The sequence below is a fragment of the Ruegeria sp. H9 genome (genome assembly GCF_056532915.1).
Window position 1 is genome coordinate 1,006,868 of sequence record NZ_JBQFNX010000002.1, and the last position, 56,998, is coordinate 1,063,865.

52 protein-coding genes, 2 tRNA genes and 1 pseudogene (2 of these 55 cut by a window edge) are annotated in these 56,998 nt (G+C 54.6%); 26 read left to right on the forward strand and 29 right to left on the reverse strand.

What is annotated here, in order from left to right:
• Window positions 1–194, reverse strand: the 5' portion of a protein-coding gene (locus ACR0CZ_RS13570) for a hypothetical protein (protein ID WP_170396276.1). The gene continues 115 nt to the left of window position 1, outside the view; only the first 194 of its 309 coding nucleotides appear in the window; it begins with the start codon at window positions 192–194; the stop codon falls past the left edge of the window.
• 129 nt (window positions 195–323) lie between these two features.
• On the opposite strand from ACR0CZ_RS13570, the gene ACR0CZ_RS13575 reads away from it, so the two are divergent.
• Genes ACR0CZ_RS13575 through ACR0CZ_RS13585 form a run of 3 tightly spaced genes read left to right on the forward strand, consistent with a single transcriptional unit; the run spans window position 324 to window position 3,248 of the window.
• Entirely contained in the window at window positions 324–2,051 is a 1,728-nt protein-coding gene (locus ACR0CZ_RS13575; protein WP_480503377.1) for a Tad domain-containing protein, read from the forward strand.
• Entirely contained in the window at window positions 2,048–2,665 is a 618-nt protein-coding gene (locus tag ACR0CZ_RS13580; protein ID WP_170396272.1) for a TadE/TadG family type IV pilus assembly protein, read from the forward strand. The genes ACR0CZ_RS13575 and ACR0CZ_RS13580 overlap by 4 nt, the downstream gene beginning before the upstream one ends.
• Window positions 2,652–3,248 (forward strand): hypothetical protein, encoded by a 597-nt coding sequence (locus tag ACR0CZ_RS13585; RefSeq protein WP_170396270.1) that lies wholly within the window; start codon window positions 2,652–2,654, stop codon window positions 3,246–3,248. Before ACR0CZ_RS13580 ends, ACR0CZ_RS13585 begins: the two co-directional genes overlap by 14 nt.
• On the opposite strand, the gene ACR0CZ_RS13590 is transcribed toward ACR0CZ_RS13585, so the two are convergent.
• Window positions 3,245–3,715 (reverse strand): hypothetical protein, encoded by a 471-nt coding sequence (locus tag ACR0CZ_RS13590; RefSeq protein WP_170396268.1) that lies wholly within the window; start codon window positions 3,713–3,715, stop codon window positions 3,245–3,247. The two genes, ACR0CZ_RS13585 and ACR0CZ_RS13590, sit on opposite strands and share 4 nt — an antisense overlap.
• Window positions 3,716–3,874: 159 nt before the next feature.
• On the opposite strand from ACR0CZ_RS13590, the gene ACR0CZ_RS13595 reads away from it, so the two are divergent.
• Window positions 3,875–4,786, forward strand: a complete 912-nt coding sequence (locus tag ACR0CZ_RS13595; RefSeq protein WP_170396266.1) for a pirin family protein — start codon at window positions 3,875–3,877, stop codon at window positions 4,784–4,786.
• A 7-nt stretch (window positions 4,787–4,793) separates the two neighbouring features.
• On the opposite strand, the gene ACR0CZ_RS13600 is transcribed toward ACR0CZ_RS13595, so the two are convergent.
• Window positions 4,794–5,381: a TetR/AcrR family transcriptional regulator gene (locus tag ACR0CZ_RS13600; protein WP_170396264.1), complete on the reverse strand. Its 588-nt coding sequence runs from the start codon at window positions 5,379–5,381 to the stop codon at window positions 4,794–4,796.
• A gap of 100 nt (window positions 5,382–5,481) precedes the next feature.
• Here ACR0CZ_RS13600 and ACR0CZ_RS13605 point away from each other — a divergent pair, with 100 nt between their 5' ends.
• The 7 genes from ACR0CZ_RS13605 (at window position 5,482) to ACR0CZ_RS13635 (ending at window position 11,320) form a co-directional block, all read left to right on the forward strand.
• Window positions 5,482–5,730, forward strand: coding sequence for a hypothetical protein (locus tag ACR0CZ_RS13605; protein WP_170396262.1), 249 nt, complete (start codon window positions 5,482–5,484; stop codon window positions 5,728–5,730).
• Window positions 5,731–5,858: 128 nt separating this feature from the next.
• Entirely contained in the window at window positions 5,859–7,145 is a 1,287-nt protein-coding gene (locus ACR0CZ_RS13610; protein WP_170396260.1) for a homoserine dehydrogenase, read from the forward strand.
• Window positions 7,146–7,216: 71 nt separating this feature from the next.
• Window positions 7,217–8,200, forward strand: coding sequence for a class II fructose-bisphosphatase (gene glpX, locus ACR0CZ_RS13615; protein WP_170396258.1), 984 nt, complete (start codon window positions 7,217–7,219; stop codon window positions 8,198–8,200).
• A 90-nt stretch (window positions 8,201–8,290) separates the two neighbouring features.
• Window positions 8,291–10,033 carry a single-stranded-DNA-specific exonuclease RecJ gene (gene recJ, locus ACR0CZ_RS13620; protein WP_170396256.1) on the forward strand — a complete coding sequence of 581 codons (1,743 nt, stop codon included), beginning with the start codon at window positions 8,291–8,293 and terminating at the stop codon, window positions 10,031–10,033.
• A 109-nt stretch (window positions 10,034–10,142) separates the two neighbouring features.
• Window positions 10,143–10,217, forward strand: a tRNA-Glu gene (locus tag ACR0CZ_RS13625).
• A 22-nt stretch (window positions 10,218–10,239) separates the two neighbouring features.
• A tRNA-Glu gene (locus ACR0CZ_RS13630) sits at window positions 10,240–10,314 on the forward strand.
• 214 nt (window positions 10,315–10,528) lie between these two features.
• Complete coding sequence (locus ACR0CZ_RS13635) at window positions 10,529–11,320, forward strand: inositol monophosphatase family protein (RefSeq protein WP_170396254.1); 792 nt, start codon at window positions 10,529–10,531, stop codon at window positions 11,318–11,320.
• A 4-nt stretch (window positions 11,321–11,324) separates the two neighbouring features.
• Here ACR0CZ_RS13635 and ACR0CZ_RS13640 read toward each other — a convergent pair whose 3' ends face one another.
• Genes ACR0CZ_RS13640 through ACR0CZ_RS13660 form a run of 5 tightly spaced genes read right to left on the reverse strand, consistent with a single transcriptional unit; the run spans window position 11,325 to window position 16,728 of the window.
• Complete coding sequence (locus ACR0CZ_RS13640) at window positions 11,325–11,891, reverse strand: histidine phosphatase family protein (RefSeq protein ID WP_170565768.1); 567 nt, start codon at window positions 11,889–11,891, stop codon at window positions 11,325–11,327.
• Window positions 11,892–12,953, reverse strand: a complete 1,062-nt coding sequence (locus ACR0CZ_RS13645; RefSeq protein ID WP_170396250.1) for an ABC transporter ATP-binding protein — start codon at window positions 12,951–12,953, stop codon at window positions 11,892–11,894. It abuts the gene before it with no gap.
• Window positions 12,954–12,964: 11 nt separating this feature from the next.
• Window positions 12,965–15,178 carry an ABC transporter permease gene (locus ACR0CZ_RS13650; RefSeq protein WP_170396248.1) on the reverse strand — a complete coding sequence of 738 codons (2,214 nt, stop codon included), beginning with the start codon at window positions 15,176–15,178 and terminating at the stop codon, window positions 12,965–12,967.
• Window positions 15,179–16,204 carry an ABC transporter substrate-binding protein gene (locus tag ACR0CZ_RS13655; RefSeq protein ID WP_170396247.1) on the reverse strand — a complete coding sequence of 342 codons (1,026 nt, stop codon included), beginning with the start codon at window positions 16,202–16,204 and terminating at the stop codon, window positions 15,179–15,181. It lies immediately after the preceding gene.
• Window positions 16,205–16,263: 59 nt separating this feature from the next.
• Window positions 16,264–16,728 (reverse strand): NUDIX hydrolase, encoded by a 465-nt coding sequence (locus ACR0CZ_RS13660; RefSeq protein ID WP_170396245.1) that lies wholly within the window; start codon window positions 16,726–16,728, stop codon window positions 16,264–16,266.
• Window positions 16,729–16,952: 224 nt separating this feature from the next.
• Between ACR0CZ_RS13660 and ACR0CZ_RS13665 the strand changes: the two genes are divergently transcribed.
• Genes ACR0CZ_RS13665 through ACR0CZ_RS13690 form a run of 6 tightly spaced genes read left to right on the forward strand, consistent with a single transcriptional unit; the run spans window position 16,953 to window position 22,177 of the window.
• Window positions 16,953–17,807: a DeoR/GlpR family DNA-binding transcription regulator gene (locus ACR0CZ_RS13665; protein ID WP_170466310.1), complete on the forward strand. Its 855-nt coding sequence runs from the start codon at window positions 16,953–16,955 to the stop codon at window positions 17,805–17,807.
• Window positions 17,808–17,820: 13 nt separating this feature from the next.
• Window positions 17,821–18,795 carry a phosphate/phosphite/phosphonate ABC transporter substrate-binding protein gene (phnD, locus tag ACR0CZ_RS13670; RefSeq protein WP_170396240.1) on the forward strand — a complete coding sequence of 325 codons (975 nt, stop codon included), beginning with the start codon at window positions 17,821–17,823 and terminating at the stop codon, window positions 18,793–18,795.
• Between the two features lie 58 nt (window positions 18,796–18,853).
• Complete coding sequence (phnC, locus tag ACR0CZ_RS13675; RefSeq protein ID WP_170403402.1) at window positions 18,854–19,648, forward strand: phosphonate ABC transporter ATP-binding protein; 795 nt, start codon at window positions 18,854–18,856, stop codon at window positions 19,646–19,648.
• Window positions 19,645–20,460 carry a phosphonate ABC transporter, permease protein PhnE gene (gene phnE, locus ACR0CZ_RS13680; RefSeq protein ID WP_480536913.1) on the forward strand — a complete coding sequence of 272 codons (816 nt, stop codon included), beginning with the start codon at window positions 19,645–19,647 and terminating at the stop codon, window positions 20,458–20,460. Before phnC ends, phnE (ACR0CZ_RS13680) begins: the two co-directional genes overlap by 4 nt.
• Window positions 20,460–21,275, forward strand: a complete 816-nt coding sequence (gene phnE, locus ACR0CZ_RS13685) for a phosphonate ABC transporter, permease protein PhnE (RefSeq protein WP_170396234.1) — start codon at window positions 20,460–20,462, stop codon at window positions 21,273–21,275. The genes phnE (ACR0CZ_RS13680) and phnE (ACR0CZ_RS13685) overlap by 1 nt, the downstream gene beginning before the upstream one ends.
• Window positions 21,239–22,177 carry an HAD family hydrolase gene (locus tag ACR0CZ_RS13690; RefSeq protein WP_170466307.1) on the forward strand — a complete coding sequence of 313 codons (939 nt, stop codon included), beginning with the start codon at window positions 21,239–21,241 and terminating at the stop codon, window positions 22,175–22,177. The genes phnE (ACR0CZ_RS13685) and ACR0CZ_RS13690 overlap by 37 nt, the downstream gene beginning before the upstream one ends.
• A gap of 71 nt (window positions 22,178–22,248) precedes the next feature.
• Here ACR0CZ_RS13690 and ACR0CZ_RS13695 read toward each other — a convergent pair whose 3' ends face one another.
• The 5 genes from ACR0CZ_RS13695 to ACR0CZ_RS13715 all read right to left on the reverse strand — a co-directional run bounded on the left by ACR0CZ_RS13695 (window position 22,249) and on the right by ACR0CZ_RS13715 (window position 31,127).
• The gene (locus ACR0CZ_RS13695) at window positions 22,249–26,667 is read right to left on the reverse strand and encodes an nSTAND1 domain-containing NTPase (protein ID WP_170396230.1); all 4,419 of its coding nucleotides are present in this window, start codon (window positions 26,665–26,667) and stop codon (window positions 22,249–22,251) included.
• Between the two features lie 15 nt (window positions 26,668–26,682).
• A complete protein-coding gene (locus tag ACR0CZ_RS13700) occupies window positions 26,683–27,147 on the reverse strand; it encodes a hypothetical protein (RefSeq protein WP_170396227.1) in 465 nt (154 codons plus the stop codon).
• 113 nt (window positions 27,148–27,260) lie between these two features.
• Complete coding sequence (locus tag ACR0CZ_RS13705; RefSeq protein WP_170396225.1) at window positions 27,261–28,151, reverse strand: adenylate/guanylate cyclase domain-containing protein; 891 nt, start codon at window positions 28,149–28,151, stop codon at window positions 27,261–27,263.
• A 38-nt stretch (window positions 28,152–28,189) separates the two neighbouring features.
• The gene (locus ACR0CZ_RS13710; RefSeq protein ID WP_170396223.1) at window positions 28,190–28,903 is read right to left on the reverse strand and encodes a response regulator; all 714 of its coding nucleotides are present in this window, start codon (window positions 28,901–28,903) and stop codon (window positions 28,190–28,192) included.
• Window positions 28,896–31,127, reverse strand: coding sequence for an ATP-binding protein (locus ACR0CZ_RS13715; RefSeq protein ID WP_480503385.1), 2,232 nt, complete (start codon window positions 31,125–31,127; stop codon window positions 28,896–28,898). The genes ACR0CZ_RS13710 and ACR0CZ_RS13715 overlap by 8 nt, the downstream gene beginning before the upstream one ends.
• A gap of 260 nt (window positions 31,128–31,387) precedes the next feature.
• On the opposite strand from ACR0CZ_RS13715, the gene ACR0CZ_RS13720 reads away from it, so the two are divergent.
• The 4 genes from ACR0CZ_RS13720 to ACR0CZ_RS13735 all read left to right on the forward strand — a co-directional run bounded on the left by ACR0CZ_RS13720 (window position 31,388) and on the right by ACR0CZ_RS13735 (window position 34,624).
• The gene (locus ACR0CZ_RS13720; RefSeq protein ID WP_170396218.1) at window positions 31,388–32,227 is read left to right on the forward strand and encodes an alpha/beta fold hydrolase; all 840 of its coding nucleotides are present in this window, start codon (window positions 31,388–31,390) and stop codon (window positions 32,225–32,227) included.
• A gap of 63 nt (window positions 32,228–32,290) precedes the next feature.
• Entirely contained in the window at window positions 32,291–33,121 is an 831-nt protein-coding gene (locus tag ACR0CZ_RS13725) for a class I SAM-dependent methyltransferase (RefSeq protein WP_170396216.1), read from the forward strand.
• Window positions 33,122–33,238: 117 nt separating this feature from the next.
• The gene (locus ACR0CZ_RS13730; RefSeq protein WP_170396214.1) at window positions 33,239–33,598 is read left to right on the forward strand and encodes a group I truncated hemoglobin; all 360 of its coding nucleotides are present in this window, start codon (window positions 33,239–33,241) and stop codon (window positions 33,596–33,598) included.
• Between the two features lie 3 nt (window positions 33,599–33,601).
• Window positions 33,602–34,624, forward strand: a complete 1,023-nt coding sequence (locus ACR0CZ_RS13735) for an adenylate/guanylate cyclase domain-containing protein (RefSeq protein ID WP_170396212.1) — start codon at window positions 33,602–33,604, stop codon at window positions 34,622–34,624.
• Between the two features lie 123 nt (window positions 34,625–34,747).
• Here the strand turns inward: ACR0CZ_RS13735 and ACR0CZ_RS13740 are convergent.
• The 5 genes and pseudogenes from ACR0CZ_RS13740 to xylF all read right to left on the reverse strand — a co-directional run.
• Window positions 34,748–35,098, reverse strand: a pseudogene (locus ACR0CZ_RS13740) (DDE-type integrase/transposase/recombinase); the annotation flags it as partial.
• Window positions 35,099–35,189: 91 nt separating this feature from the next.
• Window positions 35,190–36,497, reverse strand: a complete 1,308-nt coding sequence (xylA, locus tag ACR0CZ_RS13745; protein WP_170396210.1) for a xylose isomerase — start codon at window positions 36,495–36,497, stop codon at window positions 35,190–35,192.
• A 9-nt stretch (window positions 36,498–36,506) separates the two neighbouring features.
• Window positions 36,507–37,310, reverse strand: coding sequence for an ATP-binding cassette domain-containing protein (locus tag ACR0CZ_RS13750; RefSeq protein ID WP_170379765.1), 804 nt, complete (start codon window positions 37,308–37,310; stop codon window positions 36,507–36,509).
• Window positions 37,310–38,608, reverse strand: a complete 1,299-nt coding sequence (locus ACR0CZ_RS13755) for a sugar ABC transporter permease (protein ID WP_170396208.1) — start codon at window positions 38,606–38,608, stop codon at window positions 37,310–37,312. Before ACR0CZ_RS13755 ends, ACR0CZ_RS13750 begins: the two co-directional genes overlap by 1 nt.
• Before the next feature lie 63 nt (window positions 38,609–38,671).
• Entirely contained in the window at window positions 38,672–39,691 is a 1,020-nt protein-coding gene (gene xylF / locus ACR0CZ_RS13760; protein ID WP_155150139.1) for a D-xylose ABC transporter substrate-binding protein, read from the reverse strand.
• 151 nt (window positions 39,692–39,842) lie between these two features.
• On the opposite strand from xylF, the gene ACR0CZ_RS13765 reads away from it, so the two are divergent.
• Together ACR0CZ_RS13765 and ACR0CZ_RS13770 are read left to right on the forward strand one after the other, a co-directional pair.
• A complete protein-coding gene (locus ACR0CZ_RS13765; protein WP_170396206.1) occupies window positions 39,843–41,060 on the forward strand; it encodes an ROK family transcriptional regulator in 1,218 nt (405 codons plus the stop codon).
• Window positions 41,050–42,561 carry a CRTAC1 family protein gene (locus tag ACR0CZ_RS13770; protein WP_170396204.1) on the forward strand — a complete coding sequence of 504 codons (1,512 nt, stop codon included), beginning with the start codon at window positions 41,050–41,052 and terminating at the stop codon, window positions 42,559–42,561. The genes ACR0CZ_RS13765 and ACR0CZ_RS13770 overlap by 11 nt, the downstream gene beginning before the upstream one ends.
• Here the strand turns inward: ACR0CZ_RS13770 and ACR0CZ_RS13775 are convergent, their stop codons facing one another.
• The 6 genes from ACR0CZ_RS13775 to ACR0CZ_RS13800 form a co-directional block, all read right to left on the reverse strand.
• On the reverse strand, window positions 42,562–43,863 hold the full coding sequence (locus ACR0CZ_RS13775; protein WP_170466298.1) for a cytochrome c peroxidase: 1,302 nt from the start codon (window positions 43,861–43,863) through the stop codon (window positions 42,562–42,564).
• Complete coding sequence (locus tag ACR0CZ_RS13780; protein ID WP_223117833.1) at window positions 43,860–44,813, reverse strand: aldose epimerase family protein; 954 nt, start codon at window positions 44,811–44,813, stop codon at window positions 43,860–43,862. Before ACR0CZ_RS13780 ends, ACR0CZ_RS13775 begins: the two co-directional genes overlap by 4 nt.
• On the reverse strand, window positions 44,810–46,267 hold the full coding sequence (xylB, locus tag ACR0CZ_RS13785; RefSeq protein WP_170396198.1) for a xylulokinase: 1,458 nt from the start codon (window positions 46,265–46,267) through the stop codon (window positions 44,810–44,812). The genes ACR0CZ_RS13780 and xylB overlap by 4 nt, the downstream gene beginning before the upstream one ends.
• Window positions 46,268–46,837: 570 nt before the next feature.
• A complete protein-coding gene (locus tag ACR0CZ_RS13790; protein ID WP_480503436.1) occupies window positions 46,838–47,482 on the reverse strand; it encodes an IS6 family transposase in 645 nt (214 codons plus the stop codon).
• Between the two features lie 307 nt (window positions 47,483–47,789).
• Window positions 47,790–48,599 carry a phytanoyl-CoA dioxygenase family protein gene (locus ACR0CZ_RS13795; protein ID WP_480503393.1) on the reverse strand — a complete coding sequence of 270 codons (810 nt, stop codon included), beginning with the start codon at window positions 48,597–48,599 and terminating at the stop codon, window positions 47,790–47,792.
• Between the two features lie 4 nt (window positions 48,600–48,603).
• The gene (locus ACR0CZ_RS13800) at window positions 48,604–49,662 is read right to left on the reverse strand and encodes an L-idonate 5-dehydrogenase (protein ID WP_170466292.1); all 1,059 of its coding nucleotides are present in this window, start codon (window positions 49,660–49,662) and stop codon (window positions 48,604–48,606) included.
• 69 nt (window positions 49,663–49,731) lie between these two features.
• On the opposite strand from ACR0CZ_RS13800, the gene ACR0CZ_RS13805 reads away from it, so the two are divergent.
• Window positions 49,732–50,499 (forward strand): SDR family oxidoreductase, encoded by a 768-nt coding sequence (locus tag ACR0CZ_RS13805; RefSeq protein ID WP_170466289.1) that lies wholly within the window; start codon window positions 49,732–49,734, stop codon window positions 50,497–50,499.
• Between the two features lie 47 nt (window positions 50,500–50,546).
• On the opposite strand, the gene ACR0CZ_RS13810 is transcribed toward ACR0CZ_RS13805, so the two are convergent.
• From ACR0CZ_RS13810 to ACR0CZ_RS13830, 5 genes are read right to left on the reverse strand one after another with little or no spacing between them, the layout of a single operon-like run.
• The gene (locus ACR0CZ_RS13810) at window positions 50,547–51,137 is read right to left on the reverse strand and encodes a LysE family transporter (RefSeq protein WP_170466286.1); all 591 of its coding nucleotides are present in this window, start codon (window positions 51,135–51,137) and stop codon (window positions 50,547–50,549) included.
• A gap of 16 nt (window positions 51,138–51,153) precedes the next feature.
• Window positions 51,154–52,077 (reverse strand): 2-hydroxyacid dehydrogenase, encoded by a 924-nt coding sequence (locus ACR0CZ_RS13815; RefSeq protein WP_170466283.1) that lies wholly within the window; start codon window positions 52,075–52,077, stop codon window positions 51,154–51,156.
• Window positions 52,070–52,918 (reverse strand): fumarylacetoacetate hydrolase family protein, encoded by an 849-nt coding sequence (locus ACR0CZ_RS13820; protein ID WP_170396187.1) that lies wholly within the window; start codon window positions 52,916–52,918, stop codon window positions 52,070–52,072. Before ACR0CZ_RS13820 ends, ACR0CZ_RS13815 begins: the two co-directional genes overlap by 8 nt.
• An 11-nt stretch (window positions 52,919–52,929) precedes the next feature.
• On the reverse strand, window positions 52,930–54,726 hold the full coding sequence (locus ACR0CZ_RS13825) for an IlvD/Edd family dehydratase (RefSeq protein ID WP_170396185.1): 1,797 nt from the start codon (window positions 54,724–54,726) through the stop codon (window positions 52,930–52,932).
• Window positions 54,723–55,481: an SDR family oxidoreductase gene (locus ACR0CZ_RS13830; protein ID WP_170396183.1), complete on the reverse strand. Its 759-nt coding sequence runs from the start codon at window positions 55,479–55,481 to the stop codon at window positions 54,723–54,725. The genes ACR0CZ_RS13825 and ACR0CZ_RS13830 overlap by 4 nt, the downstream gene beginning before the upstream one ends.
• 190 nt (window positions 55,482–55,671) lie before the next feature.
• On the opposite strand from ACR0CZ_RS13830, the gene ACR0CZ_RS13835 reads away from it, so the two are divergent.
• Complete coding sequence (locus ACR0CZ_RS13835) at window positions 55,672–56,556, forward strand: NAD(P)-dependent oxidoreductase (protein WP_170396181.1); 885 nt, start codon at window positions 55,672–55,674, stop codon at window positions 56,554–56,556.
• Window positions 56,553–56,998: the start of a D-erythronate dehydrogenase gene (gene denD, locus ACR0CZ_RS13840; RefSeq protein WP_170396179.1), read on the forward strand. It continues 523 nt past the right edge of the window; 446 of the gene's 969 nt are visible here — the first part of the coding sequence; the start codon lies at window positions 56,553–56,555; its stop codon lies beyond the right edge, outside the window. Before ACR0CZ_RS13835 ends, denD begins: the two co-directional genes overlap by 4 nt.

The following is a 56,998-nucleotide window of genomic DNA, read 5'->3' on the forward strand; positions in this document are numbered from 1 at the left end:
ACTTTACTTTTCAGCTCCATTGGTGAGTCGGGCGTTAACGAAAGCCGCGCGATTGTCCAAAGGCGCGAAACAAAACCACCAATAACACCGGGAATAAAGCTGAATCTCGTTAAAAACGAGCAGCATAGTGTCCACTGCGCCCAAATCTCGCCACGATCCGTGGGTAAATTATTAAAGTTGCGAAGTGCTGGCATCAGTGTGTCTGATCGACCGAGGAACCAATTATGCGCAAGTTTGATTTGAAGGCCCAATTCAACCGTCTCTGCCGCGAAAACAGTTGTTCGCGGCACTTGCGGCACTTTGTTTCTTCGACAGAAGGCACGATGACGATCCTTGCCCTTTTCCTGATCGTGATAGTCTTCACCGTGGCCGGGTTCGCGGTCGACGTCATGCGGTATGATCGCGAAAGGGTAAGGCTACAATACGCACTGGACCGCGCGGTCCTTGCCGCAGCTGACCTGGACCAAGAGCTTTGCCCACGGGTCGTGGTGAATGATTACATTCGCAAAGAAGGTTTCGATACGAATATCATCAAAAATATCAAGGTCGAGCCCGAGACATGCACGACAAACGACGACGGAACCGTGACACAGGTTGCAGAACTTGAAGGAAAGCGGAAAGTCGAAGCCAGCGCCGACATGAGCATTGAGACACACTTCATGAAATGGAGTGGCGTCGATTACATTGATACAACCGCCACCAGCATCGCCGAAGAATCGATTGGTAACGTCGAAATTTCATTGGTTCTGGACGTCTCGGGTTCGATGCGCGGGACAAAGCTGACCAACCTCAAAAGTGCCGCTGAGGACTTTATCGATGAGATGATCCTGAAATCTGAAGATGGTAGATTGTCGATCTCAATCGTGCCCTACTCGGAACAGGTGTCGGTGCCTGACTACCTTATGAATGCTTTGAACACGATCGGGGCTAACGAAAGGGCCAATTGCATCGATTTCCAGGCTTCGGACTACACAACGACCGATTTCAACTATTACGACATCGTGGACGACGAAGGAAACATCATCACAAAAGGGGATTATGTCCCGCAAACTCTTCATTTCAAGGATAATGGCTCCAGCGACAAAAGGTTCAACGACACGTTGGTAACCAGCAATACGTGCCGTCTTGAAACCACCACAGATCGGCGAGAGATGACAGTAATCCAGAATGATCCTGACATTCTGAAAGGTCAGATCCAGAATCTTGTGGCAAGCGGCTGGACTTCGATCGATGTGGGCCTCAAGTGGGGTCTAACTTTGCTTGACGATAGTATCCAACCGCTGATCGCTCAGATTGCGGACAGTTCAGAAATTCCGGACTCGTTCGCAATTCGGCCAGCCCCTAACAAGACCACGGACACCCTCAAGGTTCTGGTGCTGATGACGGATGGTGAAAACACTTATCAGCACAAAGTGAATCCGCCTTATAATGACGGCCCCTCGGACATCTATTGGAATGAAGATGCCGAAACTTATTCTATCTACGATGAAGAGTATGACCGCTGGGCTTGGCCTAACGTCGCCACAACTGTACGGGACAGTTCGTACAGGCGCTGGACCCGCGACAAATACCAAGATCATGCCCATGGCAATGGGACTTATATGCGCTACCGCTGTACGGATTACTACAACGGCACCTGCTATTCGATGGATCGATCGCAAACACGCGAGGACTCCGAAGGGCTTTCAACAGATTCCGATCCGGTAGAACTGGAATGGCCCGATGTCTGGGCGCATACTGAAAAATACGCAATTCGGAATATGTTGCGTCACGCTTATGGCTGGGATCGCGGCGAAGAATTTGCAGCTGACTCCACGACCGAAATTGGTCCTTCGACCAAAAATCCAAATGTTGTAGATCTCTGCGAAGAAGCTGAAGAAGATAATGTCATCATCTTCTCGATCGCTTTTGAGGCACCCTACGGTGTTAAGCAGATGCTGAAAGACTGCGCGATCAAACCTGCCCGTTACTATGAAGCGACCGGCAATCAGATTGAACGCGTCTTCGATTCAATCAGCACCTCCATTCAAAACCTGAGGCTGACCCAATGACAAAGACACTGCGGAATCGGCTTCGGAGATTTCGAAAGAATGAGGATGGAAACTCGTCTATCGAGTTTATCTTCTGGTTTCCATTCTTCCTGTATGTCGCTTATTCAGGCATGGATCTGGGATTGCAATCCTTCCACCATGCCGATCTTGAACGATCTCTGGATATGACAATTCGGGAGGTTCGGCTTAATCGCCTTCCTGAAGGGGAAGATGAATGGGATCACGCGCTGCTGAAGAAAATGATCTGTGACGAAGCGCTGATAACCAATTGCTCGGAAAACCTTGCGCTCGAGATGAAGTCCATTGATCCGCGTGTCGGCAATCAGTTGGATCCAACCCCCTATTGCGTCGACACTCCGGAGACAATTCGTAAGCCGGACGAAGTTGTTTTTGAACAAGGGACTTCAAATGAGCTTATGATTATCCGCGCCTGTCTTGAGGTTTCACCTGTTTTTGGGCTTTCGATGCTGAGCGGCATTGCGAAGCAGGACAACGACGGCCAATGGGAACTGCAGGCGACGACCGTATTTGTTCATGAACCATTTGGTGGTTCATCAGCTGATCCTGACGATTCATCTGACACAACAGTGGATGTGGCCGATGCCTCGAATTAACAAAGAGAATCGCAACCTTCCCAAGGCACTGCTGAACCGCTTTCTCAAACGAGAAGACGGCGCCTTATCGGTCGAGGCAATGCTGATATTGCCGCTGCTGTTCTGGTCAATGTTTGCGTCTTACACCTATTATGACAGCTATCGCCAAAGCGCGATCAACATCAAAGGAGCCTACGCAGTTGCGGATGTGCTCTCACGCGAAGCTGAAGATGTTAACGCCGCGTATATCAACACCATGTACGACCTTCTGGAAAACATGGTTGATACCAGAGCACCGGTCTCGATGCGTGTGACCTATCTGACCTATGATGGTGATAACGATCTCCACGATGTTCTATGGTCCTGCGTGCGGGGCACCGGATATCAGAAATGGACCGACGCAGAGATCGTGAAAATCAAACAACGGCTTCCGGTAATGCCTGATAACGGCTCAATGATCCTGGTCGAAACCAACAATACATATAAAGCGCCATTCCAGATGGCATTCAAATTTGCTGACTTTGAAATGGATAATCTGGTCTTCACACACCCGCGTGTTTTCGATCAGATCGTCAATACCGACCCTGCTTGCTTGGGTGTCTAACTCTTTTCAGCAAGCATCGCCGACAGCATTTCCGACATGTATTTGGTCTCGGCGGCGGCTGTCATGCCGCCTATGCCAATCCTTCGTCCGACACGCCACCAAAGACCGGGCGCCCACTGGTTTGAGCTTCGTGCATGAGTGGTTACCAAGAAGCCATTTGATGGCTTAAATGCGAACACGCCCCGGTCTACGCCTTCGACATCCTCGATATTGCAGATCACCTGCCCTGAGCCTGTGCGCAATTGGGATTGGGTCAGCTCGATCCTGTCTTCGGTCGCGTACCACATGCGACGGGCTAACCAGAACGCGGCTGCCCCGGAAACCAGTAAGAAGACCTGCCAGCCTAACTCAGGCGGCGATGCCAACGCGACGTAAATGACCAACGCCCCGACCGTGACCAGCATCCCTACCCCAGTCCAGCGCCGCGGTGCCGAGGCCGCGACCGTAGCCAGCACTTCTTCTTGCATATTGTTCTCCTGATTGTCCGCCCGCTTTAACCGCTTTGATACGCAAAGGACAGCACCGCGTCACCTGTCTGAGCATCTTCGCACAGCTTCAGTGTTCCTGCGCAAATTGACTGCCTCAGGCCGACGCATAAGTTCCGGTCAAAGGATCAGGAGGCGTTTATGTCACTCAGACCAACTTTGGAATTCCGCAAGGCGGTCCCGACAATGGAAGGCGCGGGCGTCAAATTGCACCGGGCGTTTGGGTTTCAGGACCCGTCGGAACTGGACCCGTTTCTGCTGTTCGATGATTTCCGGAATGACAACCCATTGGACTATATGGCCGGTTTTCCGTGGCATCCGCATCGGGGCATCGAAACGATCACTTATGTCCTGTCCGGTACAGTCGAACACAGCGACTCGCTGGGCAATAGCGGCACGCTGGGTGCCGGAGATGTCCAATGGATGACCGCCGGGTCAGGTATCCTGCATCAGGAAATGCCCAAGGGGTCGGCCAGCGGTCAGATGCATGGGTTCCAGCTGTGGGGCAATCTGCCATCAGATCAGAAAATGGCCGCCCCGCGCTATCAGGACGTTCAAAGCACTGATATTCCAGAAATCATCGATGATGATGGGACAAAGGTCCGTGTGATTGTCGGCACATTCTGGGGACGCACGGGCCCAGTGGACGGTATCGCTGCCGATCCGCAATACCTGGATATCAGCATACCGGCAGGGGTGAAAAAAACCATTCCGATCGACACATACCGCCGGGCCTTCGCCTATATCTTTGAAGGCAGTGCTGCCTTTGCTGATGCGTCTCAGCCAACCGGTGTTCTTTTGGAAAAAGAAGTTGCCGGGCAAGAGGTCAACATCCGCGACATGTCAGGAGACAGGACGTTGGTTCGGTTCGGGACCGGAGACGAAATCACGGTTCAGGCCGGGCCCGAGGGTGTACGGTTTCTTTTGATTTCGGGCGCTCCGATCGATGAACCCGTGGCGTGGCATGGCCCGATCGTGATGAATACGCAGGCAGAATTACAGCAAGCGTTTCGGGAATTGCGAAACGGCACGTTCATCCGGCCAGCGCACTAGGCACGAGTCAGGCGGTGACTGCCTTGCGGACCATGTCCCAGTATACCTGCTCGACCTCATCCAGCGACAGGCGGCCACCGCTGCGATACCAAGTGATCACACCATTCAGCATAGCAATCACCGCTAATGTGGCGATCTTGGTATCGGTGAGCGAAAATTGACCCGATTGCTGCCCGTTACACAGAATATGCTCTAACGAGTCCTCGTAACGGCGGCGCAGGGCCTCGATTTCGGCAAAATTTTCGGGGTTCAGATTGCGTAGCTCCATATAAGCGATGAACACCTCGTCGGGACGCTGCAGGTGAAAACGGATGTGGAACCCGACAAACTGACGCAACGCATCTTGTGGATTATCAAACCGGTCGAGATCGTCATAGGCGGCCATCAGATCCTGCATGTGATCGCGCATCAGCCGAAACAGCAGGCTCTGCTTGTCGGGCGTGTAATTATAGAGTGCCCCAGCCTGCACCCCCACCTCGCCTGCGATCTGCCGCATTGAAACCGCAGCATAGCCATGACGGGCAAACAGCCCCAGTGCGGCCTCGCGAATACGGGGGCCGGTGATATCGGAATGAGAACCTTGTGTACGCGCCATGCTTCGATCGTATCTGAACAGACGTTCAGATAGAACCCCGCTTGAACCATTCCGACAAAACGTGCATCACGGGATACACGCTGCGACCCGAAGGACTGCGATGAAGCTTTTGCTGCCCATTCTCTTTGTGCTGGCCACCGCCGGCTGCGCAAATATCCCTGAGTTGGAAGGCAGCGAAACCGCCGCATTGCGCAAGGCACCCTACCCCAAGCTTATTGCTTTAGATCCCGCCCTCGGCCCTCCGACCGATCCAATCAGCGAAGCGGAAGAGGTAGAAGAAGACCTGACAGCACGCAGCGAAGCGTTGGCGGAAAAGGCCGAAGCGCTGCAGAATGCCGAGATTAACTAGGATTTCGGCCACGCCACTAGCTCCAAAAGATTAGACGGATTGCACCCCTGCCTCGAACCCGCTAAGGCAGCCCGCAAAGGACACTTCGCCATCGCGGGCGGTATTGCGAGCAGAAAGGACCCAAGGGAATGACACAGGCGCTGAGGCTTGGAATTGCCGGATTGGGAACCGTTGGCGTGGGTGTGGTCAAAATTGTGCGTCGTCATGCCGATTTGTTGCACGCCCGCACCGGGCGTCGCATCGAGATCACCGCAGTTTCGGCCCGTGATGCCAACAAGGACCGTGGCGTAAACCTCTCGGATTATGCATGGGAAACCGATCCCGTTGCATTGGCCAAACGCGAAGACATCGATGTTTTTGTCGAACTGATGGGCGGCGAGAACGGCCCCGCGAAAGCTTCGGTCGAGGCGGCGCTGAACAGTGGCAAGGATGTCGTCACCGCAAACAAGGCACTGCTGGCGATTCATGGGCAGGAACTGGCGGAATTGGCCGAAGCCGCAGGGCGTGTCATTCGCTTCGAAGCGGCTGTCGCGGGTGGTATTCCGGTAATCAAATCTCTGACCGAAGGACTGGCGGGTAACGAGATCACGCGTGTCATGGGCGTCATGAACGGTACCTGCAACTATATTCTGACCCGGATGCAATCGCAGGAGTTGGGCTATAACGCCCTGTTCCAGGAATGCGCGCAGCTTGGCTATCTCGAAGCCGATCCGAATCTGGATGTTGGCGGCATCGACGCGGCGCACAAACTCGCGCTGCTGTCTTCGATTGCCTTTGGCACCAAGCCGAATTTCGATGGGATCGAGATCGAGGGCATTCAGCATATTAGCCTCGATGACATCCATCAGGCCCACGACATGGGGTATCGCATCAAGCTGTTGGGTGTAGCACAGCGAACGGCGCGCGGACTGGAACAGCGGATGCAACCCTGTCTAGTGCCGAGCAATTCTCCGCTAGGTCAGTTGGAAGGCGGAACAAACATGGTTGTGCTGGATGGGGACGCAGTTGAACAAATCGTTCTGCGCGGCCCCGGTGCCGGTGAAGGTCCCACTGCCAGCGCGGTGATGGGCGACGTTTGCGATCTGGCGCGAGGCTTGCATATACCGACATTTGGCCGCCCTGCGACGACCCTACAAGACGCAGCCTCCGCCGTTACTGGCTTACCTGCACCCTACTATCTGCGGCTCGGTCTTCTGGACAAGCCCGGCGCTCTGGCAAAGGTCGCGGCGATTCTGGGCGATGCTGGAGTCTCGATCGACCGGATGCGGCAGTATGGGCACACAGAAAGCACAGCGCCCGTGCTGATCGTGACCCACAAAACCACGCGGGCGACGCTGGACCATGCACTGGATGGCCTGCGCGCCACCGATGTGGTGGCCGGAGAACCCGTCGCCCTGCGTATCGAACAAGTCTGACCCCTTGCGGCCTATGCTGCGCGCAGGCTATGCCGGATAAAACGCCTTAGCTGACCAAAGGATATGCGAAGATGAACGCTGCCAAGATCGATTTCAACGACCGCCTGCTGTCTCTGGGCCTTGCACGGGTGGCAGAACAGGCCGCGCTGGCGTCCGCCTCTCTGGTTGGCCGGGGTGATGAGAAAGCTGCCGATCAGGCTGCCGTCAACGCTATGCGTGAACAACTGAACCTTCTGGACATTGAGGGTGTCGTTGTCATTGGTGAGGGCGAGCGTGATGAAGCACCGATGCTCTATATCGGCGAAGAGGTTGGCACTGGTAACGGCCCGGGCGTAGACATTGCGCTGGACCCGCTTGAAGGCACAACCCTGACCGCCAAGGACATGCCCAACGCGCTGACCGTCATTGCCATGGGCCCGCGCGGCTCAATGCTACACGCTCCGGACGTATACATGGACAAACTGGCCATTGGTCCGGGCTTTCCCGAAGGTGTCGTAAGCTTGGACATGAGCCCGCGCGCGCGAGTTGAAGCGCTGGCCAAGGCCAAAGGCTGCGAGCCTGCGGATATTACCGTATGCATATTGGAGCGTCCTCGCCACGAAGCGATGATTGCTGAAGTCCGCGATACCGGTGCGTCGATCCGCCTGATCACAGATGGCGACGTCGCAGGTGTGATGCATTGCGCCGAAAGCGAAGTGACCGGCATCGACATGTATATGGGTCAAGGTGGCGCGCCCGAGGGTGTGCTTGCCGCAGCCGCGCTGAAATGCATGGGCGGTCAGATCTTTGGCCGCCTGTTGTTCCGTAATGACGACGAACGTGGCCGGGCGGCCAAGGCGGGCATCACAGATCTGGACCGTGTTTATGCGCGCGACGAGATGGTAACGGCGGATGTAATCTTTGCTGCTACTGGGGTCACCGGAGGTTCACTGCTGCCGCGCATCAAGCGGGAACCGGGTTGGGTTGAAACAACGACGCTGCTCATGCGATCAAAAACGGGCTCGGTGCGGCGGATGTCCTACCGCACGCCGATGTGGCCACACAACGAAGCATAGCGGCTTGCGCCAGCGCCTTCAGCAAGAGTATTCATAAAAGACCAAGAGGCCGGATCCCCAGGGGTCCGGCCTTAGTGCATGAGGTGAGATGTGGCATTTCTGGGCGTAGAGCAATCTCTGACGGGGCGACGCTGGATCGGACCGGGGATTGAGGTCGAGCGGTCAGCAGAAATGATGGCGCAGCAGACAGATCTGCCTCGCGCCGTCTGTCAGGTTTTGGCACGGCGCGGTGTACCGGTGATGGAGGCCGCCGGTTTCCTGGAACCCAAGTTGAAGGAACTGCTGCCCGACCCGCGATCGATGAAAGATATGGACGTCGCTGCGGCCCGGTTTCTACAGGCTGTGCGCAAGCGCCAAAAGATCGCAGTGTTTGCTGACTATGATGTGGACGGGGGCAGTTCGGCTGCGTTGTTGTTGGTGTGGCTGCGCCAGATGGGGCTTGCCGCGACGCTTTATGTGCCCGACCGGATTGATGAAGGCTATGGGCCAAATGTGCCTGCAATGCAGGAACTTGCGGCTAGCCATGACCTGATCATCTGCGTGGATTGCGGAACGCTGAGCCACGAACCTATCGCGGCGGCGAAGGGTGCGGATGTGATCGTTTTGGATCACCATTTGGGTGCAGAAACCCTGCCGGATTGCGTCGCCGTGGTGAACCCGAACCGACAGGACGAAAGCGGCGATCTGGGCTATCTCTGCGCTGCTGCGGTGGTGTTCCTGATGCTGGTCGAGGCGGGTCGTCAGTTGCGTGAGGCCGGGGCCAAGGGGCCGGATCTGATGGCAATGCTCGATCTGGTGGCGCTGGCCACGGTGGCGGACGTTGCGCCGTTGATCGACGCCAACCGGGCGCTGGTTCGACAGGGCCTGAAAGTGATGACCCAAAGGCAAAGGCCCGGCTTGGTCGCGTTGTCAGACGTGGCGCGCATGGATACCGCGCCCAACAGCTATCATCTGGGGTTTCTGCTGGGGCCGCGCGTCAATGCTGGCGGTCGCATTGGTCAGGCTGATCTTGGCGCGCGGCTGCTGAGCACGGACTCGATCACTGAGGCCGAAGCCTTATCCGAGCGGCTGGATGCCCTGAATTCGGAACGGCGCGAGATCGAAAACGCGGTCCGCGCGGCGGCTTTGGCGCAAGCCGAGGACCGTGGGTTGGATGCGCCGCTGGTCTGGGCCGCAGGCGACGGTTGGCATCCCGGGGTGGTAGGTATCGTTGCTTCGCGGCTGAAAGAGTCGGCAAACCGGCCCGCTATCGTGATCGGGTTCGACGGGGATGAGGGCAAAGGTTCAGGCAGGTCGATCTCGGGCGTTGATCTGGGCGCGTCGATCCAGCGACTGGCTGCCGAAGGGCTGCTGGTCAAGGGTGGTGGTCACAAGATGGCGGCCGGTCTCACGGTGATGCGTGATCAGTTGGAGCCTGCAATGTCGCGCCTGTCCGAGCTTCTGGCCAAACAGGGTGCAGGCCAAGGCGGTCCCGCCGACTTGAAACTGGACGGGGCGCTGATGCCCGGGGCCGCGACAGTCGATCTGATCGAACAGGTAGAGAAAGCGGGTCCTTTCGGGGCCGGTGCCCCTGCCCCGCGCTATGCGCTGCCTGATCTGCAAGTGCGCTTTGCTAAACGCGTGGGCGAAACACATTTGAAGCTGTCACTTTCGGATGGAATGTCTGGCGGACTGGATGCCATCGCCTTTGGCGCGTTCGACTGCCCGTTGGGGGATCGCCTGTCTAATCACGGCGGTGCGCGGTTCCATTTCGCGGGTCGGCTTGAGGTGAATACCTGGGGCGGACGACAGAGCGTGCAGCTGCGGCTGGAAGACGCGGCAGAAGCTGTCTGACAACCGTTTCAACGCCGCTCAGGAACGGCCAAAAAAGTTTCACAGCCTTGCGTTTTTCGTCTTGCGGGGGGGGAAGGTAAACCGTAAAAGGCCCTCCACAAGCCAGCGTGGCCCGTTCGTCTATCGGTTAGGACGCCAGGTTTTCAACCTGGAAAGAGGGGTTCGATTCCCCTACGGGCTACCACTTGTGCTTGTCTGGTCTAAATGGCCCGTTCGTCTATCGGTTAGGACGCCAGGTTTTCAACCTGGAAAGAGGGGTTCGATTCCCCTACGGGCTACCATTTTCTTCAATGCCAAAATCGTTCCCGGCGACGTATTCTTACAGCATCGTGTTTAGCACGAAACCTGCGCGCCCCGTTTTGAAGACGCGAAATGCGGTTTAAGGCACGCCTGTCAATGGCTGCCCCGGACCGAGTTCACCAGCATTTGGTATTTGCCATTCCATCACCAAGCCTGCACAGTTTTGGCCAACAACAGATATGATTTGGATTCCCATTGGATTACCTCAAAGAACGCAAAGACTTCGCGATCGCGATCTGCAAGGAAGCTGGCACAATCGCCTTCAGATATTTCTCCGACCGGGGCGGTTTGATCGTCGATCAAAAAGGCGCACAGGATTGGGTCAGCGAGGCAGACCGGAATGTCGAAACCTTCATCCGCCAGAGGATCGCCGAGGCTTGGCCCAACGATGGCATATTTGGCGAAGAGCATGGTGAAACACAAGGTTCAAGCGGATTTGACTGGGTGATCGATCCAATCGATGGCACCACGAATTTCGTCAATGGCATTCCGGCCTGGACCATCGTTCTGGCGGGCGTCGCTGAGGAAAATACCGAGATCGGTGTAATCCATGACCCAAATATCAATGAGACCTTCGTAGCCTCGCGCGGAGGCGGGGCAACACTGAATGATGCGCCAATGCGGGTCGCTTCGGGTGTTGCGCTGCATCAAGGGACGGTGGCAGTGGGTTATTCGAACCGGGTGGATAACCGTAACATTGTTCCAATCGTCGCGAACCTGATCGAGCGTGGGGCCATGTTTCACAGAAACGCCAGTGGCGCGCTGTCACTGGCCTATGTCGCAGCGGGCCGGCTGCTTGGCTATGTCGAAGAACATATGAACGCCTGGGATTGTCTGGCTGGTCAATTGATGATTGCGGAAGCAGGCGGCGTGGTCGAAGATCAGGACGCAGGCGCAATGATCCGCAACGGCGGTCGGGTGATCGCTGGTACTCCGGATGTGTTTGATACTTTGCGTGAAATCTCTGAGAACGCATGGCTGGCCTGACAATCTAGTCGATTGAGCGCCATCCACTCAGCGGTTTAAGGTCCGTTAGATCGGCTTGCCAATAATGGCCTTGCCCGGGCTGATCATACCTCCGATCAATGGGGCGGCCCGACAAGGAGCACCACAGAAGGGTCCCGACGGCCCCATGGGTAACGATGGCGAGGTCACTGCCATCATGCGTTTCGATAATTGAAGTTACTGCTTGGTTTATCCGCCGCTGGGCGGCAGCGGCAGTTTCCCAGCCGCGAAAACTGGTGTTGGGGTGGGCAAAGAATGCGTCAGCGGCAGCTTCGAACCGGTCACGCGGCAAAAAACCGGTGGCGCTTCGATCATTCTCGCCAAGTGCGGCATCTTGTTTTATCCGCAGGCTTCGGGGCGCAGCCAGGATGTCGGCCGTCTCGCGGGCCTTTTGCTCGGTGCTGGCCCATAGGTGGGTAACTTCTGCAAAAATTCCGCTGGTTGCGAAGGCCGCAGCGCGGCGGCGGCCTACCGCGCTAAGCCCCCAGTCCTGAATGGGGGTGTTCGGGTCAATGATGACCTCGGGGTGCGTGATGATTAGAAGACAGGGCATCTATTCGGGCAAAAGCACCGGACCTTTCTCGGCGAAGGCCATCTGTACTTCTGTACCCGGCTCTAGCGGCGCATCGACATCGTCATGGACTGCAAAGACCTGGCCGAACGCACCGGTCAGAGTGTACTCCATTCGGACACCCACATAGGTGGCTTTGGAGACGGTCGCCGCAACTCCTTGCGCGGCCCCGATCACAAGTCGAGAAGGCCGGATGGCGACGGTCGCAGGCCCTTCGGTCAAGCCACGGGATGCCAAGGTATGGCGGTAGCCTTCGATCTCGATGGTGGCCATGTCGCCGTCGACCGAGATGATCTGGCAGGCAAGCAGATTGGCCTCACCAATAAAATCCGCAACGAAGCGATCATTTGGGGCGTCATAAAGCTGGCGAGGCGTGCCAATCTGGGCAATCGCGGCATTCCGCATCACGACGATTTCGTCCGATACTGCCAGAGCCTCTTCCTGATCGTGTGTTACGTAGACGACGGTCAGACCAAGGTCTTGCTGAATGGCCCGGATGTCCTCGCGTACCTGGCGGCGTAGTTTCGCGTCGAGGTTCGAGAGCGGTTCATCAAACAACAGCACCTGTGGTTCCAACACCAAAGCCCGCGCTACAGCGACGCGCTGCTGTTGGCCACCAGACAGTTCCGACGGGAGGCGGCTGTCAAAACCTTTCAGGCCAACCAGCTCCAAACCGTCCAGCGCGCGGCGGCGGGCCTCGTCTTTAGCAAAGCCCGAGAACGTGAGGCCATACATCACGTTCTCAAGCACGCTCATATGAGGAAACAGCGCATAAGACTGGAACACCATAGATACGTCGCGGTCCGTCGCGGGCAGTTTGGTCACATCGCGATCCCCGATGGTGATCTTTCCTGAGGTGGCCATTTCGAGCCCTGCGATCATCCTCAGCGTCGTCGTCTTGCCGCAGCCTGACGGGCCCAACAGCGTGACCAGTTTTCCTGCATCGACATTCAGGTCAATATTGTCGACGGCAACGACATCCTTGCCAAACATCTTTGTGACGGACTCGAACCGAACCGGCGCGGCTTTGGACTGCAGGCTCATGTCAAACTCTCCTAAACATTGGTCCGCGACTGCGTCATTCGTCGCCCGATCTTGGTCCGGCCCACGATCAACTGCATAAGGGCAACCACTGACAGCATCACAAAGATCAGAGTGGTGGAATAGGCGATGGCGAGACCATAGTCGTTATTCTCGACCCGCCCGATGATATAGCTGGTCGCCATGTCATATTCCGCGCTGACCAGAAAGATCACTGCCGAAATCGCCGTCATGGCCCGCACGAAGCTGTACACAAGCGCCGCAAGAATTGCCGGGCGCAGTAGTGGCAGGATGATCCGCCGGAAAGTCTGCCACGAATTTGCACCAAGTGTCAGCGAGGACTCGTCAAGGCTGCGATCCAGTTGCGACATGCTGGCGATGCCGGCTCGGACACCGACCGGCATATTGCGGAAGATGAAACTCACAACAAGGATGACACCCGTGCCCGTGATCTCGATCGGTGGCACGTTGAAGGCGAGAATGTAGCTGACACCGATCACCGTGCCAGGGATGGCAAAGGACAGCATGGTGCCGAACTCAAAGGCATCTTTACCCGCGAAACTCTGTCGGGTCAGAAGGTAGGCCGTCACGAGCCCCACGGCAGCCGTCAGTGGAGCAGCAATTGCGGCGATGGTGATAGTCGTCCAGAAACTGTCCCATGCGGCTCCTGTCCAGCGAATACCCTCTGCTTCAAACCGAACCGAGAAGGCAGTGACGTAGTGCTTGAACGTCAGGGAATTATTGACTCCCCACAGTTCAACCACGCTGCCGTAGACGATCATGGCGTAGACGACGATGGTAAACACCGCCCAGCCAAGGGCGACGGTTAGAACCGGGATGGAAAGGCCGGTTGGCATCAATGGATGTACGCCAGCGTCACCTTTGCCCGTGACTGTGGTGTAGCTTTTCTTACCCAGCCAGGCTCGCTGCGCGTAAAAGGCAGAAAGCGTGAAGAACAACAACACCATGGCCAGAACCGCAGCGCGGCCTTGATCATATTGCGCACCAACAATTGCAAAGAAAATCTCGGTCGACAGCACATCGAAATTGCCACCTAGCACAAGTGGGTTGCCGAAATCGGCCATGCTTTCGATGAAGCCCAGAAGGAAAGCATTGGCAAGGCCAGGGCGCATTAACGGTAGGGACACGGTTTTGAACGTCTGCCATCTATTCGCGCGCAATGTCTGGGCCGCTTCTTCCATCGAGGGAGACACCCCTTCAACGACGCCAATCAGCACAAGGAAGGCGATGGGTGTAAATGCCAACGTCTGCGCAATCAGAACACCCGGCATGCCATACAGCCAGCGAGTGGGTTGGGTGCCGAACAATTCGGCAAAGAACTGCGTTACTGAACCCGACAATCCAAACAGCAGGATCAGCGCTAGGCCGATCACGAACGGTGGCGTGATAATCGGCAGAACCGTCAGTGCGCGCAACGCGCGCTTGTACCGAAAGCCCGAGCGGGTCACGACAAGCGCAAAGCACAAGCCTAGCGCAGTGGTGATGAAGCCGACGAGGATGGCCAGAAACAGTGAGTTCCATGCCGCCCCGCATCGTGCGCCCCAGAAACATCCCAGCCCCCAAAGCCGGTCGTCAAAGAATTTCGAGAAGAACACTGCGATGGAGTACGCGCCCTCTTCCGTCACAAAGGCAGCGAACAGCATCTTGGCGATAGGAAAGAATACAAACGCGGTGACGATGGTGATCACACCACCGATGGCGCTGACCACGAAGACGTCTCCGTTAATCGCCCCACGTGCGGCGACACCCTGGGTCAGAAGGAACAGAAAACTCGACGCGCAGATCATCGCGCCATAGCCCATGCCGAATTGCCGATCACCGAGCTCTCCGAACAAGGCTTCCAGCCAATCGAAATTGTAGCCTCGGATTCCGATGCTGAACCCTTGTGCGATCAGCCAACCGAAGCCCAGTGCCCCTGACAGGATCAGAATGCGCGCATGAAGCGGATCTGATTTGGCGCGTCTTAACACCAGAAGTGGCAGCAGGAGTGCAATAAGAAGCGGAGCAAGCCACAGCTTTTCACCCTGCCCGATTAGAAAGGCAGCAGGCGCATAATCTTCGTCGAAAGGGTAGCCGTCCAGCAGCCAATCGAACGACCACAGGCCACCGTCAACCATGTACCACGGCAGCAGGCAGAATCCGACCCACCCGGCGATGACCCAGAAGATCAGAACCGGATGGGTCGTTTTTGTCGTGTCGTCAGTCATTTACTGCGGCAGTACCGAAACCTCTTCGTCCCATTTCTGCAGCAAGCGCTTGCGCTCATCCGACGAGCCGTATTTCTTGAAGTCATAGTCGATCAGCTTGATCTGGCTCATGTCAGGCGCGCTTTCCGAAGTTTCAGCACCTTTGTTTGACGGGACTTGGAAGGCATTTACCTGAAGGGCGAGGTTCTGCGCCTCGGGCGACAATGCCCAGTCATAGAACTTTTTGGCCTCATCTTCGTTGCGCGCGCCTTCGATGATCGACATCGAACCGATCTCGTAACCAGTACCTTCACATGGCGCGACGACTTTGATCGGGAAACCCGATACCGCCTGCTTTACTGCGTCATGCATGAAAACGATACCAATTGTATTCTCGCCTCGACCAGCAGCCTTGATCGGTGCCGAGCCCGACTTGGTGTATTGGTTGATGTTCGAATGCAGCCCCTTCATGAACTCAAATCCTTCGTCCTCGCCGAAGATTTGCACCATCGAGGCCAGAGTCGTGTAGGCCGTACCTGATGAGTTCGGGTTCGCCATCTGAACGTGCCCCTTGTACTCGGGCTTCAGAAGGTCCTTCCAGCAAGCAGGTTCGGGAAGGTTGTTCGCGGCGACAAGATCGGCATTGTAGCCATAGCCTAGCGCACCGGAATAGATACCGATGGTTCTGTTACCGGCACTTTCAGCCTGAGAAATCGCCCAATCATGAAGCTGATCGCGCATTGGCGACATGTATTCCCTTGTCAGACCCTCTTCTGCGGCCTGCAGATGCGGATCACCGGTGCCACCCCACCAGACGTCTCCCTTCGGGTTAGAGCTTTCAGCGCGGATCTGAGCAAATGTCTCGCCTGAGGATTTACGGGTCATATTAACGTCGATGCCAGTCGCGTCCTCAAAGCTGCGCGCCATAAGCTGGCACCAATCCTCTTGTGCCGAACAATAAAGTGTCAACTTGTCAGCCTGTGCCGCTGACATCGAAGCGGCAAGGGCAATAAGCGATCCCAACGCTGTGGATGTAAATTTCTTCATTCTCTTCTCTCCCTTTATGTTCACTGCGTCCGGATTTCCCGGCTCTTATTTGCCCTTCCTCATGCGGCCTTTCGCAATTTCTCGATGACAGCCAACGTCTCTTGATTATCTGACAGGCTCTTTAGCAATCGCGCCAGTTCTTTCTCTTCGACAAGCTTTGCGGCCTTGGCAGGCGAAAACCAGTGGCGCTTGCGTTCGTCGCGCTCTTTCCAGCGGCGTTTCAGCCGTTCCACGATCAACGGATACAGCGTCACGCGGCAAGGAACGCTGCTTTTACCCTCGTATCGCTTGTCATAGTGAAAGCATCCGATTGATTTCTTGGAAATAAAGCCAACCGCTCCGGCCTCTTCCAAAGCTTCGATTTCAGCGGCATGCCAAGGTTTCTTCCCGTCCATCATCCAACCTTTGGGAATGACCCACCGCCCCCGGTCACGCGAAGTGACCATGAGAACCCGCAGCTTGTCGGATTTGTCCCAACGCACGGGAAGCGCTCCGATCTGATCCGTGAATTCGGTCTTGCTCATGCGCGCGCCCTTAGCTCTGGCACCGCGCAAAGGGCAAAGGCAACACCTACGTGCTGTCGAACAAGGTGGCTACATTCAGAACGCCGGTGCACTTCGATTGCTACGCCTCGAAATAGAAACAGTTCTTTGAAGTCTCACAATGAATCGTGGGCTTTGCAACAGAAATTGTTGCAAAACGACTGAAACGCCACAAAAGTGAGATTGAAACCGAGTCGGATTGCCAGATGCCCAAAGCGGAAACGCGCGATAAGAAAACCAACAAGGGCCAGAGTCGGTTCAAGAAATCCGACCGCCGCCGTGAGATATTGTTGGAGTTGAAGCTTCGCCCACACGTCCGGATCAGCGAATTGGCGCAGCGTTTCAATGTTTCGGCGGAAACGGTGCGCAGGGATTTTGATGCCCTAGCTGATGATGGGCTGATCTCGCGGGCTCATGGCGGTGCCTCTGCCCCGATACAAGGACGTTATCCAAGTCTGGATGAGCGCACCCACGCCCGCCTTGATGAGCGTGAAAAGATCGGCAAATGCGCAGCTGACCTGATTCAGGAAGGCGAGACGGTGATGATCGATTCCGGCTCAACCACCATCGAGATGGCCCGTATGTTGGCGTATCGGGGCATTCACTGCACGGCAATTACGAATTCGATACCGGTGGCCATGACCCTTGGTCACGCACCCGTTGAAGTCATTCTATGCCCAGGCGAATATCTGACCGCCGAGTCCGCCACGATCGGGACAGATACACTGGATTTCCTGTCTCGTTTCAACGTCGATCGCTGCATGATTGGCGCGTCCGGCCTGTCAGAAGAAGGGCCGTCAGAGACCGTGCGCGGTTTCGCAACCGTCAAACGGATGATGCTGGCACGCGCCGCGACGCGACATCTTCTGATCGGGTCCGATAAATTCGACCGCAAAGGTTTGACCCGTGTGGGCGACCTTGACGGGCTGAATTCAATCGTGACTGATACCAAACCAACAGGGGATTTGCTTGGCGCGATCAACGACGCCGGGGTGAAGATTCTTGTCGCTGAGCAGTCCTTACAAAGAACGACAAACCGTGGACAGAAAAGCCACGCATGACTGGGAGGAAGAAATGAAATTTGATATCAAACTACTGATCGGAGCTTCCGCAATCGCGCTCTTGTCACTGTCGGGCACGGCTTCGGCGCAAGACTGCCCGCGCGGTGATCTGGATGCACGGTTCTGCGATGCCGATGGCGATCTGATCGCGGATATCCCCGCTGATCCTGCCGATCAGATTGATCCTGATACTCTGATCTTTGCCTACACCCCGGTTGAAGACCCTGCCGTATACAAAACTGCTTGGTCGGACTTTCTTGATCATCTGAAAGCGGAAACTGGCAAAGACGTTGTTTTCTTTCCAGTTCAGAACAACGCGGCCCAGATTGAGGCCATGCGTTCGGGGCGTCTGCATATTGCGGGCTTCAATACCGGTTCAAACCCGTTAGCCGTGAACTGTGCTGGTTTCCGACCCTTCACGATCATGGCGTCGAAAGACGGAAACTTCGGATACGAGATGGAGATCATCACCTATCCCGGTTCAGGCATCGAAAAGGTTGAGGATATCAAGGGCAAGCAATTGGCCTTTACTTCCCCTACTTCGAACTCGGGCTTCAAAGCGCCCTCGGCGATCCTGAAAAGCGACTTTGATCTGCTGCCCGAACGCGATTTTGAGCCGGTTTATTCGGGCAAACACGACAACTCGATCTTGGGTGTCGCCAATAAGGACTATCTGGCTGCCTCGATCGCTAATTCGGTCAAATCGCGGATGATCTCGCGCGATGTGATCAACGAAGACGACGTCATCACGATCTACAAGTCGCAGACCTTCCCGACGACAGGCTTTGGAACCGTGTACAACCTGACGCCGGAACTGCAGGAGAAAATCCGCAATGCCTTCTTCAGCTTCGACTGGGAGGGAACGACGCTTGAGGCTGAGTTCTCGAAATCGAATGAAGGTCAGTTCCTTGAGATGACCTATCAGGAGTTCTGGGACGTCATCCGCAAGATCGACGCGGCCAACGGCGTTTCCTACGCCTGCCAGTAATCGATACTACATCCAACGGGCCCTGCGGGGCCCGTTACCACCCGAACCGGGGGCGTAAATGCTGCGGCTTCAAAAGCTTACAAAAACTTATAAAACCGGCGATCAGGCCCTGAAGGCGATCGATCTAGATGTGCCAAAGGGCCAGGTTCTGGCGCTGATCGGGCCTTCTGGTGCTGGCAAATCCACCATGATCCGCTGCATTAACCGTTTGGTTGAACCCACGAGTGGCGAGGTTCTGCTGGACGACGTGGACCTGGTCAAACTCGGCTCGGGAGCGCTGCGGAAAGCACGTCGTGAAATGGGGATGATCTTTCAGGAATACGCACTGGTTGAACGCCTGACCGTCATGGAAAATGTACTGTCGGGACGGCTGGGATATGTTGGGTTTTGGCGGAGCTTCCTGCGACGTTACCCCCAGTCTGACGTGGATGAAGCATTCCGCCTGCTGGATCGCGTGGGTCTGTTGCATATGGCCGACAAACGAGCGGACGAACTGTCAGGTGGTCAGCGTCAGCGGGTTGGAATATGCCGGGCGCTAATCCAAAATCCCAAGCTTCTGCTGGTCGATGAACCGACCGCCTCACTGGACCCAAAAACCAGCCGTCAGATCATGCGCTTGATTACCGAGCTGTGTCAGGAACGCGGATTAGCCGCGATAATCAACATTCATGACGTGGCCCTTGCGCAAATGTTCGTACCGCGCGTCGTTGGCCTACGCTTTGGTGAAATCGTATTTGACGGCCTCCCCTCTGGGCTTACGCCTGACAAGTTGACCGAAATCTATGGCGAAGAAGACTGGGAAGCGACCATAGAGAAAGTTGAAGACGACGAAGAGATCGAGGCCGCGGAATGAGCCATCCCGAACTTGATGACCTGCTGGGCAAAGGCTGGCGGAAACCGGCCTTCGTCAAAAACGCCTTACTGCGCTGGACCTTGATCGTTGGATTCGTCGCCTATCTGATTGCGGCATTTATGACCATCGAGGTGGATTGGGGCCGGGTTTATGAAGGCTTGGATCGCGGTTGGGCTTTTGTCCTTGCTTTCACAAGCCCGGATTTCATATCGCGCTGGAGCGATATCTGGAGCGGTCTTCTCGAGAGCATCGTGATGACGGTTGCAGCGTCGGTGGTGGGCATCCTGATATCGATCCCGATCGGACTGGGCGCTGCACGCAATATTGCGCCTCTCCCGGTCTATGTGATCTGCCGAGGCATTGTTGCGATCAGCCGCGCCCTGCAAGAGATTATCGTCGCCATTCTTCTGGTTGCCATCTTTGGGTTCGGACCTTTGGCCGGCTTCCTGACACTGTCCTTCGCCACTATCGGTTTCCTGTCCAAGCTCTTGGCTGAAGACATCGAGGCCATGGACAAAGTGCAGGCCGAGGCGATCAAAGCCTCGGGCGCGCGATGGATGCAATGGATCAACTACGGCGTGCAGCCACAGGTCATGCCGCGACTGGTCGGGCTGTCGATGTACAGGATCGATATCAACTTTCGCGAAAGTGCAATTCTTGGGCTTGTGGGGGCCGGCGGCATTGGGGCCACGCTGAATACGGCGTTTGACCGTTATGAGTATGGCACTGCGGCAGCCATTCTGATCCTGATCATCGGGATCGTCATGGCGCTCGAATACCTCTCGGGTATCATCCGCGCGAGGGTCCAGTAATGCCAGTGCTTGAACATGAAGGTACGCAAATCTGGCGCAGACGCACGACCGGTCAAAGCCTTGTGCGTTGGTTTTGCTGGCTGTTGGGTGTGGCGGTCTTTGTCTACTGCTGGCAGATCATCTCGGCCTCGACGACATGGTTCTTTGTGTGGGACGCACCCCGGATCGCGAACGATATCTGGACCCGCGCGACACCACCAAAGTGGGATTACATCACGCAGTTAGGCCGCCCGATCTGGGACACGCTGAACATCGCCACACTTGGTACGATCATTGCGCTGTTCCTTGCCGTACCGGTCGCCTTTCTGGCCGCCCGCAACACCACGCCGTCGGCCGTGTTCATCCGCCCCATCGCGTTACTGATCATCGTCTCAACCCGCTCGATCAACTCGCTAATCTGGGCGCTTTTGTTAATCGCAATCATTGGACCCGGAGTATTCGCAGGTGTTATCGCCATAGCCATTCGTTCGATCGGCTTCTGCGCCAAGCTTCTCTATGAAGCCATCGAGGAAATTGATCACACCCAAGTCGAAGCCATCACCGCCACCGGCGCATCCCGCTGGCAGGTCATGGCATATGGAATCGTCCCGCAAATATTGCCCGCCTTTGCCGGGATCGCCGTATTCCGCTGGGACATCAATATTCGCGAGTCTACGGTTCTTGGCCTTGTGGGCGCAGGCGGCATCGGGCTGCAATTGTCGGCGTCGCTGAACGTTCTGGCATGGCCGCAGGTCAGCCTTATCCTGATCGTCATTCTGATTGCCGTCATGATCAGCGAATGGGTGTCTGCCAAAGTACGAGGGGCAATTATTTGAGCCGCTTCACGACCCAAGAGGCTTTCGACGCCTACGAGGCCGTTCGGCATCGGCTTCCGGCTGCTGAACCAGCTATTCAATCCTATCAGCATGCGAACACTTTGATGGATATTGCTGAAGGCTTCGATGTATTCCTTCTGGATGCGTTCGGTGTTCTCAATATCGGCGAGACTGCAATTCCCGGTACAGCCGCGCGGATTGATCAGCTTAGAGCCATGGGTAAACGCGTTCTGGTCGTCTCGAATGCAGCTGGTCACCCTCATGCGGCGCTCGTCGAGAAATACGCCCGGCTGGGATATGATTTTGCGTCAGAGGATATCATCACAAGCCGCGCAACACTGCTGGCAGAGCTGGGCGGTCAACGCGCGCTGCATTGGGGTTTGATGGCAACACCCAGCACCGGCCTTCGCGATCTGGAAGATTTGAACCTGACTTATCTCGATGACGATCCCGAGCCCTATGACTCGGTTGAGGGGTTTCTGATGATCGGCTCAGCCGTCTGGTCCGAGGCACGTCAGGCTCATTTGGAAGCAGCCCTGCTAAAACGCCCGCGTCCGGTATTGGTTGGAAATCCGGACATAGTCGCACCACGCGAGCACGGGTTTTCAGACGAACCCGGTCTGTTCGCGCACCGTCTTGCCGATCGAACCGGCGTTGTACCCGAATTCTTCGGCAAACCATTTGAGAATATTTTTGACTTGGCTTTTAAGCGACTTGGCCGGGTCGATAAAACTCGCGTGCTTATGGTTGGTGACAGCTTGCATACCGACATATTGGGGGCCCATGCTGCCGGAATCGCCTCGGCCCTGATTTCGGGGTACGGTTTTTTCGCAGGGCATGACGTCGATGACGCAATCACACAGGCGCAGATCATGCCGGATTTCGTTGTGAACCGACCATAATCTGATCACGCCTGCTTAGTTCCGCTTCAAATCCAAGCGCCCGCACGTGCTTTTCAATACTCGCCATGTGATCAATTCGCGAAGGCATCACAGGTCGTTGTTGGCTCATCGCTTCCCAAATACTGAACCCTGCGCCCTTCATCGAAGGTTGGACTGCCCAACGCACATGCGACCTCTAAGCTCAACCTGTCCCAAACCCGAACATCACCGGCTTCGCTGGTTGTCGCAAAAGAATGTCCGTCAGGTGCCAGCGCGATACGCCAGGTCGGGCCTGCATGGATCTTTTCGACAGGCATGAGCCGACGGTGCGTCGCGGTATCCCACCAATGCAGTTCCCCAGATCGGTCGATTGCCACCAAGGTTGCCTCATCCGCCAAAAAGGCAACATCCGTCGCCCCACCCTTATGGCCACCATAAGCGGCAAGCTCTTCGCCGGTTTCAACATCCCAGACCTTGACCACCTCATCGCTGGAAGCAGTTGCAGCCTGTGTGCCATCACGACTGAAAGCAACACTCCAAAGCGTATTGTCATCAGCTTCAATCACTCTGATCAACTGACCGTCGCCAATCGACCAAATATAGACCTTACCGTCCGCCGAGGCCGCTGCCAGCATGCTGCCATCTTCAGAGGCGGCGACACGATTTGCCTGAATGTCAGCTGGCGCAAAGCTCTTGACCAAATCAGCCTCTGAGATATCGATTTGCAGCACTCCATCTCCTGTCGCCACAAAGACCTCGGGACCTGACCCCGGCATGATCGACCAGACGGGAGCCTGCCCCAGATCGAGTTGATTTTTCAGCCGCATGGCAGCCATGTCCCAGATTTTCAAGCCGCCTTCGCGATCACCAGTCACCATGGTTTTGCCATCCAGCGAGAAAGAGATCGCCCACACCTGGCTTTCATGCCCCTTCAGCTGCATGGGTTTCATGGAAGCCCCCATCTTCCAGACCCAGATGTTCCCCTCACTGTCACCGATGGCTATAGACTTTGCATCCGGCGTATAAGCGATGCCCAGCGCCTTTGCCCCGTTCTGCAAAACAAGCGTGTCTTTGCCGCCGGGGTCGATCCCAATCCGCCAGAGACGTACCTGCTGATCCCGGCCCAAAGTCGCCAGCAACGGGGCATTTTGGGCGACTTCAAGGTCCACAACCCTCTGACTGTGCGCTTGCACCACGTCGCCAACACTTTCCATGTTTGAATTTTCCAATCGCAGCGTTCCGTCTGCCCCTGCCCCTACCAGCAGATTGTCCGGCGCGGTAAATGCTGCTGCTACGATATCGGTACTATCTGAAAAACGATCAACAATTGGAGAACCATCCGGAAAACCAATCGTCGTGACCTTCCCGTTCGTATGGGATACCGCGAATGTTCTCCCGTCGCGGCTGAAGGACAGGTGATCGGGGTCAGGCCCCAGCGGACCGCCCGGTATCGGCGGAAATGCAGGCGTAGCCTTTGCGTCGACCCAGCCGAATATGCCACCATCGACATTTCCGGCTACAAGTCCTTCTGAAACGGGCGAAAACGCGACCTTTTTGAAGCCCAGCGGCATTCTCGCCAATGGCTCTCCAATTTGCATTCCATTGGAAACGTTCCAGAGGCGAACGGTCCCATCACCGGTCGCCGACGCGATACGCTTGCCGGTGGAATCAAAGGCCACGCCAAATGCGACGTCATTGCCAGAGAACAGTGTCGTGATCGGGCCGTATCTGGCCGAACCAACATTCCAAAGGCGGACATCCCCATCCGTTGCCGCTGAAACCAGCAACTCTCCATCGGGAGAGAATGCAACATCCCTTATCCCGCCGGAATGCCCCACCAGTTCAGCAATAACCGCTCCGCCGGATTCAGCCCTATGAACCACGATGCGCCCATCACGCAATCCAACCGCAACACGCGTACCGGATGCATCAATAGCCATCGTCTGCGCGTCACCAACCGTAAACGGGCTGCCCAGTGGGACAAGCCCACCCTCACCCAGATTTTGCCGAGCCATCAGCATCGCCGCCCTCGCTTCTGATGTCGAACCAGCAGTTTCGGCTCGGACAATCGCTTCGGCGCTGAGTGACAGGGCAAGCAAGGGATCTGTATCCGATAACCCGTTCGCCGCAGCGCCTAGCGCCCTTGCGAACCTTTCATTGGCTTCAGCTGTTGCGGCAACGGCCATCTGTCTGTTGCTTTCGGCAAGGTTGGACGCGCGGATAGCCAAGAAAGACGAAACCGTTGCGCCAATGGCCAGCAAGGCAAGGGCAGCAACGGCAACTTGATTGATACGTCGACGCCGACGCCGGCGCATCTTGGATGCAGCCTGCGCTTGGTCACGCGCGTCTCGTGCAGCGCCCAGAAATTCCCGCTCTAACGCACCGAGGATATTCTGGTTCTTCACCGACCATTCTTCAGCCGACAACAACCTTGTGCCGCGATAAAGTAAATCGGGCTCGCGATTTTCAACATCCCACTCTGCAGCGTCATGCTGAATACGCTGACGCATGCGCAGATCATCGCGGCTTTCTTCGATCCATGAATTAAGTCGCGGCCATGTACGCAGCAGCGCCTCATGCGCAATCTGAACATTTTTGTCATCCAGCGTCAGCAACCGCGCATCTGTCAAAGCTTCAACGACCCGCCGCGTTGTATCCGGGTCCGAGTCGCGCTCGATCTCATCGATCGGCAACAACCGCCGTGTGTCCGGAGTCCCCTCGCCGGGCGTAACCAGACGCAAGAATAGCCGCCGGGTTGCCTCTTGCTGAACTTTGTCAAAAACGTCTGTAAAAAGTGTCTCTGCTGTCTGGCTGATTGCCCCTGTGACACCACCGGACTGACGGTAGCCGTCCAGAGACATGACCGCACCTTTACGTCGGCTCCATGTTTCATACAGAGAATGCGCCACCAGCGGGAGCGAACCCGCTTCGCGCCCGGCCTCATCAACGATCGCATCAATAAGGGACCTGTCCATGTGCAAACCAGCTGCATGTGCCGGTTCGCTGATTGCGCGGCGCAGCTCGGGCCGTGTCATCGGCCCGACCAAAAACTGGTTTTCCGAGATTCGATCCGCAAGCCACGGTATCTCTGCACAGGATGCATAAAAGTCCGCACGGATTGTCAGCACGATACGAACACGGCTATCTGCGGGGTCTGTCATAGCTGACAAAGCTTCGATGAACTTGCTTCTGCGTTCCTGTTTGACCAGCGTGAACAATTCTTCGAACTGATCAATGCAGATCAACAACTCTCCTTCATTCGCGGTGGCCAAACGGCGCGCCGCACTCGGATAGGCGATGAAGTCGTTGAGCGAGACCTGAGCCGTAAGGTGAGAATTGTCGCCGATGAGTTGAAAGTACAAATCGGTCATTGGATCGCGCCCGGGGGTAAAAACACAAACACGCCAGTTTTCGCTACCGGATATCGCGTTGGCAGCGATCGCTGGCAGCAGCCCTGCTCGCAGAACGGATGATTTACCACTGCCGGATGAGCCACCCAGAACCAATATCCGGCTCTGTTGAAGCCGGGTCACAAGTTCCTCAACAAGATCCTCGCGTCCAAAGAAATAGTCGGAATCCTCTGGCTGGAACGCGGCGAGCCCTTTGTAGGGGCATTCCACCCTACTTTCCGATATCTGCGTCACCGCTTCGGATGCGGCCTCTCGCCGGTCACGATCCAACGCATCATTCATTGCACTGCGCCAGGACACCATATCCAGAAAACGCGCCTGCGGGTCCATTGCCATCCCGTGCTCAATGCAATCGCGCCACATTTCCGGCAGGCTGGAAAGATACTCGGTAACGCGATGGAATGGCGGCGGCGCCTTTCCCGTCAGGACATGCCACATCAGCGCGCTGGCCGAATAGATGTCGGTCATCGGCGTTACGGGTTGCCCGTGCTCAGCTTGTTCTGGCGCTTGATAGAGCGGTGTCCCAGCCATCATGGTCGCGCCGGTCACACCGATCGCTAAATCCTTCGCAATACCGAGATCCGCCAGAAAAACCCTCTCGTCTAGGCCGACCAAAGCATCAGAAACCGTCGTGCTGTTATCGTCTTTGGACCGCTTCACTCGTTGCAGAAGGACATTTGCGGGTTTGACGTCCCGATGCACGACATTCGCGTCGTGAACCGCAGACAAGCCATCTGCCATTGCATCAATCAGTATTTCCACACCTTCGCGTTTGGCCAAAGCAGCGGGGCTTAGACGCTTTAGTCGGTCGGCCAATGTGCCGCGATCCGCGTAGTCCATGACAAAATAGGGCCGCCCGTCCTCCAAACGCCCCACGTCATGCACGGAGACAACGCGCGGAGATCGAATGCGCCGCAACAGACGGGCTTCTTCGAGAAAATGGGTGATGACTTTGTCATTGGTCGCAAGGTTGGCGTGCAGAATCTTGAGGGTTACCGGAACCTCCAACTCGTCATCCCGCGCAAGGACAACCGCCGCGAACCCACCGCTCGCGATTTCACGGTCAACAGCGTAACGGCCGATGAACGCGGGAAAAGTCATGATATTCTTGGCGCTTCAGAGGTGCTCTTGCACATCCACGCAATGATACTTGGTCGCATCCAATATGTTGTGGTCCCTATCGGCAGCAGTAACGCACAGTGTCGTCCCTCCCTCGCGCGCCGATGTCGAGGCCGCCTCCTTCGTCACATAGCTTGGGTAATCATCGTGCCGATGCCACCTGCCCTGAACGGCATTGAATTCGCTTTGGGCATTTCTGCCGACTTGCTCAACGGAATAGCTTTCGCCCCACCATGTATGGAAATGGTTCTTCGATACGTCCGGAGTGAAATTCGCATCGTAGTTTACAAGCAGTTCGTCGCCCTCTTTGGCGACCGATACAATCTGCACCTCACATCCATCCACAGGGCAGGCATTGGGCATCGCTGACTGGGCAGTTGCATCAGCACCAAACAAGAGTGTAGCTGCACCCAGGATCAGAGCGCCCTGACGAAGCTGGTTTCCTGAAGTATTCAATGACATCATTCCCTCCCAATCTTGGTTGAAATACGCAATTGGTGCCGATTCTAGCACAATCGCGAGTTTCTTTCTGAGACTTTCACCACAGAAGCCAGAATTCAGGCGTGCCACGTCGTTTATCGGCGGACGACCTCAAACTCTAATGGGCGCGCATCAGAGTGCAAAATTGATAGTGCAGGCGATATCAGCCCGCTATCGGCCAGCATTATGTTCTCGCGCTTAAGCTGGATTTCACGCGCATTCTCGAATTGTACGTAAGTTCCCGACGAACTGCGATCCGCCAGCATCAGCTTCCCGCCTTTCATGCTGAGTACCGCATGCAGTCGCGAAACCCACGGCTCAGGCAGGATGACATCGCATTGACTGGATCTGCCGATCGTTAGCTCCCCGCCTTCCCGACACCGCCAGGTATGATCGTCGTGATAAAGAATGAGCGCAAAGCTTTCATTCTGTTGCATGCCCTCAGATCCGCTGGCCGTCTGCGTCGGCAGATGCATCACGGTGCTTAACCCGTCCGTTGAGGCCAGGACTGAATAAGCTTTGACCGGTTCACTCACACCTTTCAGGCGAAGCGATCCGATTGGGGTGAGCATCTGGAGACTTTCGGGGCTTAGATCCTTGGCGACGCTTTCGCTGACACAAGCTTCACCCGGATTGGCCGCGGCCGCCAAACGTGCGGTCAGATTAACTGTTTCGCCAAATATCCCATTATCGCCAATAACAACAGGACCTTGATGAACACCCGCGTGGACCGACAGTAATGTTCCAGGCGGTTTCTGAATCATCTCTACAACCGCGTTTACGGCGGCCTCGGGTTCCTTGAAATAGGACAAGACGTCATCGCCTTTCTGCCCCACAGGAACTCCGCCAAACCCAAGTAGAACCTCACGCAATCGATCGATTTCAAACTGAATCAACTGCTGTGCCTGATCGTCCCCCATTTCTTCGTAGAACGGAGTGCTGTCAGAAATGTCAGCAATTATGGTCGTGACGAGCTTGGTTTCCACGGTGCTACTCGCAATTTGCTTGTCCGGAACGACAAACCCTATTTGGGATCATAAACATAACCGATACCCCGCACGGTTCTGATGATTTCCGGCTTTTCCGGGTTGGTTTCAAGCTTCCGGCGCAGTCTGGATATTCTGATATCAATGCTGCGATCGAACGGGTCCCAGGACCGGTCATGCGCTTGTTCTAGCAACTGATCACGGTTCAAAACACGCCCTTTGTTTTCAGCAAACACCTTGAGCAGACTATACTCCATCGCCGTTAGCGGGACCTCGGATCCATCCGGCGCAAGAAGTTTGGCTGCCTCTTTATCCAGCGTGTAGTCGCCAAAAAGGGCCAAATTGCCTTCGGAGGCATCTGCGGGCAGACTTTCGTTGATGGCCCCTCGGCGCAATAGGGCCTTGATCCGCGCTTCCAGTTCCCGAAGATCAACCGGCTTTCCAAGATAGTCATCTGCCCCCATCTCAAGCCCGATGATCCGGTCCACTACATCGCCTGCTGCAGTCAACATGATCACGGGCGTCGTGTTTTCAGGACGAAGCGATCTGAGGATCGAAAGACCGTCTTCCTTTGGCATATTGATATCCATGATCATGACATCAACAGCACGAGAGGAGATGACAGACCGGAGCTCTTCTCCGCCAGCGGCTGCAGAAACCTCGTACCCGCGTTTGCTCAGATATTCCTGAAGCATCTCGCGCACGTCGATCTCGTCATCGCAAACCAGGATATGGGTTTTCTGGTCATTCATCCGTTTGATCCTTCTGATCGGCGAGCAGCTTTCCGACAAGTATTCTCAGTTCCGAAGGTGAGACGGGTTTTTCCAGATAGGGCAGACCGGATTCCTTCAGCAGTCCCAATGAGCTTTCACCCATGGTGTCCCCGGTGATGTATGCTGTCCGGGTCAGCATTTTCGGAAAACGCGCCACCAGCGCCTCATAAATCTTGCGTCCGTCAACACCGGGCATGTTCATATCACTTAGGAATACATCGTAGCTGGTGGACTGCAGTTGCCTGAGCGCCTCTTTCCCTGAGGTAACGAAATCTACGTGAAAGCCATCCTTCCGCAGTATCTCGGCATTGATCTCACCCACTTCGACCTCATCATCCACGACCAATGCACGGTGCTTGGCAAAATTCGCGGCGGGTTCGGGTTTTTCTTCAGCCACATCATTTTGCATCTTTGCGACGGGCAGAGTTATCCGGAAGCAGGTACCGGACACTGCGGCCTGATCAAGCCTGATCTGACCGCCATGGGACAGAATGATCCGGTGACAGAAAGCAAGCCCAATCCCGGTGCCGTCACCCACCTCCTTTGTGGTGAAGAACGGCTCGAAGATACGTGCGCGTATGGCTTTAGGGATACCGGGGCCATTGTCCTGAACCGTGATCTCAACCATTCCGGTGTCAAGCTTGACCTCGGCAGACAGCATGATGTGGTCGCCGATGCCGGATGCGGTCATGGCCTGCTCGGCATTGATGATAAGATTCAAGACGACTTGCGTAAGCTGGTCCGCATCCCCGGCAACTGCGGGCAGGTCTTCTGGCACACTTTGCTCAATGCGAATTTCGCCTGATGAGCTACCGTACCCGGCGACATCCGCAGCTGTTTCGATCATGCTGGGAACATCAACCTGCTCGATCTTGCTGGGCTGCTGACGCGCCATCGCCAGAAAGGTCTTAACAATCTTCGCGCAGCGTTCTGCGGCATTGCCGATTTTTTCAATCCTGACACCGAGATCGGGGTCAGAAATTTCTTCCTTCAACATCAACGAATGACCCACAACAACCGACAATGGATTGTTAAGCTCATGCGCGACACCGGCGAGTAGTTCGCCTAGCGCAGACATCTTTTCGTTCTGGAACAGCAGCTCTCGTTGCTTTTCAAGCTCAGCCTCAATGGCCAATTCATCGGTCAGATCGCGGGTATTGGAAACGATTACTTCTTCACCGTTGAACTCGATCAGCCGTGAAGAATCCGCCCCCCAGAACTTTCGTCCGCTTGCATCGACGAACTCCATTCGCCGATCCTTAAGCGCCCCCGCTTGCCGGAGGTCTTTCAGGTACCGTTGGCGCTCATTCGGGTCCGCATAGTAGGATTTCGAACTTTCTGCTTCACCAAACAGCGCCTTTATCTCGGGCGTAGCAAACAGCACCTCGCCGGTGTCGGCATGCGTCATGTTGATGGCTGCTGGATACGCCTCCATGACTTGGCGGATCAGGGCATCAGCCTCTTTCTGGACGGTTAGATCGATCACGCTGGTCACGATGACTTCTTCGCCTTTGTAATCGATCAATTGAGACGAAATCGACGCAGGGAAGGTTTTGCCAGCCGCATTTATTAAGTCGAGCTTGTAGTCATCGACACGACCATCGGCCAAAAGCTGGGTTACAAAATCCGCGCGCTCTTCCGGCTTTTGATAATGCTGTTTTGCAGATTTGGAAGGTCCAAACATCTGCAGCGCAGCAGGCGTGCGATACAGTATCTGACCATCACCAATCCGCGCCATAGTTACGATTGCCGAACTGGCATCCAGCACCTTTCGGATCAATAGATCGCCGTCGCGCTCTTCGACCTCGGCTTGTTTGCGTTCGGTGATATCCTCACGCGTTACGACAAATCCGCCGAACTTGGTAGGATGAACAGAAACCAGATAGGTACGCCCATCCGTTTCCGTCAGCTCAAAGTCTTGGATGAACTCGACCCCATTAGCCAAACGGTCCGAAACCCACTGCTGTTCATTGCCAATCGCATCAGCGTAAATTCCACGGCGCGCCGTCTCGCGCATCAGGATTTCCCAGTCCAGTCCGGGTTGCAGCAGGTCGGCAACCCCCTTGTTCATCTCGGCATATCGTTGATTGAACAGGACAAGGCGGCGATCATCATCATAGAGGGCGAACCCTTCTTTGAGAGATTCGATCGCATCACGAAGAAGGTCCCGCGCCTTCTCGATTTCTTCAAATTCGTTCGCCATGCCCATCGTCATCCTGAATTTTTAGGATACCATTGTTTCAATGCCATTTCAAAATCAGCATCGCGTGTTTCAATTGTTTCAATAGGTGCCAACTCAGCCAAGTACAGGCCGATAAACCTGTTTGTTTTTGAGCCAGATAGCAAGTTGTGTGACCTGCTTCACAGAGCAACAACTGAAACACTTGGCACCGCTTCCAGACATCACAATGAAACATAGAAAGGTCAGTTATTGCCCATCTTAAGTGCGATTGGGTAAGAACGATGACTATTTCTTTTAGAACTACTGAAATGATTAACGCACCTATTTTTGCGTTGCATTCTTCGGCGTCCAATAGTGGGCAATGGAACCAACTGGCGGCGGATCTGGAAGGTCGCTTTAGTGTTCACGCTGTTGATCTTCCCGGGTACGGTCGTAGCCCGTTAACTGGAGATAACTCTCAAAACGGTGCGGCGTTTTCTGCCATACCGGTAATCCGCGAAATCGAAGCGCTGGGACGCCCCGTGCATCTGGTTGGGCATTCCAACGGCGGAGGCGTCGCCATCAAGGTCGCGTTGATGCGTCCTGATCTTGTCAAAAGCCTGACGGTATATGAGCCTGCAGCCTTTCATTTTCTGCAGGCTGGCAATGATGCCAGCAAGAAACTGTTCGGGCAAATCCAGCTTCTCGCGGGTGTGGTGAGCGCCGCAGCAGCGGATGGCGATGCCGCTGCTGGTATGCATCACTTTTTGGATTTCTGGAACGAGAAGGGGTTTTGGAACTCGCTGCCCGCGCAGCCCCGAGACCGGTTCATTGGGATGATCCCATCAGTCATGTCTGATTTTGCAAAAGGTTTTGCTGAAACCTGGCAACTGAAGGACCTGTCCAAGCTTGATATACCGACGTTGGTAATGACTGGTTTGGAGTCACCTGAGATTGCGCAGCACGTCTCGGTCGAGATCGCGAAGGCTTTGCCCAATGCGCGGATCGCGTTGCTGCCCGAGCTGGGCCATATGGCGCCGGTCTTCCAGCCCGAATGGATCAACTCAAGGATTTTCGAACACGTGGCCAATGTGGAGCGGCCCGTTGAAACTGTCAGCTGGCCAGAACGTCAAGCTGCCTGACCGGGGCCGCATTTAGCAATGCGGCCTTCATCAAACCACTGCTACATCAAAAGGAGCAATATCATGGGTATTCAAACATCGATCAACGCCACCACAGACTTTGCGGCAATCAAAGCAAAGCAAAACGTCGCCTGGGGCTCCGGCGACTACAGCAAAGTGGGTGTCACGCTGCAAATCACGGGCGAGGAACTGGCTGAAAGCATGGATCTGATGCCTGGTTCCAAGGTACTGGATGTCGCCGCCGGGAATGGTAATGCCACCCTGGCCTTCGCCCGGCGCTTTTGTGATGTTACATCGACCGACTATGTAGAAGCCCTACTGGACGCCAGCAGCCAGCGCGCCAAAGCGGAAGGTCTGTTCGTGACCTACAAGGTTGCCGACGCCGAAAACCTGCCTTTCGATGATCAATCCTGCGACGCGGTGGTTTCGACGTTCGGCGTGATGTTCACACCGAACCAACAACAATCAGCAGCAGAGCTGCAACGGGTCGTCAAACGCGGCGGCAAGATTGGTCTGGCCAACTGGACGCCGGACAGCTTCATCGGCCTTCTGTTCAAAACGATCGGTAAACATGTGCCTCCACCTGCTGGCGTAAGCTCTCCGGCTTTGTGGGGCAGCCGGGACTGGATTGAAGAAGCCTTCGGATCGCGCAGCACCATCGTTTCGTTCCGACGCAAGAACTTCATGTTCCGCTACCGTTCAGCCGAACACTTCCTAGAGTATTTTCGGACTTTCTATGGTCCGATGCAAAAGGCCTTCGATGCACTGGACGCACCGGGACAAGAGGCGCTGCAGCGCGATATCATGGCCCTGATCGAGAAGTTCGATATCTCAGGCAATGACACACTTTGCATCTCATCCGAGTACGCTGAAATTGTCATGCAGCGTGGCTGAGATCGTGAATCACTGGCTCATCGTTCTTTGACCCAACCGTCAAAGAACGATGAAGATTACCCGGTGTAGTCGATCCACCATTTTCTTGGTATTAGTTTGTTTAAGGGGGATTTTGTTATGGCCGAGCGCACACTTTATGAAAAATACGGTGGGTTTTCACAGATCAGCAAGATCGTGTTCTCGTTCTATGACATCCTGCTGGACAATGACGAGGTTGGACCCTTCTTCGACAACGTGGATATGAGCCGCATGGTCGACCATCAGACCAAGTTCATAGCATCGCTCCTTGGCGGTCCGGCCTCCTACACCGACAATCAACTGCGCCAGTTACACTCTCATCTCGAAATTACCGATGACCATTTCGACGAATTGGAGGTCGTGCTCCGTGACGCTTTGCAAAGACACGGCGTGGATGCCGAGGATATCGATATCGTTGTCGCGGAATTCAGTAAACGTCGCCCCTTGATTGTTGGATAAATCATGACCATCGAAGCCATCAATGAACAGCTCCTTCGCGCGATTGGTGTGGGCGTTGCCCTACTGGACCGTCAATCGCTGAAGTTTGGGTTCCGCAATGATACGTTTGACGAGTGGTTCAGTGCCGATGGCCCTTCAGACCAATTGCAGCAGCTCTTTCCTGATCTGGATATCGACACAGTGCAAACAAGCCTGTCCGGCACCGGGCGACATACATCAGAAATCACGTTCAAAAAGAAACGCCGCACACTGGTGATCGCACTCGATTTCACGGTCGCGCATGACGATGTGCTGGTTCTGGTATGTCAGAACATCACCCGTATCAAAGAGCTGGAGTCCATGATCGACTCCTATTCGATGATGGTGGAACGGAACACGCGCGAGTTGAAGCGGGAAAAGGAGCAGGTTGAAAAACTGCTGCTAAATCTGATGCCCCGGTCGGTCTACGAAGAGTACAAGACTTTCGGCGTGGTCACGCCACAACTCTATGATCCCGTCTCCGTCCTGATGCTCGATTTCGTGGGGTTCACGGATATGGTCGCCTCGCAGGACCCAAGCGTCACGGTCACCGAACTGAATGATATCTACAGCGCGTTTGATCGCATAGGTGAGCAATTCGGTTGCGAACGGATCAAGACAATCGGAGACGCATATATCACCGTCGCTGGTCTGCCCGATCCGACTCCGGATCACGCCAAGGCAATCGCAAACACAGCCATTCGTTTCGTACGCTATTTGACCCGCCGAAACCTGAGCCATCCGCATCAGTGGCGGTGCAGAATTGGACTGGCCACGGGATCGGTAGTCGGGTCGGTCGTTGGCATCCAGAAGTATGTGTACGATATCTTTGGTCCGGCTGTGAATCTGGCCTCCAGACTTCAGGAATTCTCTGACCCGATGCAGATTTCAGTCCAGGACGAAGTCGCGCAGGTCCTCAAAGATCAGTTTGACCTTGAGAATGTCGGCGCGCGAACAATCCGTGGGTTTGGAGAGCAAGACATCTGGCGCTTGTCCGACGATAGCTAAGCGTCAATGCCCGCTGTAATCCTTAGTTCGCACTAAATATTGACTGATCGCTGCAGTGAAGAAAGTAGGTTGTTTAACCAGTCCCAAAACCACTGATCTTGATCCCGAAATAAGCGGCTACTCGTTTCGGCGTTTGGTGACAACGGTTTCCAGCACCTCGCCTTCGTGATCAACAACCCGCCAGAGGCAATGTCTCTTGCCATTCACCTCCACAAAATCTCGTCGGCGTGCCACTTCCATATCGAGAGTGCGCGCAGTTGTTGCATCCGCATTCTTCGGATCTCAGAGGCAAACATCGGACCGAACCTGTCCCAACAGTAGCAGTCGGTTTCTTGACTCAGGTCGATGCCTCGCTCGTGCAACAGATCTACGGCATTCCGAAGCGAGAGCGGGAATCGGATGTACAGCATCTCGGTCAAGCGGATGATCTCAGAACCGGTTGTTATAGTATTTGAAAGATGCAGGTCTGGTCATGGGCAAAAGCTACGCAACACCCCTACCCCGCCCAAGCAAAGTTCTTCTGACAAGATTCTTTTGACAGTTCCCCGATTGCAGTTTTCCTTGGTCACACAAACCTGTTCACATAATTCTCCAGAATCTCCTGACGCCCAGATTGTGGTTTCGGGTTGGTATTTTCCTGCAGAACCCGGGCAGAAATCTCTTCCAGACTGCTACCCAACATAGACACTGCTTCCGGCGTGTTCCAACCGGAATACCGTTCCGTCAGCGCGTCCTCCAAGCCACCGTCTTCAATCATAGCAGCCGCAGCTTTCAAGCCTCGTGCACAAATGTCCATTCCACCGACATGGGCTGCAACAAGATCTTTTGCATCAAGCGACTGCCGACGTATTTTGGCGTCAAAATTTGTGCCCCCAGTTGTAAAGCCACCAGCTTTCAGGATGTAGTAATATGCCAAAGCAACCTCTGGCGTATTATTCGGGAACTGGTCCGTATCCCATCCGGATTGGTAATCGTTTCGGTTCATGTCGATCGAGCCAAGCATCCCTTCGGCAGCGGCGACCGCAATTTCATGCTCGAAACTGTGTCCGGCCAGGATCGCATGCCCCTGCTCGAGGTTCAACTTGACCTCGTCCTCCAACCCGTACTTCCTGAGAAATCCAATACAAGTCGCGGCGTCGTAGTCGTATTGGTGTTTGGACGGCTCCTGAGGCTTGGGCTCAACGAGAATAGTTCCTTTGAACCCAATCTTGTGTTTGTATTCAACGACCATGTTCAAGAAACGGCCCATGTGGTCCAACTCGGTTTTCAAATCCGTGTTCAACAGGGTTTCATAGCCTTCTCGGCCACCCCATAGAACGTAGTTTTCTCCGCCGAGCTTGTGGGTCGCATCCATGCAGGATTTCACTGTCGCAGCTGCAAACGCAAAAACGTCGGGATCAGGATTGGTACTGGCACCAGACATCCAGCGACGATGGCTGAACATATTGGCCGTGCCCCAAAGCAGCTTGGTGCCAGACACCTGCATCTTTTCACCGATATAATCGGTGATATCTTCTAATGTGCGCAGGTTATCGGCAAAATTTCCCTGTTCGGGCCGGATGTCAGCGTCGTGCCAGCAAAAGAATGGCTGCCCCAAAAGCTCAAACAATTCGAATGCAATATCTGCCTTCTGACGGGCCCGGCCCATATCGTCCTGAGGATACCATGGGCGTTCGAACGTAGGTCCACCAAAGGGGTCTCCGCCCTCCCACGCGAATGAATGCCACCAGGCCACAGCAAACCGCAGATGGTCCTCCATACGCTTGCCCATGATGATTTCATCCGGGTCGTAGTGACGAAAGGCCAACGAGTTCTTGCTATCCACGCCTTCAAACTGGACCTTCTCGATCCCTTCAAAAAATCCACTTGGCATTTCTGCCCCCTACTCTGCTTTTTGTGCTGGCTGCTTGCCGAGAATGATCATCGACAAAAGATCATCGTCAGTGACATCTGCAATATCGACCGTCCCAACCAGTTTTCCGTTCTTCATGACCGAGGCGCGGTCGCACAGTTCCATGACGGCGTGCACATCGTGATCGATCAGAAATATCCCAATTCCTTGCGCCTTCAGCTGGTGGATCAGATCCGCCACCATCTGGGTTTCATGCGGCCCAAGCGCCGCAGTGGGTTCATCCATGATCAGAATGCGGGCATTGAAATAGACGGCCCGAGCAATCGCCACTGATTGTCTTTGCCCACCCGACAAGGCGGAGACCGGGTCATTGAACTTCTGAAAGTTCGGGTTGAGCTGCGCCATGATCTTTCGGCACTCGGCCTCCATGGCTGCGTCGTTGACCAAGCCAAAAGGCGTCGTCATCTCGCGCCCCAGGAACAGGTTTGATGTCGCGTCCAGATTGTCGGCCAAGGCGAGCGTCTGATATATCGTTTCGATATTGTTCGCCCGGGCGTCACGAGGATTGCCAATCTCGACCGGCTTGCCATCGATCAGAATCTCGCCGTGGTCCATCTGATAGGCGCCGGACAATACCTTGATCAACGTGGACTTTCCGGCCCCGTTGTGGCCAAGCAGGCCAACGACTTCACCCGGATAGAGATCGACCGACACATGGTCGACGGCCTTGATCCCACCGAAGGAAATCGAGATGTCGCGCATCTCGACCAATGGCGGCGCGCCTGAACCGCGCCCAGTGCCAGAAGGTTTTTTCTGCGTATCCTGAGCTTGCATCACTTTGCCCCCAGTCGCTTGCGGTAAACGATGTCGATATAGACGGCCAACACGAGGACGCTGCCGACGACGATGTTCTGAAACGGCGCGTCAACGCCAACCATTGCCATGCCCGATTGCAGCGCCTGCATGATCAATGCACCCAGGATCGCGCCATAGATAGTGCCGATGCCGCCTGACAATGCGGTTCCTCCGATCACTGCAGCTGCTATGACCCGAAGTTCGTCGAGCGTACCGATGTCGTTCGAATGGTTCGCCAAGCGAGCCGAGGCGACCACCGCGGACACCGCGCACAAGAAACCCATCAAAGCGAAGATTTTCACGGTCAGCAGCCGAGTGTTGATACCCGAAAGCTCTGCCGCATCCGGGTTGCCACCAGTGGCAAAGATGTACCGACCAAACCGGGTTTTTCGCGCCACAATTGTCAGCGTGACAGCCACGATGATTAGGATGAGTACAGAAATCGGTATGCCGTATCCTACAACTAGCCCCTCTGGCATTGTCTCTCCGCGTGCTTCGAACATACGTTGCAGTCGGCGCGTCGGTATGGCGTAGCTGTTTACGATGTAAACGTACCCAAGGATGGCGATTGCGATTATCCCGGCCAAAGTGGCTTCGGCCCAGACAGGTTTGACGGGGAATCCATGTGCCGCCTTTGCGCGACGACTGCTCCACAAAGCCCAGATCGCGATTGCGGTAGCAAACAAGCCGAACAGCCAGCTTGTCGTCGTTCCCAATGTCCCGTTGGTCCCGCCAAACATCAGGAATGTACTATCCAGAGGACCAATCGTCTGACCGCTAGTCAAATACCACGCCACGTTTCGCCAAACCAGAAACCCACCAAGCGTAACGATGAAGGCTGGTATCGTCAGGTATCCGACCATCCAGCCATGAAACGCACCAATCAGCGTGCCGACAAACAGCCCGACAACAATGGTGATCGCCCAGGTTGCTGGATTGTTCAAACCCATCCCAAGGACTTGTGGCAAAAGCTCGGTTTGCGTCATCGCCATCACGGCCGAGGTTGTTGCCAGCAGTGCACCAACCGACAAGTCGATGTGCCGTGTGACGATAATAAATACCATCCCGCATGCCATAATGGCGACCGAAACCGTTTGGATGGACAGGTTGAACAGGTTACGAGGGGTCAGGAAGCGCCCATCTGTGAAGATGTTGAACCCGATGCACAGGATGACAAACGCGCCGATCATTCCCAAAAGCCGCATATCCAGTTCCAGTTGCTGGAACAGGCTGGGTTTCGCTTTTTCAGGTACCGGCTGAGACGAAGTTTCGGTCATTTCCGATCTTTCATATTCAGCATTTGCCCCAGGCCCGGACTAAAGGGCCCAGGGCTGAGTGGTTTAGTTACAAGGGGCAGGTCCGTTTTCAACGCCTTGGCAAAGATCTTCCAGCGGGATCCATCCGGCATCAACAACCACGGACAAGTTGTCCTTAGTGATTGGAACAGGCGCTAGGAAAACCGAGTTCATCTCGGTCCCACCCGGTGATGTCCAGCTAACTGCGCCTTCGACATCCGCAGGGCTTGTCCCTCCGCTCAATGCGACAGCGATTTCGCCAGCGGCCTTTCCAAGTTCGCGAGCATCCTTCCAAACTGAAACCGTCTGCGTTCCAAGTGCGACACGATTCAACGCTGCGTGGTCGCCATCCTGACCTGACACTGGAATGCCTTCCATACCCTGTGCTGTTAGGGCCGCAACAACACCGCCTGCAGTACCGTCATTCGACGCAACGACTGCATCCACGTTGTTCTCGTTCGCGGTCAGGATTTGTTCCATGTTCCGCTGCGCGTTCGCGGGCAACCAACCATCTGTGTAGGCTTCACCAACAATTACAATGTCACCGCTGTCGACGGCTGCTCCGATGATCTCTTGCTGACCACCGCGCAGGAAATCTGCGTTCGGATCAGTAGGAGAGCCTTTGATCATCACGTAGTTGCCTTTGGGCATGGCCTCAAAGACAGCCCGAGCCTGCATTCTGCCGACTTCCACGTTGTCGAAGGTCAGATAAAATGCTCGGTCGTCCTCGATCAGACGGTCATAGGCTATCACAGGAATACCTTCGTCCGCCGCGGCCTGAACCGCGGGACCAATGGCCTGCGCGTCCTGCGCTAGGATGATAAGCGCGTCCACACCCTGGGCGATCAGGCTTTCGATGTCCGATAGCTGCTTTGCGGAGGACGATTGCGCGTCTGCCGAAATGTACTCGGCACCGCCTGCTTCAAGTGCCGACTTGATGGCCGCTTCGTCTGTTTTCCAACGCTCCTCCTGAAAGTTCGACCAGCTCACGCCGACCACTGGCTCTGCGAATGCGGTCGAAGCCAACAAAGTGGCCACAGCCGAAAAGCTGAGAATTCTCTTCATGATTTCCTCCCATTTGCCGAGCCATCGCATTTCGATTCGCGGCTCTCACAAACTTGAATACCATATTTATTTCAGCCGGTAAAATATTTAGTCTGTTAGGACAGGCGAAATCCAAATAGATTGAGGTAAGAACCAGATTCGTGAGGCCAAGATGCTGAAAAGCAAAGCTTCTCAAAATGCCGCGGACCAGCGGAACATTACGCGCCTGCGGGTGTTGGAACACATTCGGACAAGAGGCTCGATCTCCAGGATAGATATCGCCAGCGCTTTGCAGACCAGCCCTGCGACGGTTACTGCAGCCACAGCCGACCTCATATCTGCGGGGCTGATCAAAGAGATCGAATCCGAACCGCAATCCAAATCCGCCAAAAGGGGTCGGCCCAGAGTTTTACTTCAGCTGGATGGCCGCTCTTACCTTGTTGCGGGCCTCAAAGTGGCGCGCCACATGATCTCGGTCATCCTTGTAGATTTCAAAGGCAACGAGGTCACGTCATACAAACATCCGTTGGACGACGTCCGGATGACGCCAGGCGCATTAGTGGCAACCATTCGCAAGGCCTTGGATGAGGCCTGCGCTCAGATCAACGAGACCCTCGACACCTTATCCGGAGTGTCAATTGGGGTTGCCGGTCTCGTGGACGCAGAAAGGAACTTCGTACACTGGTCCTCTTCCCTTACCGATAGAAACGTCGATTTTAGCCAATTTCTGGAAACAGAGCTGCCCTGCCCCGCCTTTATAGAAAACGACGCCAACCTGGTAGCAAAGGCGGAACAACTCTTTGGGTTAGGCAAGGGTTTTAAGAACTTTCTTGTCGTCACGATCGAACACGGCGTTGGGCTTGGAATTGTCCTGGACGGTAAGCTATATCGCGGGGAAAGAGGCTGCGGAGCGGAATTTGGCCACACAAAAGTCCAACTGGACGGCGCGCTTTGCCAGTGCGGCCAGCGGGGTTGCCTTGAGGCCTATGTCGGGGACTATGCACTGATCCGGGAAGCAACCGTCGCCGATCAACGCATTGGAACGGAAACTATTAAAGAGATCCACGAAAATGCTCGATCCGGAGACGAAAGGGCGAAATCCGTTCTGGCCCGCGCGGGCCAGATGTTTGGTCTGGGAATATCCAATCTGATCAATCTGTTTGATCCCGAACGCATTATTTTGTCCGGAGCTCAGATGGACTTAGAACACCTGAATTCGGACGAGGTGATGACCCGAATTCGCAGTGGCGTCGTGAATGTCGATACCCCCTTGCCGGAAATCACAGCCCATCATTGGGGCGACCTTATGTGGGCTAAGGGAGCTGCGGCGTACGGGATTGAGCAGGTCTCGATCCTCAAGGTAAAGGAGCTGTCGACAAATGCGCCCTGAGCTTTGTATCCTATTCGCTTTTGCATCTGCGGCCAGCGCAGAATCTCAAGCTCCGCAATTCCAAAAGATTGACATCGGCGCTCATATTTATGACGGCGGCTGGGAGCACTTTGTTGGCGGCGGAGTCGCCGTTTTCGATTGTGACGGTGATGGGTTGCCCGAACTCTTTGCAGCGGGTGGCACCAACACATCCAAACTGTTTAGAAACACATCGCACGAAAGCGTTTCATTTCGTGCTGATACCCCCGAGCTGCTTTCCATGGTCGACGTAACTGGGGCTTACCCGCTGGATGTCGACAGTGATGGCGTTATGGATCTGGCTGTTTTGCGCGTCGGCCCCGATCTGCTTATAAAAGGTGAGCCTGATTGCAAGTTCCGCCCTTTCAGCTCCCTTGGCTTCAGATCAGAGGATCATTGGACAACCGGGTTCTCTGCCACCTGGGAAGCTAATCAGACTTTGCCAACATTGGCCTACGGAACTTATGTTGATCGTCACAATCCCGACGGCCCGTTTGAGACTTGCGGACCCACGGTCCTATACCGGCCCAGTGGCGGCAGTTACCAGCCACCGGAACATCTCGAACCAGGCTATTGCGCGCTGTCCATTCTCTTTTCTGACTGGTCCCGCACCGGGCAAGCGGATCTGCGGGTCAGTAACGATCGCCATTACTATGTACGTGGCGGCCACGAGCAATTGTGGGCAATGGAAAAAACTCCACGCCCCTATTCGAAAGAAGACGGATGGTTGGCATATTCGATCTGGGGCATGGGCATCGCTTCACGAGATCTAACAGGCGATGGCTTCCCCGAAGTTTACCTGACTTCTATGGGTGACCAAAAATTTCAAGTTTTTGACCCCGAAGCTGGCGGCCCAACCTGGCGAGACGCCACTTACAGCAAAGGCACAACCGCTCACAGGCCACATATTGGAGACGACGGTCGCCCATCAACTGGATGGCATGCGCAATTTGGCGACGTTAACAACGACGGTCTAGACGATATCTTTGTCGCCAAGGGAAATGTCGAGCAGATGCCAGATGCAGCATTGAATGACCCCAACAACCTACTGTTACAACTGGAGAATGGTCAATTTCAAGAAGCTTCAGTCGAGGCTGGCGTTGCCTCTATGGCCAAGTCGCGTGGCGCGGCTTTGGCTGACTTCAACAATGACGGCTGGCTTGATCTGGTGGTGATTAACCGGGGCTCGGAACTTGAGGTCTATCAAAACCAGCCCCACACCGGGAATTGGGTGATGCTGGACATTTCCCAAGATAAACCAAACCGCTTCGCGGTCGGCGGCTTTATCGAGGCCAGGACCGAGTCAGGTGTGGTAACCCGGGAAATCACAATCGGTGGAGGGCACATCAGCGGTATCGCAGGGCTTCATCATTTTGGACTGGGGGATGCGAAGGCAATCGAAGTTCGGGTTATTTGGCCTGATGGCGAAGAAGGAGGATGGCAGGAAATCCAATCAAATCAGATCATTCAAATTGAGCGATGATCATTGGTCAACCGGCAGTCCACTTGGAACCTGATCTGGAACACCAAGACGTTCCGCGGGATCTTCCAGACTGGCCAGAAAGCTCAGTAGCGCGCTGATCTCCTGATCCGTCAGACTTATCCTTGACAGGTCGCTGCTTCTGGCAATCGCATCCAAATTCTCCGGGTTAGACAATGGCAGCTGATCCTTTGCACCCGGAAAGTCAGGAAGCACAGCCATTTCCAAGGAGTACGAACGCAGGGAATCCTCTGGGTCGAGATGATGGCGCACGATATCTTCAAGCTGCGCATAGGCACCGTTATGCCCGTACGGGGCCGTCAGCGTTACATTACGCAACGAGGGCGTGCGAAACGCAAACGCATCCTCTGCGTCACCAGTCACGCGTAGGCGCCCATCATCCCGGACATGGCTTTCGAACCGCGCCGCTTTTCCGGGTCCTATCTGCGGCATCGCTATGGAGTGAAATTTGTGGTCTGTTTGGAACCAGCCCGAATGACAGATGCTGCACCCTGCCTTCCCGTAGAACAACTGCATGCCGCGCTGTGCATCTTCCGGCAACTCAGATTCCCCCCGCATCGCAAGGTCAAACGGGCTATTGACAGCGCGCCATTCGAAGGCAATGAAATCAGCTATTACATTCGCAATAGCGGAAAAGGTGATCGTATCCCCCGGTGCAACCTGAGAAAAACGCTGTTCGTATTCCGGGATGGCCGCGACGCGAGCCGCTATCAAATCCCACGCCCCGCCTTCCTGAGTAAGCAACCCGAGGCGTACAGCCTGGCTGACGTCATTCTCGGAATAGTGGCCTGCCATCTCATCAGGAGACAGCACCGGAAACATTGCCTGAGCTGCCAGAGCAGATTTGAAACCTGACCTCATATGAGTGCCCAGCGGCGTCCTGATACCGTTCGCGCGTGTCGGATCAGTTTCAAGGCGCCCATCATGAAAGAAGACTGTGAACTCGGTTGCGCCAAGATTCCAAAGACCCGGCGAATTGCGCGGGATTCGTTGCTCCGGCGGGTTTTTCGCATCGAATTTCCGCTTTGCCCCCAGACCCGCACCACCTTCACCGATCCCAAGCGAGAGCCCATCGGACGTGCCGAGTTTGGGGTGATGACAAGTCGCACAGCTGATATTCCTGTTCCCGGACAAGATCGGGTCGTAGAAAAGCAGTCGCCCAAGTTGGACCTCTTTCACGCCAGGTTCAACAAATTCTGGGATTGGCCCAAGGTTCTGAGCCGCTGCCACCGTAATGGACGCAATTACCACGCTAAAAGCAACAATCGGTGTAACAAGCTTCATGTCACACCCTCTGAAATCTGCAGAATCAATGTCTGCTCGTAAGGGGCTTCAGGAGCGCATATGATCGACGGGAACTCGGGGATGTTGGGCGCGTTGGGATAACCCGATGGCTCGATGCACACGCCAGCGCTCTTGTAAAAGGGTTCCGTGAGGTGAGCCCCGGAGTATATTTGCACCCCTGCCTGGTCTGACCATACAGATAGCTTCAAACCCGTGGGTGTAGTAAGGTCGGCGACCGGAAGCCCCTTCTCTCGTGCGCTGTTGAAAACGAAGTAGTTGTCCAAATCCGTCAAAACGGCACTGATCGCTTTCGGCGCGGAAAAATCCATACCACTATCTCTTGCGTCCACAATCTTGCCCGAGGGAATACCCTGATTGTCAACTTCAAGATAACGGTTTGAAGTCAGCCGCAGACAATGTTCTGAAATGCCCGTTACGCAACCCAGGCTATAGTAATTATGTTGCGCTATACTTACGGGTGTCGGCCGATCCGGCTGTGCTGAAATCGAATAAACCAGACGCGGATAGTCCAGCCTTACTCGCACTTCAAATCTGACGGTTCCCGGATAACCGCTGGCACCCTCCGGGGAAGTGAGGCGCAATACGGCCTCGTTTGCTGTCATCTGCTCAAGAGCCCAATTCTGATGCGATAGGCCTGCCCGCCCACCGTGCAAGGAATTTCGACCCTCGTTTGCGTCCAGTTCATACCGAACATTTTCCATGTCAAAACGCGCTGCTCCAATCCGGTTGGCGACACGCCCAACGATTGCGCCCAGATAATTATTATCGGTGGCGTAGTCCCGCGGGTTCTCGTATCCAAGGATCATTGGCATCCCCTTGTACCACCAACCTTGAGTTGTCGCCCCGTAGCTGAGTAGCGACACGCGCATGTCGCCATCATTCAGGACGGCTCGTTCGATTTGAGGAGGTATGTCCCGCCTTTTGTTCATCGTTTCGCAAAAGGTGCTAAGGCCGAATAATATTGCCGGTAACGTTGGTATTCATTTTCGAATGCATCGATCAGATCCCCACGAGGCTCGATCACCGTGTCGATTTTGGGCGACATCATCACAGAGTCCGGGTTTGCGCCATTGACGGCGCACATTGCCAGGCGGGCGGCGCCGATGGCGGCACCAAATTCACTGCCCCGGGGCAAGGCAAGGGGCGTATTGAGCACGGTGGCCAGGTTTTTCAACCAATACCGAGATCGCGCACCGCCGCCAACGGCCAAAAGGCTGGTTGGCTTTGTTCCGGTACTCTTGAGGGCCTCCAAACAGTCCCGCATTGCAAAGGCGACGCCTTCCATGACAGCCCGCGTCAAATCAGTGGTCTCCGAGGAAATATCCACACCCAGGAACGCACCACGGATTGCACTGTCATTGTGAGGCGTCCGCTCACCTGAAAGATAAGGCAGAAACGTGATCTCTGATGGGCCATCCAGATCGGCAGGCAGCGAGGCGATCATGTCCCCAACGGACTGGCCCAGATTGCGGGAAAGCCAGTTCAAACTGTTTGTCGCAGAAAGGATAACACCCATCTGAATCCACCTGTCAGGGACAGAATGACAAAAAGAATGTATCGCCGTTTCTGGCGCTGGAGCATAGATGTCTCTGGACACCAGCAACACACCTGAGGTTCCGAGGGACAAGAAGCCAGTTCCATCGCTTGTACTGCCTATCCCACAGGCGGCAGCGGCATTGTCCCCTGCTCCCCCTGCAATCACGACCGGTCCAGACACTCCCCACTCTTGCTCCAACTCGGACCGCAACTCCCCGCCCGGATCACTGCCTTCGACCAGTCGAGGCATTTGTTCGATGTTCATGTGACTCTGTTCCAGTGCGGTTTCCGACCATCGCCGCGCACCAACGTCCAGCCATGAAGTTCCGGCACTGTCAGACATATCGCTGACGTAGTCTCCGGTCAGCCAGAGCCGCAGGTAGTCTTTCGGTAGTAGGACCTTGGCAGTTTTAGCAAACAGGTCAGGCTCATTTGCGCGGACCCATTCCAACTTGGGGGCCGTGAACCCCGGAAAAACGATATTGCCTGAACTCGAACGCATACCCGGCAGTTGATCAAGAATTTCTGCCTCTTTAGATGCCCGCGTGTCGTTCCACAGAATGCACGGTCGCAACACGTTACCATTGGCATCCAAAAGGGTCGCACCGTGCATGTGCCCGCTCAAACCAATGCCGCGCAGCGCAGAAAACGCGTTTCCGTGTGCAGCCCGAAGCTGACTGACGACTTCTTTGCAAGCTTCCACCCAATCCAAAGGGGACTGTTCGGACCATCCGGGTTTTGAGGAAGACGTAAGGATAATGGACTCAGCGCTACCTGCGACGGAACCTGCGTCGTCGACAAGAATCCCTCTGAGACCGGATGTTCCCAAGTCCAATCCAAGATACATCTTTGAACTCACCTACCTTTATTTTAGTTGCTAAAATTAATAGCCGGATAGATATTGTCAACAAAAGTTTCAGGCAAGTTGGCTTCTCAGTGAGATAACCCCGCACCACTGCAGATTTATCGACCAAACGGCGAAATCCGTATCTCTGATCAGTAGCGCACATCACAACAAGCGCAGCCGTCTTGTTCCTGCGCATCGCAAACATGAAGCCAATCGTCGCCCTGTTCGTTGAGGAAGTGGTTCCCAAATTACTTCGCCAAACACCTCGCAGTTAACTGCGTGGTATAGTTAGGTTCATCCGCTTTTGCGCGTCCAATTCTGGCTTGTATTGAACAACCAATCTCAGAGAGTTGCCCCATTTCCACAACTGGCGGCGCGGATCATGAAGCCCGTCATTCGTCAGATGAGTGGATTCTGGCAATCCAAGCGTGGATAACCGCACGACAAATAATAGCGCGAATATCCGAGTATCATCTTACAACGAAACACTGGGTGGGTCCTAGGCTTCAAACTCCATTGGTGCTGTCAGACAAATTCGAACCAGTCTCAATTTGACTCAAAATCGTGAACCTATCCGGAACAAAGTTGACGCCACTCGTCAAGAGCGGCGGTTCGCGTCAGCTTGAAGGAGTCTCGGCTGGTGAGGGATCTTTCCTGGTTAAAGTGGTTGTATACGGAGGAATGGTCGGAAGCGAAATTCTGTAAACTTCGAATGCGCCTTAAACCCTGCATCGCGCGCTCGCGTTGTTGATACGGCAGGTGCGAGTTCTCGACCCGGTTGTTGAGCCATCTACCCGTCGGTTGTTTTTCGAGCGTGCCCAGCTCTCTGACCGCGACTCTGTATCCGGCGAAGCGATCCGTGACGACGGCTCCCGCTTGGCCGTGTCGATTCATCAATTTCTTTAGAAATTTCAATGCTGCAGCTTTGTTTCGACGTTTGGTGACAACGGCTTCTAGCACTTCGCCCTCATGATCTACGGCCCGCCAGAGGTAATGTTTCTTGCCAATCACCTTCACGAAAACCTCGTCCACCTGCCACCTCCAATTCGAGAATTCACGCAGTTGTTGCACCCGCTTTTGTCTGATCTCAGAGGCGAAGATCGGACCGAACCTGTTCCACCCATATCGGACAGTTTCGTGGCTCACGTCGATGCCTCGCTCGTGCAGCAGATCTTCGACATTCCGAAGCGAGAACGGGAAACGGATGTATAGCATCACCGCAAGGCGGATGATCTCTGGGCTGGTTTTGAAGTACTTGAAGAGGCAGGTCTGGTCATGCGCAAAAGCTACGCAACACCCCTACCCCGCTTAATCAAACTTCTTCTGACAAGACCAAACAGAATGCCTTATGAGCTAGCGATGAATAGTCTAATTTCGAGCTTGCCGTAGACTACCTCCTCAGCTTTTTGCCCGATGGAAGAAAAGCTGAGCGACGATGGTAACCCTTGTAAGTCCACCAGTTTTCGCGATTCAGGTCTGCTTCCGGGTCGATGTAGCAATGGTTCTTGGCATGCCAAGGGCGTCACTTCACTCCGGCGAAGAGTATTTGTTTCTTGCGGTCTGCATCCCTTTGACACAAAACGAAATCGTTCTCATGCAAAAAGCCCTGAGGGGAGGACGCAAGTAAGAAATGCCCAAAATCATCTCGCCCTGCGACTAGCGCAACCAAAGTTTTCACGCCATTCTGCTGTTTCATTGAGGGCTTTATGAAACGCAACGCCGCACCAATGCGTCTATCGTCCGTGTTATTGGGCCCTGATGCGTGAAAGAGATGCCCGTGATGCATGGAGGCCTGCCCTGCACGCAATTCGGCAGCAACTGCATCTTTCTCGTTCACATCGACTGCGATTTCCTGCCCACGTGACAAAAGATTGTTTTCGCTGAAGGTGTCCACGTGAGGCACGATCCGGCTTGTATGGCTGCCAGGAACAAACTTCATACACCCGCTTTGCTCGGACGCTTCTGAAATCGCAACCCAACAGGTAACCTCTTCAGCATCATCCAATCCCCAATAGGTCAAGTCTTGGTGCCACGAGACTATCTTCGATGATCGCGCTTCTTTTACGAAAAGTGCACCGCTCCAAACCATGAGGTCCGGCCCTAACACCGTTGAAGCAGCCTCAATCAGCTTCGGATGGCGAAGTAGTGCATCGAATGATGGTATCAGCCTGTCCGGATAAGAATATAGAAGCTTGAGTTTATCTGGGTCGTCTCTGAGAATGCGCTCAGCTTTCTCAAAATCATTGCGCAGCGCTTGGACCTCAGAAGCTGTCAGGATATCCAGCGGAGCTACGAAACCGTCTCTTTCATAAGTCTTTGCAATATCACTCATTCGTCTATCCATCGTCATTTTCTGGAAACGTTAACTGCACCTTCATTGATTGGGTTCGATCAGACGCGACCTCGAAAGCAGTGATGGCCTCGCCAACCTCGAAGGAATGCGTCACCAACTGGTCGACGTTTATTAGTCCGCTTCGCATCATCTCGACCGCGACTGAGAACTCGGAATGGAAACGGAAAGACCCGCGAAGCACTATCTCTTTTGCAGTCAACGCCTGCATCGGCACAGTCATATCTCCGCCCAGACCAAGCTGAACCAATGTTCCACCCGGTCGCAAGCATGCGACGCCAGAAGCCAGAGCCGATTGAGCCCCGGAACACTCCAGTTGTACATCAACCTGACCCTTGTCGTTTTCAAACTGCTCCAGTTTTTGCGGATCGGTGTAGGTGTTGATGACATCGTCTGCCCCGCATTCACGCGCCAGAGCGAGGGTCTGGTCCGAGATATCCGTCGCCACTATTCTGGCCGCCCCAGAACGACGCGCCGCCAAGATCGTGAGGCAGCCGATTGGACCGCATCCCGTGATAAGTACCGTTTTACCTAAGAGGCTCCCGGCTTGCTTAATCGCGTGCAAACAGACCGCCAAAGGTTCGGCCATAGCGGCCTGCGCAGGACTTAACCCATCTGCTGGAACGCATTGACTGGCTTTCGCTACGAGTTTGCTTTGAAAAGCGCCTTGGATATGCGGGAACGGCATCGCGCTGCCATAGAACTTCATATCAAGACAGTGGTTTTGCTGCCCGTTCAGACAATAACTGCAGGATTGGCAAGGTCGGGATGGAGAAACTGCAACCAGTTGACCTAAATGCAACCCCTGCACACTTGACCCGACTTTCACGATTTCTCCGGCGACTTCATGTCCTAGCACCATCGGCTGACGCAACTTGATCGTACCGAAACCACCGTGGTTATAATAATGCAGGTCGGAGCCGCAAATCCCACCCGCGCGCATGGCAATCAAGACTTCGTCTGGCCCCACGTCATGTACGTCCCGGTTTTCCAACCTCAGATCTTTTGCGGCATGGATAACAACAGCAACATTGGCCGAAGACATTGCACAGACTCCCTATACATATTGCCAAAAGATACGGATAGTCGGTGCTGACAACCAAGGGGTTTTTGCATGATGCTTGAAATGTTCAACCTAGAGGGAACACGCGCACTAGTAACAGGCTCTAGCCAAGGCATTGGATTTGCGTTGGCCCGTGGCTTGGCTGCCGCCGGTTCGCAAGTCGTTTTGAACGGGCGCGACACCGCGAAACTAGCGGCAGCAGCATCCGAGTTGAGCGAAACAGGCGCCTCGGTACGTGAACTTTCGTTCGATGCAACCGATCATGAAGGTGTCCGATCTGCCGTGGACAACTTTGAAGACAATGTCGGCCCCATAGACATCCTGATAAACAACGCCGGAATGCAACACAGGACGGAGCTACAGGATTTCCCCGCTGATGCCTTCGAGCACCTACTACAGACAAATGTAGCGTCCGTCTTTCATGTCGGTCAGGCTGTGGCACGGCACATGATTGAAAGAAAGTCAGGCAAGATCATTAACATTGCGTCGGTTCAATCCGCATTGGCAAGACCGGGTATTGCGCCTTACACGGCGACAAAAGGTGCCGTGACCAACCTTACAAAAGGAATGGCGACTGATTGGGCTAAGTATGGCCTAAACTGCAATGCCATTGCACCTGGATATTTCGATACACCTTTGAACGCCGCCTTGGTTGCCGACCCAGAGTTTAGCTCATGGCTTGAGAAACGTACCCCGGCCGGTCGCTGGGGCAATGTAGAAGAACTTGTCGGCGCCGCCATTTTCCTTGCCTCCCCTGCATCCAGTTTCGTCAATGGTCATACTCTCTATGTCGATGGTGGAATAACGGCGTCACTTTGATCTGCAGCTTCCAATCGCCTGCTAATTAAGACCGACTTAGATATCGTTCATAGCGCCGACCCCAAGGCAATCACCACAACCACCATTAATGAAGCGGCCATCGCAATATTGATCCTTTGATGCGATCTCTCGCTTAAATCAAGGCTACCCAGCTTTGCGCCAGCACCCAGCCAGATTATGTGCACTGGCACCCAAATCATATTGAATACTACGATTTTTATGACGACCTCCCAAACGGGCGCATCGGGCAAAAAGGCAAACCCTGAAAACAATGCTGTGCCGACCACGTAAGCCTTGGGATTGATGAACTGAAGTGTCAGACCGTTCGCAAAACCAAGCGGCGAAACCGCAGGAGAAAATCCGACCTTTGAGCCGGCGCTGGCAATACGCCAGGCGAGAAATACCAAATACCCGACAGAGGCGAATAGCAACAAAGTTCTAAGCACCGGTACAGCCAAAGCAACCGCAGCGACTCCAGAGACAACTAACATCATGTTGATGAACCCGCCCAGCATCAGACCAGCCACAAAGGCGAGTCCAGCTCGAAAACCAAAAGCTGATCCAATACCCGCGGTTGTTAGAACACCCGGGCCCGGCGTAATCAGTAGAAAGAAAACCGCGACAGCAAACTCAAACACTTTTCAGATTGGCCTATTACAGATCTCTGCATTCCGGCACAGCTGTGATCACCGATCCGTCCTTATGGTGTTGCAGCAGATTGTCGACAGTCAGGTCACCCATTGCTGCACGCGTCTCAAAAGTCGCGCTACCAGCGTGAGGGAGCAGAACGACATTGGACAACTCGCGCAATGCTTTTGGAACGCGCGGTTCGTCCTCGAAGACATCAAGCCCTGCCCACCCGAGCTCACCGTTTTGCAATGCACTAATTAAGGCAGTTTCGTCGACAACTGAACCTCGACTAACGTTTATCAGAGTGCCGCCTGCCCCCAACGCGCGCAACACCTCAGCGTTGACCAGCCTATTGGTCGACGGGCCGCCGGGCGTGATGCATATGAGGACGTCCACATGCTCTGCCATTTCAACCAAATTGTCGAAATATCGGTACGGGACATCCTTTTGTTTGCGGGTGTGATATGAGATTTCGGGTGCCCACGGCTCCAACTTATCAACAATCGCCTGACCAATGCGACCAAGACCAAGAATGCCTATTTTTTGATTGTCCGCTGATCGCGTCAAAGGGGCATTACCTTCAACTTCCCACCGTCCGGACCGAACGTAATTATCGTCACGTGTGAGCTCTCGATAACAAGACAGCAACAGCAGAACGGCGGTGGTTGCGACTTCTTTGTTCAACACATTGGGCGTGTGAGTCACAACAATTCCTCGCTCAGCCGCAGCACTTGCGTCGACGGCGTCGTAGCCGACTCCATTGACGCTGATTACCTTCAAATTACTGAGTGAAATCATTAGGTCATGCGGAACGCCATCATGCCCGTTCGTTACGATATGCGTAATACTTTCCGCGTTGAAATCGTCCAATTGTTGAATATTGAACACTGAGGACAGGCGTTCTCGCATCCGTTCAGTGATCCCTCCGATTTGCAACAATTCAGTCATCTTGGCCAACCTTTTGCCGCTGAACACCAAGCCCATCGATACGAAGCTCCATGACGTCGCCCTTTTTCAGATAAACTGGTTCCGGTTTGATCCCCATTCCAACACCGGGCGGTGTTCCGGTTGAAATGACGTCACCGGGGTGCAGTGTAAAAAGTTGGCTTAGATGCTCAATGATCTCGGCAACGGAAAAGATCATCGTGGCAGTATTCCCGGTTTGCATGCGCTGACCGTTTACATCCAGAGACATACCAAGACTCTGAGGATCCGGCACCTCATCCCGGGTCACTAGCCACGGGCCGGTAGGGCCAAAAGTGTCGCAGGATTTTCCTTTGGTCCATTGACCTGTCAGTTGCGTTTGAAAATGCCTTTCCGACACGTCGTTTACAATGCAATAGCCCGCAACATATTCGAGTGCGTCGGCCTTGGAAACATATTTGGCTGTCTTACCAATGACGACCCCCAGTTCGCATTCCCAGTCGGTATGTGTAGACCCCCGCGGCATAACAACATCGTCATAAGCACCAATGACAGCCGAGTTCGCCTTGAAAAAAAGTATCGGATGCTCGGGAATATCTGCGCCGGTTTCTGCAGCATGGTCCGAGTAGTTCAAACCGATGCAAAGAAATTTGCCGATGTCACCGACACACGGAGCGATACGAGGGTCACCCTTTACAATTGGCAGGTTGTTCGGATCCAATGACCGCAGGTTATCAAGCGTTCCGTCATCCAACATATCCCCCGTGATATCATTGATATGAGCGGACAGATCCCGCAATTGACCCTCAGAGTCGACCAGGGCTGGCTTTTCCGAGCCCTTGGCTCCGTAACGAACAAGTTTCATTTCTGTTCCTTTTAGTGGTTATCGCGTGGCATGAAGCCTCGCGCGATATCGCGGTAGTTTTCTGCACCCTTGAGCGTCATACCGCGATCCAACCGATCTACTTTTTCGCGGAATAATTCCTGCCACGGGGATTGGTTGGGCGGGGTTGAATAACCACCCTTTGCCTCCAGATCGCGGGCGCGTTGATGCAGTTCTTCGAGCGAAACCAGCATATCTGCTGTGCCTTTGCCAAGATCGATGCGCAGTCGGTCACCATTTCGCACCAAAGCCAATCCACCACCCTCTGCAGCTTCGGGTGAGGCATTCAGGATAGACGGACTTCCTGATGTACCGGATTGCCGTCCATCACCGATGCAAGGAAGGGCTTCGATGCCCTGTTTCAACAAATATGAGGGCGGCCGCATGTTCACGACCTCAGCAGCACCAGGGTATCCTTTTGGTCCCGCTCCGCGCATAATCAGAATACAGTTTGCGTCGATGTTTTCTGCAGGATCATCAATCCGATGGTGAAAGTCCTCAGGCCCATCAAACACAACCGCCCTGCCCTCAAATGCATCCGGATCATCCGGGTTCGACAGGTAGGTCTCTCGAAATGCCTGTGAGATCACAGATGTTTTCATAATCGCACTCTCGAACAGGTTGCCTGAGAGATTGATGAACCCCGCCTGTTGCTTAACCGGGTTACTGACGGGCTTGATTACGTCGCTATTCTGAGACCGGCGTGCCGAGCAATTGTCGCCCATTGTCTTGCCGTTCACCGTTATCGCATCGGGATGCGGCAGCAATCCAGCATCAAGAAGCTCTCCGACAACGGCGGGTACACCTCCGGCCTGTTGGTAATCTTCGCCCAGATACTCACCCGCAGGCTGCATGTTAACCAACAGTGGAACGTCGTGGCCAAGTTTCTGCCAGTCATCGTTGGTCAACGGAACACCAAGATGCCGAGCGATTGCATTCAGGTGGATCGGCGCATTCGTCGATCCACCAATCGCAGAGTTGATAACAATCGCATTCTCAAAAGCCTGACGTGTCATCACATCGCTGGGGCGTAGATCCTCCCAGACCATGTCCACAATGCGTTTACCCGTTTCATAACTGATTTGACCGCGCTCTCTATACGGGGCTGGAATGGCTGCTGATCCGGGCAATTGCATACCCAAGGCCTCAGCAAGCGAATTCATGGTCGTTGCTGTTCCCATCGTATTGCAATAACCCACCGAAGGTGCTGCGGCGGCTGCGATTTCCATGAACTCATCGGTGTCGATTTCGTCAGCCGCAAGGTCTTCGCGCGCTTTCCAAATAACCGTTCCCGATCCGGCGCGCTCACCTTTCCACCAGCCGTTGAGCATGGGACCGACCGACAGGGCGATCGCTGGGATGTTGACGGTCGCAGCGGCCATAAGAAGCGCGGGCGTGGTCTTGTCGCAACCAATGTTCAGAACAACGCCGTCAATCGGATACCCGAATAGACTCTCAACCAAGGACAGATAAGCCAGGTTGCGGTCGAGTGACGCCGTTGGCCGTTTACCTGTCTCTTGTATCGGGTGGACCGGTATTTCGATGCACGTTCCCCCGGCGGCGATGATTCCATCGCGAACACGTTTGGACAATTCGATATGATGCCGATTACAGGGGCTCAAATCACTGCCGGTCTGAGCAATGCCAATGATCGGTTTGCCTGATTGCAGTTCCTCACGGGTCAATCCGTAATTCAGGTATCTTTCCAGATACAATGCAGTCATCTCAAGGTTCTCAGAATTCATGAACCACTTGCGAGATCGCAAATCGTTTTTTGATACTTTTGTCATTGGCCTGACCAACCCCCGTCAATTATGTGCGTGTGTCCTGTGGTGAATGCACTTTCATCGCTCGCCAGATAGACGACCAATGCAGCAATCTCTTCTGCTTTCGCTACACGCCCCATAGGCTGTCGCGCCACAAATTGTGCAAGGGCCTCTTCTCTGCTGCCCAGTTGCTCGCCCAACGCATCTACGCGGTCACGCCAACTGGGACTGTCGACTGTTCCCGGACAAATGCAATTGCACCGGATTCCTTTTGTTATGAAGTCCACGGCTACCGATTTCGTCAGCCCGACAACAGCGGCTTTTGTCGTTCCATATACAAAACGATTTGGCGCACCGATTATGGAACCCAGTGCGGAAGACATATTGATTATCGAGCCTCCTCCGCGCTCTAGCATTCCCGGCAATACAGCCTTTGTCGTGCGCACCATTGAGCGCACATTAAGGTCCATGGCGAAATCCCACTCTTCATCGGTTGCATCCAGAATAGTTCCGTGATGCACGAACCCTGCGCAGTTGAACAAAACGTCCGGCTTCGCTCGCGCGACCCCATGATGAATGCTGTCATTATTCGTCACATCCATCTCGAAAATTTCGAGATTTTCGAGATTCTGACCGCGAATCAAATTTAGTTTTTTGGGGCTAATATCCGTCGCATAGACTTTTGCACCCTCTCTTGCCATTGCAATTGCGCTTGCAAGTCCGATCCCCTGTGCGGCGGCTGTGACCAGGACGCTTTTTCCCTTAAGTCTTTCTGACATATAAATATTCCGACCTCAAAAGTGGCGACTGGACAAGTGTTACGTCGTCCCACAGATCAACCGAGAAGCAAAGAAACCTTGGCGGATTTGCAACGACTTCTGGCATGTGGGCACAGAGCCGTTAGCGTATGACAGAGATTTTGGTTTGGCCATAACCATGCGTGGCGCACCTTCGGAAGGACAGTAGATGATGAGCAAGCAGTTCAAAGTGGCTCTGTTGGGAACCGGCCTGATGGGAGCTCCTATGGCGCGGAATATTTTGTGCGCCGAGTTTCCGCTCACTGTATGGAACCGCAGCTTAAAAAAGGCCAAACCGTTGACAGCAGAAGGCGCGACATTGGTGGAAACTGCCCCGCTGGCGGTTTCGGGTGCAGACGTAATAATAACCATGCTCTCGGATGGATACGCGACCGGCGCGCTACTTGCTGACGAGGCTTTCCGCGAGCAACTCAAACCGGGGATGATCTGGATTGATATGTCGAGCGCCAAACCCGAACACGCAAGAGAGCAATCCGCGCAGCTTTCCTCGATGGGGGTGCTGCATCTGGACGCCCCGGTTTCCGGTGGCACCAAAGGTGCCGAAGCTGGCACCCTTGCGATCATGGTCGGTGGCGATCAGGACGTTATGGAGCGCGTGCGACCGGTTCTGACAGCAATGGGCCGGCCTGTACATGTTGGCCCAAGTGGTTCTGGTCAATTGTGCAAATTGGCCAATCAAACAATTGTCGCTGTAACAATATCGGCAGTCGCCGAGGCGACTCTACTGGCTCAGCAAGGTGGTGCGGACCCCACCGCGTTGAGGGCCGCACTGAAGGGGGGCTTTGCGGATAGTATTATCTTGCAACAACATGGCGAACGCATGTCTGATGGAAATTTTGCACCCGGAGGTTTGTCTAAGTTTCAACTAAAGGATTTGGACAACACGCTGGAGGAAGCACGAAGCCTTGGCGTTGAGCTACCTAGCACCCGATCTGTGCGCGACCGTTTCGAATATCTGATAGACGAATTGGATGGGGCCGAACTGGATCATTCGGCTTTGTATCTAGAACTCAAAAAACGGAACGGAATGCTGTGACGCGGATCCTGATTATAGGCGGCGCAGGAATGCTGGGCCAGAAACTGGCCCATCGCGTGTCGACCCAAGAAACCTTTGGAGCCGATGCCCAAGTCTCACTGTTCGATCTCTCGTTCCCGCCCGACAGTGCGGCAGGTAGTCAAATTGTGGGGGACTTGACTGCGTCAGGCATAGCTAAGTCTTTTGCTAAGCAGCGACCAGACGTCATTTTCCATCTTGCAGCTATCGTTTCAGGCCAAGCTGAAACAGACTTTGCGTTGGGTTGGGATGTAAACCTTATGGCAACGTGGGCACTGCTGAACGAACTTAAGGATGAACACGAGGCATCAGGAAACGAGTACACACCTCGTCTGGTTTTTGCCTCGTCCATAGCAGTTTTCGGGTCACCATTCCCCGAAAAGATAAGCGATGAGTTCCTTTCGGCACCTTTGACAAGTTACGG

Excerpts from the sequence above, each read along its gene's own strand:
- ACR0CZ_RS13575 (WP_480503377.1), top strand. The coding sequence starts at position 324 with ATGACGATCCTTGCCCTTTTCCTGATCGTGATAGTCTTCACCGTGGCC.
- ACR0CZ_RS13580 (WP_170396272.1), top strand. The coding sequence starts at position 2,048 with ATGACAAAGACACTGCGGAATCGGCTTCGGAGATTTCGAAAGAATGAG.
- ACR0CZ_RS13585 (WP_170396270.1), top strand. The coding sequence starts at position 2,652 with ATGCCTCGAATTAACAAAGAGAATCGCAACCTTCCCAAGGCACTGCTG.
- ACR0CZ_RS13590 (WP_170396268.1), bottom strand. The coding sequence starts at position 3,715 with ATGCAAGAAGAAGTGCTGGCTACGGTCGCGGCCTCGGCACCGCGGCGC.
- ACR0CZ_RS13595 (WP_170396266.1), top strand. The coding sequence starts at position 3,875 with ATGTCACTCAGACCAACTTTGGAATTCCGCAAGGCGGTCCCGACAATG.
- ACR0CZ_RS13600 (WP_170396264.1), bottom strand. The coding sequence starts at position 5,381 with ATGGCGCGTACACAAGGTTCTCATTCCGATATCACCGGCCCCCGTATT.
- ACR0CZ_RS13605 (WP_170396262.1), top strand. The coding sequence starts at position 5,482 with ATGAAGCTTTTGCTGCCCATTCTCTTTGTGCTGGCCACCGCCGGCTGC.
- ACR0CZ_RS13610 (WP_170396260.1), top strand. The coding sequence starts at position 5,859 with ATGACACAGGCGCTGAGGCTTGGAATTGCCGGATTGGGAACCGTTGGC.
- glpX (WP_170396258.1), top strand. The coding sequence starts at position 7,217 with ATGAACGCTGCCAAGATCGATTTCAACGACCGCCTGCTGTCTCTGGGC.
- ACR0CZ_RS13640 (WP_170565768.1), bottom strand. The coding sequence starts at position 11,891 with ATGCCCTGTCTTCTAATCATCACGCACCCCGAGGTCATCATTGACCCG.
- ACR0CZ_RS13645 (WP_170396250.1), bottom strand. The coding sequence starts at position 12,953 with ATGAGCCTGCAGTCCAAAGCCGCGCCGGTTCGGTTCGAGTCCGTCACA.
- ACR0CZ_RS13650 (WP_170396248.1), bottom strand. The coding sequence starts at position 15,178 with ATGACTGACGACACGACAAAAACGACCCATCCGGTTCTGATCTTCTGG.
- ACR0CZ_RS13655 (WP_170396247.1), bottom strand. The coding sequence starts at position 16,204 with ATGAAGAAATTTACATCCACAGCGTTGGGATCGCTTATTGCCCTTGCC.
- ACR0CZ_RS13660 (WP_170396245.1), bottom strand. The coding sequence starts at position 16,728 with ATGAGCAAGACCGAATTCACGGATCAGATCGGAGCGCTTCCCGTGCGT.
- ACR0CZ_RS13665 (WP_170466310.1), top strand. The coding sequence starts at position 16,953 with ATGCCCAAAGCGGAAACGCGCGATAAGAAAACCAACAAGGGCCAGAGT.
- phnD (WP_170396240.1), top strand. The coding sequence starts at position 17,821 with ATGAAATTTGATATCAAACTACTGATCGGAGCTTCCGCAATCGCGCTC.
- phnC (WP_170403402.1), top strand. The coding sequence starts at position 18,854 with ATGCTGCGGCTTCAAAAGCTTACAAAAACTTATAAAACCGGCGATCAG.
- phnE (WP_480536913.1), top strand. The coding sequence starts at position 19,645 with ATGAGCCATCCCGAACTTGATGACCTGCTGGGCAAAGGCTGGCGGAAA.
- phnE (WP_170396234.1), top strand. The coding sequence starts at position 20,460 with ATGCCAGTGCTTGAACATGAAGGTACGCAAATCTGGCGCAGACGCACG.
- ACR0CZ_RS13690 (WP_170466307.1), top strand. The coding sequence starts at position 21,239 with ATGGGTGTCTGCCAAAGTACGAGGGGCAATTATTTGAGCCGCTTCACG.
- ACR0CZ_RS13695 (WP_170396230.1), bottom strand. The coding sequence starts at position 26,667 with ATGACTTTTCCCGCGTTCATCGGCCGTTACGCTGTTGACCGTGAAATC.
- ACR0CZ_RS13700 (WP_170396227.1), bottom strand. The coding sequence starts at position 27,147 with ATGTCATTGAATACTTCAGGAAACCAGCTTCGTCAGGGCGCTCTGATC.
- ACR0CZ_RS13710 (WP_170396223.1), bottom strand. The coding sequence starts at position 28,903 with ATGAATGACCAGAAAACCCATATCCTGGTTTGCGATGACGAGATCGAC.
- ACR0CZ_RS13715 (WP_480503385.1), bottom strand. The coding sequence starts at position 31,127 with ATGGCGAACGAATTTGAAGAAATCGAGAAGGCGCGGGACCTTCTTCGT.
- ACR0CZ_RS13720 (WP_170396218.1), top strand. The coding sequence starts at position 31,388 with ATGACTATTTCTTTTAGAACTACTGAAATGATTAACGCACCTATTTTT.
- ACR0CZ_RS13725 (WP_170396216.1), top strand. The coding sequence starts at position 32,291 with ATGGGTATTCAAACATCGATCAACGCCACCACAGACTTTGCGGCAATC.
- ACR0CZ_RS13730 (WP_170396214.1), top strand. The coding sequence starts at position 33,239 with ATGGCCGAGCGCACACTTTATGAAAAATACGGTGGGTTTTCACAGATC.
- ACR0CZ_RS13735 (WP_170396212.1), top strand. The coding sequence starts at position 33,602 with ATGACCATCGAAGCCATCAATGAACAGCTCCTTCGCGCGATTGGTGTG.
- xylA (WP_170396210.1), bottom strand. The coding sequence starts at position 36,497 with ATGCCAAGTGGATTTTTTGAAGGGATCGAGAAGGTCCAGTTTGAAGGC.
- ACR0CZ_RS13750 (WP_170379765.1), bottom strand. The coding sequence starts at position 37,310 with ATGCAAGCTCAGGATACGCAGAAAAAACCTTCTGGCACTGGGCGCGGT.
- ACR0CZ_RS13755 (WP_170396208.1), bottom strand. The coding sequence starts at position 38,608 with ATGACCGAAACTTCGTCTCAGCCGGTACCTGAAAAAGCGAAACCCAGC.
- xylF (WP_155150139.1), bottom strand. The coding sequence starts at position 39,691 with ATGAAGAGAATTCTCAGCTTTTCGGCTGTGGCCACTTTGTTGGCTTCG.
- ACR0CZ_RS13765 (WP_170396206.1), top strand. The coding sequence starts at position 39,843 with ATGCTGAAAAGCAAAGCTTCTCAAAATGCCGCGGACCAGCGGAACATT.
- ACR0CZ_RS13770 (WP_170396204.1), top strand. The coding sequence starts at position 41,050 with ATGCGCCCTGAGCTTTGTATCCTATTCGCTTTTGCATCTGCGGCCAGC.
- ACR0CZ_RS13775 (WP_170466298.1), bottom strand. The coding sequence starts at position 43,863 with ATGAAGCTTGTTACACCGATTGTTGCTTTTAGCGTGGTAATTGCGTCC.
- ACR0CZ_RS13780 (WP_223117833.1), bottom strand. The coding sequence starts at position 44,813 with ATGAACAAAAGGCGGGACATACCTCCTCAAATCGAACGAGCCGTCCTG.
- xylB (WP_170396198.1), bottom strand. The coding sequence starts at position 46,267 with ATGTATCTTGGATTGGACTTGGGAACATCCGGTCTCAGAGGGATTCTT.
- ACR0CZ_RS13790 (WP_480503436.1), bottom strand. The coding sequence starts at position 47,482 with ATGCTATACATCCGTTTCCCGTTCTCGCTTCGGAATGTCGAAGATCTG.
- ACR0CZ_RS13795 (WP_480503393.1), bottom strand. The coding sequence starts at position 48,599 with ATGAGTGATATTGCAAAGACTTATGAAAGAGACGGTTTCGTAGCTCCG.
- ACR0CZ_RS13800 (WP_170466292.1), bottom strand. The coding sequence starts at position 49,662 with ATGTCTTCGGCCAATGTTGCTGTTGTTATCCATGCCGCAAAAGATCTG.
- ACR0CZ_RS13805 (WP_170466289.1), top strand. The coding sequence starts at position 49,732 with ATGATGCTTGAAATGTTCAACCTAGAGGGAACACGCGCACTAGTAACA.
- ACR0CZ_RS13815 (WP_170466283.1), bottom strand. The coding sequence starts at position 52,077 with ATGACTGAATTGTTGCAAATCGGAGGGATCACTGAACGGATGCGAGAA.
- ACR0CZ_RS13820 (WP_170396187.1), bottom strand. The coding sequence starts at position 52,918 with ATGAAACTTGTTCGTTACGGAGCCAAGGGCTCGGAAAAGCCAGCCCTG.
- ACR0CZ_RS13825 (WP_170396185.1), bottom strand. The coding sequence starts at position 54,726 with ATGACAAAAGTATCAAAAAACGATTTGCGATCTCGCAAGTGGTTCATG.
- ACR0CZ_RS13830 (WP_170396183.1), bottom strand. The coding sequence starts at position 55,481 with ATGTCAGAAAGACTTAAGGGAAAAAGCGTCCTGGTCACAGCCGCCGCA.
- ACR0CZ_RS13835 (WP_170396181.1), top strand. The coding sequence starts at position 55,672 with ATGAGCAAGCAGTTCAAAGTGGCTCTGTTGGGAACCGGCCTGATGGGA.